Annotated in this window: 53 protein-coding genes (1 of these 53 running past the window's edge); 27 read left to right on the forward strand and 26 right to left on the reverse strand. The window is 44.5% G+C overall.

Features of this window, described 5'->3' with window-relative positions; translation table 11 throughout:
* Positions 1–328: 328 nt before the first annotated feature.
* Together PN466_RS26245 and PN466_RS07170 are read left to right on the forward strand one after the other, a co-directional pair.
* Complete coding sequence (locus tag PN466_RS26245) at positions 329–682, forward strand: BRO-N domain-containing protein (RefSeq protein WP_390889980.1); 354 nt, start codon at positions 329–331, stop codon at positions 680–682.
* Positions 683–1,327: 645 nt separating this feature from the next.
* Positions 1,328–1,756 carry a hypothetical protein gene (locus PN466_RS07170; protein WP_271938164.1) on the forward strand — a complete coding sequence of 143 codons (429 nt, stop codon included), beginning with the start codon at positions 1,328–1,330 and terminating at the stop codon, positions 1,754–1,756.
* A gap of 177 nt (positions 1,757–1,933) precedes the next feature.
* Here PN466_RS07170 and PN466_RS07175 read toward each other — a convergent pair whose 3' ends face one another.
* Both PN466_RS07175 and priA read right to left on the reverse strand, forming a co-directional pair.
* Positions 1,934–3,511 (reverse strand): hypothetical protein, encoded by a 1,578-nt coding sequence (locus PN466_RS07175; protein ID WP_271938165.1) that lies wholly within the window; start codon positions 3,509–3,511, stop codon positions 1,934–1,936.
* Between the two features lie 135 nt (positions 3,512–3,646).
* The gene (gene priA, locus PN466_RS07180; protein WP_271938167.1) at positions 3,647–6,733 is read right to left on the reverse strand and encodes a primosomal protein N'; all 3,087 of its coding nucleotides are present in this window, start codon (positions 6,731–6,733) and stop codon (positions 3,647–3,649) included.
* A gap of 365 nt (positions 6,734–7,098) precedes the next feature.
* Between priA and PN466_RS07185 the strand changes: the two genes are divergently transcribed.
* The 4 genes from PN466_RS07185 (at position 7,099) to PN466_RS07200 (ending at position 9,651) form a co-directional block, all read left to right on the forward strand.
* On the forward strand, positions 7,099–8,220 hold the full coding sequence (locus PN466_RS07185; protein ID WP_271938168.1) for an RNA polymerase sigma factor, RpoD/SigA family: 1,122 nt from the start codon (positions 7,099–7,101) through the stop codon (positions 8,218–8,220).
* A gap of 25 nt (positions 8,221–8,245) precedes the next feature.
* Complete coding sequence (locus PN466_RS07190) at positions 8,246–8,728, forward strand: GNAT family N-acetyltransferase (protein WP_271938170.1); 483 nt, start codon at positions 8,246–8,248, stop codon at positions 8,726–8,728.
* A gap of 133 nt (positions 8,729–8,861) precedes the next feature.
* Positions 8,862–9,359 (forward strand): GNAT family N-acetyltransferase, encoded by a 498-nt coding sequence (locus PN466_RS07195; protein ID WP_271938171.1) that lies wholly within the window; start codon positions 8,862–8,864, stop codon positions 9,357–9,359.
* Positions 9,360–9,444: 85 nt separating this feature from the next.
* Positions 9,445–9,651 carry a glycogen debranching protein gene (locus PN466_RS07200; protein ID WP_271938173.1) on the forward strand — a complete coding sequence of 69 codons (207 nt, stop codon included), beginning with the start codon at positions 9,445–9,447 and terminating at the stop codon, positions 9,649–9,651.
* Between the two features lie 96 nt (positions 9,652–9,747).
* Here PN466_RS07200 and PN466_RS07205 read toward each other — a convergent pair whose 3' ends face one another.
* The 5 genes from PN466_RS07205 to murD form a co-directional block, all read right to left on the reverse strand.
* The gene (locus PN466_RS07205; protein ID WP_271938175.1) at positions 9,748–11,337 is read right to left on the reverse strand and encodes a glucose-6-phosphate isomerase; all 1,590 of its coding nucleotides are present in this window, start codon (positions 11,335–11,337) and stop codon (positions 9,748–9,750) included.
* A gap of 97 nt (positions 11,338–11,434) precedes the next feature.
* Positions 11,435–11,734, reverse strand: a complete 300-nt coding sequence (locus PN466_RS07210; protein ID WP_271938177.1) for a cytotoxic translational repressor of toxin-antitoxin stability system — start codon at positions 11,732–11,734, stop codon at positions 11,435–11,437.
* 48 nt (positions 11,735–11,782) lie between these two features.
* On the reverse strand, positions 11,783–12,010 hold the full coding sequence (locus PN466_RS07215) for a hypothetical protein (protein ID WP_271938179.1): 228 nt from the start codon (positions 12,008–12,010) through the stop codon (positions 11,783–11,785).
* Between the two features lie 20 nt (positions 12,011–12,030).
* Entirely contained in the window at positions 12,031–14,949 is a 2,919-nt protein-coding gene (locus PN466_RS07220) for a UPF0182 family protein (protein WP_271938181.1), read from the reverse strand.
* A gap of 63 nt (positions 14,950–15,012) precedes the next feature.
* The gene (gene murD, locus PN466_RS07225) at positions 15,013–16,368 is read right to left on the reverse strand and encodes a UDP-N-acetylmuramoyl-L-alanine--D-glutamate ligase (protein WP_271938275.1); all 1,356 of its coding nucleotides are present in this window, start codon (positions 16,366–16,368) and stop codon (positions 15,013–15,015) included.
* A gap of 308 nt (positions 16,369–16,676) precedes the next feature.
* Between murD and PN466_RS26250 the strand changes: the two genes are divergently transcribed.
* Positions 16,677–16,796, forward strand: coding sequence for an NAD synthetase (locus tag PN466_RS26250; protein ID WP_278003014.1), 120 nt, complete (start codon positions 16,677–16,679; stop codon positions 16,794–16,796).
* 57 nt (positions 16,797–16,853) lie between these two features.
* Here the strand turns inward: PN466_RS26250 and PN466_RS07230 are convergent, their stop codons facing one another.
* On the reverse strand, positions 16,854–18,185 hold the full coding sequence (locus PN466_RS07230; protein ID WP_271938182.1) for a hypothetical protein: 1,332 nt from the start codon (positions 18,183–18,185) through the stop codon (positions 16,854–16,856).
* A 229-nt stretch (positions 18,186–18,414) separates the two neighbouring features.
* Between PN466_RS07230 and PN466_RS07235 the strand changes: the two genes are divergently transcribed.
* The gene (locus tag PN466_RS07235) at positions 18,415–20,367 is read left to right on the forward strand and encodes a sensor histidine kinase (protein WP_271938184.1); all 1,953 of its coding nucleotides are present in this window, start codon (positions 18,415–18,417) and stop codon (positions 20,365–20,367) included.
* Between the two features lie 12 nt (positions 20,368–20,379).
* On the opposite strand, the gene PN466_RS07240 is transcribed toward PN466_RS07235, so the two are convergent.
* From PN466_RS07240 to PN466_RS07250, 3 genes are all read right to left on the reverse strand, one after another.
* Complete coding sequence (locus tag PN466_RS07240; protein WP_271938186.1) at positions 20,380–21,156, reverse strand: sulfite exporter TauE/SafE family protein; 777 nt, start codon at positions 21,154–21,156, stop codon at positions 20,380–20,382.
* Between the two features lie 166 nt (positions 21,157–21,322).
* Positions 21,323–21,868 (reverse strand): rhodanese-like domain-containing protein, encoded by a 546-nt coding sequence (locus PN466_RS07245; protein WP_271938188.1) that lies wholly within the window; start codon positions 21,866–21,868, stop codon positions 21,323–21,325.
* A 44-nt stretch (positions 21,869–21,912) separates the two neighbouring features.
* Entirely contained in the window at positions 21,913–22,611 is a 699-nt protein-coding gene (locus PN466_RS07250) for an MBL fold metallo-hydrolase (protein WP_271938190.1), read from the reverse strand.
* A gap of 174 nt (positions 22,612–22,785) precedes the next feature.
* Between PN466_RS07250 and ribD the strand changes: the two genes are divergently transcribed.
* The 3 genes from ribD to PN466_RS07265 all read left to right on the forward strand — a co-directional run bounded on the left by ribD (position 22,786) and on the right by PN466_RS07265 (position 25,165).
* On the forward strand, positions 22,786–23,901 hold the full coding sequence (gene ribD / locus PN466_RS07255; RefSeq protein ID WP_271938277.1) for a bifunctional diaminohydroxyphosphoribosylaminopyrimidine deaminase/5-amino-6-(5-phosphoribosylamino)uracil reductase RibD: 1,116 nt from the start codon (positions 22,786–22,788) through the stop codon (positions 23,899–23,901).
* A 113-nt stretch (positions 23,902–24,014) separates the two neighbouring features.
* Positions 24,015–24,575, forward strand: coding sequence for a hypothetical protein (locus PN466_RS07260; protein WP_271938193.1), 561 nt, complete (start codon positions 24,015–24,017; stop codon positions 24,573–24,575).
* Between the two features lie 131 nt (positions 24,576–24,706).
* On the forward strand, positions 24,707–25,165 hold the full coding sequence (locus PN466_RS07265) for a hypothetical protein (protein ID WP_271938196.1): 459 nt from the start codon (positions 24,707–24,709) through the stop codon (positions 25,163–25,165).
* A 108-nt stretch (positions 25,166–25,273) separates the two neighbouring features.
* On the opposite strand, the gene PN466_RS07270 is transcribed toward PN466_RS07265, so the two are convergent.
* From PN466_RS07270 to PN466_RS07290, 5 genes are all read right to left on the reverse strand, one after another.
* Positions 25,274–26,065 (reverse strand): amino acid ABC transporter ATP-binding protein, encoded by a 792-nt coding sequence (locus PN466_RS07270; protein ID WP_271938198.1) that lies wholly within the window; start codon positions 26,063–26,065, stop codon positions 25,274–25,276.
* A 108-nt stretch (positions 26,066–26,173) separates the two neighbouring features.
* Positions 26,174–27,391 carry an amino acid ABC transporter permease gene (locus PN466_RS07275; protein WP_271938201.1) on the reverse strand — a complete coding sequence of 406 codons (1,218 nt, stop codon included), beginning with the start codon at positions 27,389–27,391 and terminating at the stop codon, positions 26,174–26,176.
* Between the two features lie 78 nt (positions 27,392–27,469).
* Positions 27,470–28,639 (reverse strand): amino acid ABC transporter permease, encoded by a 1,170-nt coding sequence (locus PN466_RS07280; RefSeq protein ID WP_271938202.1) that lies wholly within the window; start codon positions 28,637–28,639, stop codon positions 27,470–27,472.
* Positions 28,640–28,727: 88 nt separating this feature from the next.
* Complete coding sequence (locus tag PN466_RS07285) at positions 28,728–29,804, reverse strand: amino acid ABC transporter substrate-binding protein (RefSeq protein ID WP_271938203.1); 1,077 nt, start codon at positions 29,802–29,804, stop codon at positions 28,728–28,730.
* Between the two features lie 257 nt (positions 29,805–30,061).
* Positions 30,062–30,292 carry a hypothetical protein gene (locus PN466_RS07290; protein WP_271938204.1) on the reverse strand — a complete coding sequence of 77 codons (231 nt, stop codon included), beginning with the start codon at positions 30,290–30,292 and terminating at the stop codon, positions 30,062–30,064.
* Between the two features lie 637 nt (positions 30,293–30,929).
* Between PN466_RS07290 and PN466_RS07295 the strand changes: the two genes are divergently transcribed.
* The 4 genes from PN466_RS07295 (at position 30,930) to PN466_RS07310 (ending at position 36,335) form a co-directional block, all read left to right on the forward strand.
* Complete coding sequence (locus PN466_RS07295; protein ID WP_271938205.1) at positions 30,930–32,735, forward strand: sensor histidine kinase; 1,806 nt, start codon at positions 30,930–30,932, stop codon at positions 32,733–32,735.
* Between the two features lie 81 nt (positions 32,736–32,816).
* Entirely contained in the window at positions 32,817–33,656 is an 840-nt protein-coding gene (locus PN466_RS07300; RefSeq protein WP_271938206.1) for a substrate-binding domain-containing protein, read from the forward strand.
* Positions 33,657–33,753: 97 nt separating this feature from the next.
* On the forward strand, positions 33,754–35,778 hold the full coding sequence (locus tag PN466_RS07305; RefSeq protein WP_271938208.1) for a sensor histidine kinase: 2,025 nt from the start codon (positions 33,754–33,756) through the stop codon (positions 35,776–35,778).
* 272 nt (positions 35,779–36,050) lie between these two features.
* Positions 36,051–36,335, forward strand: coding sequence for a hypothetical protein (locus PN466_RS07310; protein ID WP_271938210.1), 285 nt, complete (start codon positions 36,051–36,053; stop codon positions 36,333–36,335).
* A gap of 35 nt (positions 36,336–36,370) precedes the next feature.
* On the opposite strand, the gene PN466_RS07315 is transcribed toward PN466_RS07310, so the two are convergent.
* Entirely contained in the window at positions 36,371–37,270 is a 900-nt protein-coding gene (locus PN466_RS07315; protein ID WP_271938211.1) for a glutaminase, read from the reverse strand.
* Positions 37,271–37,420: 150 nt separating this feature from the next.
* On the opposite strand from PN466_RS07315, the gene PN466_RS07320 reads away from it, so the two are divergent.
* The 5 genes from PN466_RS07320 (at position 37,421) to PN466_RS07340 (ending at position 43,554) form a co-directional block, all read left to right on the forward strand.
* Complete coding sequence (locus PN466_RS07320) at positions 37,421–38,020, forward strand: chorismate lyase (RefSeq protein ID WP_271938214.1); 600 nt, start codon at positions 37,421–37,423, stop codon at positions 38,018–38,020.
* A 12-nt stretch (positions 38,021–38,032) separates the two neighbouring features.
* Complete coding sequence (locus tag PN466_RS07325) at positions 38,033–38,716, forward strand: polysaccharide deacetylase family protein (protein WP_271938215.1); 684 nt, start codon at positions 38,033–38,035, stop codon at positions 38,714–38,716.
* A 96-nt stretch (positions 38,717–38,812) separates the two neighbouring features.
* Positions 38,813–42,619: a hydantoinase B/oxoprolinase family protein gene (locus PN466_RS07330; RefSeq protein ID WP_271938216.1), complete on the forward strand. Its 3,807-nt coding sequence runs from the start codon at positions 38,813–38,815 to the stop codon at positions 42,617–42,619.
* Positions 42,620–42,829: 210 nt separating this feature from the next.
* Positions 42,830–43,231, forward strand: a complete 402-nt coding sequence (locus tag PN466_RS07335; RefSeq protein ID WP_271938278.1) for an element excision factor XisH family protein — start codon at positions 42,830–42,832, stop codon at positions 43,229–43,231.
* Positions 43,219–43,554, forward strand: a complete 336-nt coding sequence (locus PN466_RS07340; RefSeq protein ID WP_271938218.1) for a XisI protein — start codon at positions 43,219–43,221, stop codon at positions 43,552–43,554. The genes PN466_RS07335 and PN466_RS07340 overlap by 13 nt, the downstream gene beginning before the upstream one ends.
* Positions 43,555–43,608: 54 nt before the next feature.
* Here PN466_RS07340 and PN466_RS07345 read toward each other — a convergent pair whose 3' ends face one another.
* Positions 43,609–44,214 (reverse strand): Uma2 family endonuclease, encoded by a 606-nt coding sequence (locus PN466_RS07345; RefSeq protein ID WP_271938219.1) that lies wholly within the window; start codon positions 44,212–44,214, stop codon positions 43,609–43,611.
* A gap of 61 nt (positions 44,215–44,275) precedes the next feature.
* Positions 44,276–44,890 carry a Uma2 family endonuclease gene (locus PN466_RS07350; RefSeq protein WP_271938220.1) on the reverse strand — a complete coding sequence of 205 codons (615 nt, stop codon included), beginning with the start codon at positions 44,888–44,890 and terminating at the stop codon, positions 44,276–44,278.
* A gap of 103 nt (positions 44,891–44,993) precedes the next feature.
* Here PN466_RS07350 and PN466_RS07355 point away from each other — a divergent pair, with 103 nt between their 5' ends.
* The 3 genes from PN466_RS07355 to PN466_RS07365 all read left to right on the forward strand — a co-directional run bounded on the left by PN466_RS07355 (position 44,994) and on the right by PN466_RS07365 (position 48,937).
* Positions 44,994–45,656, forward strand: a complete 663-nt coding sequence (locus PN466_RS07355; RefSeq protein ID WP_271938222.1) for a hypothetical protein — start codon at positions 44,994–44,996, stop codon at positions 45,654–45,656.
* Between the two features lie 71 nt (positions 45,657–45,727).
* Positions 45,728–46,696 carry an aldo/keto reductase gene (locus PN466_RS07360; protein WP_271938223.1) on the forward strand — a complete coding sequence of 323 codons (969 nt, stop codon included), beginning with the start codon at positions 45,728–45,730 and terminating at the stop codon, positions 46,694–46,696.
* 111 nt (positions 46,697–46,807) lie between these two features.
* Positions 46,808–48,937 (forward strand): HEAT repeat domain-containing protein, encoded by a 2,130-nt coding sequence (locus PN466_RS07365; RefSeq protein WP_271938225.1) that lies wholly within the window; start codon positions 46,808–46,810, stop codon positions 48,935–48,937.
* A gap of 42 nt (positions 48,938–48,979) precedes the next feature.
* Here the strand turns inward: PN466_RS07365 and PN466_RS07370 are convergent, their stop codons facing one another.
* Positions 48,980–49,591, reverse strand: a complete 612-nt coding sequence (locus tag PN466_RS07370) for a Uma2 family endonuclease (RefSeq protein ID WP_271938228.1) — start codon at positions 49,589–49,591, stop codon at positions 48,980–48,982.
* A 260-nt stretch (positions 49,592–49,851) separates the two neighbouring features.
* Positions 49,852–50,130, reverse strand: a complete 279-nt coding sequence (locus tag PN466_RS07375) for a hypothetical protein (RefSeq protein WP_271938230.1) — start codon at positions 50,128–50,130, stop codon at positions 49,852–49,854.
* 294 nt (positions 50,131–50,424) lie between these two features.
* On the opposite strand from PN466_RS07375, the gene PN466_RS07380 reads away from it, so the two are divergent.
* The 4 genes from PN466_RS07380 (at position 50,425) to PN466_RS07395 (ending at position 53,950) form a co-directional block, all read left to right on the forward strand.
* Positions 50,425–52,332 carry a DNA-directed RNA polymerase subunit gamma gene (locus PN466_RS07380; protein ID WP_271938232.1) on the forward strand — a complete coding sequence of 636 codons (1,908 nt, stop codon included), beginning with the start codon at positions 50,425–50,427 and terminating at the stop codon, positions 52,330–52,332.
* Positions 52,333–52,454: 122 nt separating this feature from the next.
* On the forward strand, positions 52,455–52,934 hold the full coding sequence (locus PN466_RS07385; RefSeq protein WP_271938234.1) for a flavin reductase family protein: 480 nt from the start codon (positions 52,455–52,457) through the stop codon (positions 52,932–52,934).
* Between the two features lie 46 nt (positions 52,935–52,980).
* A complete protein-coding gene (locus PN466_RS07390; RefSeq protein ID WP_271938235.1) occupies positions 52,981–53,331 on the forward strand; it encodes a phenylpyruvate tautomerase MIF-related protein in 351 nt (116 codons plus the stop codon).
* A gap of 172 nt (positions 53,332–53,503) precedes the next feature.
* Positions 53,504–53,950 (forward strand): hypothetical protein, encoded by a 447-nt coding sequence (locus PN466_RS07395; RefSeq protein ID WP_271938236.1) that lies wholly within the window; start codon positions 53,504–53,506, stop codon positions 53,948–53,950.
* Between the two features lie 77 nt (positions 53,951–54,027).
* On the opposite strand, the gene PN466_RS07400 is transcribed toward PN466_RS07395, so the two are convergent.
* The 5 genes from PN466_RS07400 to PN466_RS07420 all read right to left on the reverse strand — a co-directional run.
* Complete coding sequence (locus PN466_RS07400) at positions 54,028–54,987, reverse strand: D-2-hydroxyacid dehydrogenase (RefSeq protein WP_271938238.1); 960 nt, start codon at positions 54,985–54,987, stop codon at positions 54,028–54,030.
* A 112-nt stretch (positions 54,988–55,099) separates the two neighbouring features.
* Positions 55,100–56,485: a cytochrome c biogenesis protein gene (locus PN466_RS07405; protein WP_271938240.1), complete on the reverse strand. Its 1,386-nt coding sequence runs from the start codon at positions 56,483–56,485 to the stop codon at positions 55,100–55,102.
* A gap of 7 nt (positions 56,486–56,492) precedes the next feature.
* Positions 56,493–57,230: a cytochrome c biogenesis protein CcdA gene (locus tag PN466_RS07410; protein WP_271938243.1), complete on the reverse strand. Its 738-nt coding sequence runs from the start codon at positions 57,228–57,230 to the stop codon at positions 56,493–56,495.
* Positions 57,231–57,244: 14 nt separating this feature from the next.
* A complete protein-coding gene (locus tag PN466_RS07415) occupies positions 57,245–57,541 on the reverse strand; it encodes a type II toxin-antitoxin system RelE/ParE family toxin (protein WP_271938245.1) in 297 nt (98 codons plus the stop codon).
* A protein-coding gene (locus PN466_RS07420; protein WP_271938246.1) for an addiction module protein crosses the window boundary here: on the reverse strand, positions 57,538–57,671 show its 3' portion. Its footprint extends 94 nt past the window's final position; 134 of the gene's 228 nt are visible here — the last part of the coding sequence; its start codon lies off the right edge, out of view; it ends in the stop codon at positions 57,538–57,540. The genes PN466_RS07415 and PN466_RS07420 overlap by 4 nt, the downstream gene beginning before the upstream one ends.

Genomic DNA, 57,671 nt, shown 5'->3' on the forward strand with positions numbered 1-57,671 from the left:
ACTTTTCCCCATTTTTCGCGACATCTATCAGTTCTTGACGTTGCTCTGTACTCAATTTAATGCGATACTTAAGCTTGGGGTTACTCATAGGTACCTCCGATAACTCTTACCCACAATTTTAAGCTTGCCAGTCCACTACTGTGCACTTGCATGGCTTTGCCGCTTAAAGACTTATCAATCATCTCTAAATAAGCCAATCCCCATTGAGTAAAATGTCTCTTAATCTAATGTCTGTCTAGGAGATTATCAAAAGGGGGTCGGTAGTAGTGGACACCCCTGGCGGTTTATCTTCGGCAAGAGCAATCAGCGATTTTATTGAAGCAACCCTGTGGGGACTCCTGAAGCCCCAGAGTGGGTAGCTGCTGATATTGTTGCTGTTCTTTATCCTACATACGCAAAAACATCTAGAGCTAAGGTATGGGCTAATGTTCGTTCTGAATGGAAGGGTATGCACAAAGTCCATACCCATGGAACTACTCAGATGATTGTAACATTATTTGAGCCAGGACTCTATCACCTCATCACTCGTTCCAAGAGTCCCCTAGCCATTCCTTTCCAGAAGTGGGTCTTTGAGGAGGTCTTGCCATCAATTCGGAAGTCTGGTTCTTACAGCGGGAATTGTCTGTGGGGAAGAAGAACGCTATCGCTATTATTAATTAAATTAATAAAAATATTATATTAACGATTGAGCTATTCTTTCGTTAATAACACCAATGAATAAAATAATTTATTTTTTTATTAAACTGAGTTGTAAATATAGTCTGCTATTCTCTGATTTATTACTCTTCCTCTTACTCTGATTAGGTAAATGAAGGGTAAACTCTTGGAAGAGAGAGAGGTAAAGGACTAGGGTTTCTCATATTCTTGAAGTCACGACGTAAATTTACGTCGTAATCCTAGGAGTAAGTAGGAGGTATGGGAGAAGAGAGAGATAAAGGTTTTTTTGTTTTCTTCTCACAGAAAATCCCTCTGCCAGCTACCCGAATAAGAGAAATAATATCAGCTAAAGTGACAGTAGTCAGGGGCGAAGTATGAGCCGATAGGGAACCCTTGACGGATGGAACGAGCTGATTAGTCTACATTTATTCGGGTAGTTCGGCAATGGAACAGAAGGTATAACTTCACCCATCTCAAACTGGAATATCAATAGCTTTTACTAATTAATAAAATGTACAATAATCAGTTTCACTTAACTACAATAGTGTTATGTAGTCATTAAGTGAAGAAAAGACTATGAAATTATCAGAAGAATTCGCCAAAGTCATTACTCAAGCAGAGAGGGCAACTGTTCGTTTTTTTTGATGGATTAGAGATTGATGGTTACCGGATGCCTGATGGTGAGTTTCGGGTCAGTCTTACTGGTGCGAGTCGGGTGGTGGACTATTCAAAGGAATGGTTAGGACGTATTCTTTCGCGTTCCTGCAACCCAGTCAAAGTCTTACAGGGTATGGGTTTCACGGGAAAAATCCCAAAAACTGCAACCCAGTCAATCCGGGGAGGCGGTAGAGAGGTTCAGACTATCTCACTCAGTGATTTCAATCTGGTGATTGTGTATGCAGCTTCCAAAGGCAAGAAAGAAGCCTTGGCTCTTCAATCTTCCCTGACCATTATGGCTCTTGGGGACTTCTTCCGAGATGCTTTCGGCGAAACCCCTCTTGCCATTGACGAGAAGCGCCGGATTTCTACAAAGCTTATGCAGCAACAATTAGCCCAGAGAACTGGAGGGCAATGGACAAAGAAGATATTCTTGCTCTAGCTTTCCCCGGAGATGAACCTCACTTAGCTTGGGGTTCCTGGAACCAGTAATATTATTCAGGCTATTCCCTTCACTAAGATTACCAAAAAAAAGACCCCATTACGGGGTCTTTTAGTAATTGGAGGCTAGGAGAAAACGCTCTTTCTTCTCAGATATTTGCTTCCATTCTAGCCAACCTTACCCAATCCTAGGAAGGTCGTCGTTACCTCCTAAAAGTTCATTGAGCCTGGCGTTTTCCTTCTTCAGGAAGAGAATGGTTTCCTCTAGGGATTTAATGGTCTCCTGAGCTTGGGTGAGTTCGTCTTTTAGCCTCTGGTTCTCTGATTTTTCAGAGATGTCAGCCATCAGAAGATTGACTTGATTTCGAGTGGACTGGTGCTTGTCGTATTTGTCATTCATGGACTGAGAATGACCCAATGATAGGGCGCGTTGGTCACGAGTTAAACCGGCAAGTTTGCCATGATAATTTGCCAGGTGACGTAGGGCGTGAGTCTGGGTGAAGCCTTGACCTCCTACTTGGGAGATGTAACTTGAGAGTCGTCTTCTTAAACTCATCTCAAATACACGCTTAATCCTTTCAGGGCTTGATGAACTGCTGGGGGTGCATTCAGGTATTTTTACCTCAGCATTTTTGACCTCCAACAATTCAACTAAACCAGGGTAGTCTGGATGAAGCATTGGACGGGCGATCCGATTACCTGTTTTAATAGTAATCCAATGCTTTTCTTCACTGGTGTCAGTCACCCAAAAACCATCCCCAATAATGATGATATTCTCGTCATTGGTTGGGTCATGGAGCGCCTTGAATGTATAGCCATCAATAGTTATCGGTTCATCAATATTCTGAATAGCTTTGAATTCAGAAGCCCGCAAACCATAGATTAGATTGATTGAAAAGGCTTTGAACCAAGATTGACGGGATTTAATGTTGCTCCATTGAGCTTTAGTCAACTCATAACCATTGAGTCCAAGCACCCTAGCTCTAAAGTCTAGGAATGCCTCAAGGTCAATAGATTGCACTTCAGTCTTACGAATCACTTTGAGAGTTCCGAAATGAGAAGTTACCTTATCTAGCTCTGAAGAGAGCTTGGTGTCTCGAAGGAGCTTCAGGACACCAGTGTAGGCATTTTTGAACCCTTTAGAACAGAGTGTTTGATTGCCAGAAATCGAGAATAATTGAGACCAGCTTTGATTAAGCTCGGAAATGATGTTTTCCCCAGTAAGTCGAAGCTTAGGATTGAGCTTTTGGTGATGGTTCCCGTAGGTCAAATGATAGTTAGCCAAGGTATTGGACTTTAGCTTCTCCTCGCTCCTATCCCTACCACACTTGTCGTAGCCATTGATGTAATTGTTCTTCACAATCTCAATGGCTTCCCCAATGGTAATGATGTCGTTTTCAAGGGATACAGCTCCCTTGATTTCCACTTCATACCATTCCCAGAATTCGGACTCAGAATCCATATTCCGTAAGGCTTCTGTTGTGGACAAAGCTTTGGCTAAAGCATTGACGCAACCATCACGAGTGAAGTCCTCGTTACACGAATTGTTAACCGTTGCTGGTTTGGTAGCTGTTTTGAACCGGAGATACAGTCGGTTACCGCTACTGACAATCCGAATACCCTTGGGGGTACTCTTCTGGCAAGCCTTAAGGTAAGCTCTCACCAACTCGTGGTCAACGTACTTGGAGATGTCAATGGAGTTAGAGTGGAAATACTCATTTACCAGAGACCATGCCTGTTTTATGTAGGTTTCCATGTTCAACACACTTTCAACACGTTTTCAAGGTTCAGTGTGTGAAACATGTGTGAGGTAAAGCTTTCAGCTATTCGCATAGCGTTAGCCAGAGAGTAGGAATAGGGTTCGAATCCCTGGTCACCTATACAGGGTCAACTATCCAAAATTGAGAGGGTCAATATCTAAGCTTAAACTGACTCTCTTGGAATGGAGCGATCGCAATTCAGCTAAAGAAGGTAGATTTATTTCTTCTCTTGGAGGAAATTTGAGCAAAATCTGCCAACGATAGGCATCAGAAACCCGCATCACCCGTGCAGGGGCAGGCCCCAAGACCTGATACCCTCCTGGTCTTGATTCTAAAACGTCCGCCACTCGATCGGCAGCAGTTTGCACCTCCATGAGATCCAAGCCACTGAAGCGAAACAATACTAAGGAAGAATAGGGCGGATAATGGTAAGCTTCTCGCTCCTGTAACTCCTGTTGCATAAACATTGCATAAGCATTTTGTTGCACCGCTTGAATGGCGCGATGGTCTGGCGAGTAAGTCTGAATAATAACCTGTCCGGGGTCATCCCCACGACCGGCCCGACCGGCAACTTGGGTTAAAATTTGTACGGCTTCCTCTCCAGCGCGATAGTCTCCCTGATGCAATAAGCCATCAGCAGCCACCACTCCCACCAGGGTCACCCCTGGAATATCCAATCCTTTGGTTAACATCTGGGTTCCCACCAATAAATCGGCTTCTCCTCGCACAAACCGAGTCAGTAGGGTGCGATGGGCGTTTTTGGTGCGGGTCGTATCGCTGTCAAACCGAATCACCCGCAGTTCTGGAAAGAGCTTGGCTAACTCATGAGTCACCCGTTGGGTTCCGGTGCCAAAGTGTTTCAGGTAGGGCGATTGACATTCGGGACAGTGGGAGGGTTGAACCTGGGAAAAGTTGCAATAATGACAACGCAACCGTTCTGTAGCTCCCTGATGGGTGTAGTGGTAGGAGAGGGAAACGTCACAATGGGGACATTCGAGAACATATCCACAACTGCGACAGGAGACAAATGTACTATGGCCGCGACGGGGAATAAAGAGAATGCCTTGTTGCTGGCGATCGCCTAAACGCCTTAACTGATCTTGTAGACTACGGCTAAAAATAGACCGATTTCCCTGTTTCAGTTCTCGACGTAGATCGACAATGGAAATGGGAGGAAGTTGCCGGTTTCCCACTCGTTCTGGTAAACTGAGCCGCGTGCAGGTTTTTCCCGGCCCGCTGCTAAACCAGGTTTCCATCGATGGGGTGGCGCTACCCAAAATCAGGGGGCAATTTTCCAGTTGGGCCCGCCATTGAGCCACCTGACGAGCATGGTAGGTAGGAGCAGGCTGGCTTTGTTTGAAACTGGTATCGTGTTCCTCATCCAAGATAATTAAGCCCAGACTGGGCAAAGGGGCAAAAACGGCGGATCGGGTTCCAATGACGATTTGAGGGGTTCCTTGGAGCATTTGCCGCCAGGTATCGTAACGTTCCCCATCGGATAGGGCACTGTGGTAAACGCGGATTTTTTCTCCAAACCGGGCCCGAAAGCGATCCGTCAGTTGGGGGGTGAGGCCAATTTCTGGTACTAGCACCAGGATGGATTGTCCTTGCTCTAGAATGGGGGCGATCGCCTGAAGATAGACCTCCGTTTTCCCCGATCCGGTAATCCCATGGAGCAGAAAGGGATGATAATCCGATCGCTCCTGAATGGCTTGCAAAGCTTCAGCTTGCGCGGGTGTCAGCGGTTTAGGTGTATCGCGATCGGGCATGGGGCCCGTATCGTACCGTAACTGTTCCTGTTCTTCAATAACGACCCATTGCTTTTGCTCTAAGGTTTTGATCACCTCTGAATCGACTTGGCCTTGCTCCAGTAGCTCACTTACAAACATTTGCCTGCCATGACGAGCAAGAAGGTTTAAGACCTCATATTGCTTGTCAGTTAATCGTTCTGTTTCTGGTAAAACTGATTTGACCAGGGTTACCACCTCTTCCTGAATCGCCACCCATTTCTTTTCCTCCAAAGTCTTGATTAACCCCACAGAAGTCTGAAGTTCACTAAAGAACATTTGCCTTCCCTGACAACGCAAAAGGTTTAAGATGTCATATTGCTGCTGAGTTAATCGTTCTGTTTCCGGTAAAACCGATTTAACCAGGGTTACCATCTGCCCTTCAATAGTCACCCACTGTTTTTCCTCCAAGGTTCTGATTAACCGAGAATTTGTTTTGCCCTGTTTCGCCAGTTCACTAAGCAACATCTTCCCTCCCTGACAACGCAAAAGGCTTAAAACTTCCTCTTGTCGTAGGGTTAACTCTTGGGGTGAGGGTAACGTAGACTTCATGAGGGTTACCACTCGCTCCTGAATCGCTACCCACTGATTTTGCTCTAAGGCCTTGATTAATCCTGGATGGGTTTGGCCCTGTTCCACCAGTTCACTGATAAACATTTGCCCCCCATGACGATGCAAAAGGCTTAAGATTTCATGTTGTCGAGGGGTTAACTCTTGGGGTTTGGGTAACGTGGATTTAACAAGGGTTACCACCTGTTGGCGTTTCGGACGAGGCGGTTGGGGGGGTTCCAGGTAGCTTTCCACCCATCCCCGTTTTAACAAATCTTTCAGTGCGCGATCAGCCTGGTATACCTGTTTTTTCAGCTTGCGCCAAGAAGAATCCCCAGTTTTTCTACTAGAGAGGACATTCAGCAGTTCTTTGGCTGAGAAATCCAGAAATACTTGCGCCTCTTTGGGAATGGACTCCGTTAAGCGGATGCGACGTTGGGATCTGGCCAATAATCCTGGAGGTAGAGCCATGCGAATCACCCGGATCAAGGACGTATGGTAATAATCGGCTACTTGGTTTAAGAGTTGCCAATAACTGGGGGGAAAAAATCCCGAACTAATCACCTCATGAACCGACTTAATCTTTTCTGGGGGGAAATCTGCTGGAGGTGCAGACAACAAACGAATGGCGATCGCCCCCACCTGCTGAGAACGACAAGGTACGATCAAAATATCCCCTAGCTGCACCCTCAAGTTGGAGCCAATTGCATAGGTATAGAGCTTTGGCTCCTCTTCCTCTAATTCTTGCTGATCCACATCCAGCAAAACCTCCACCCAGCACTGCCGATCAGAAGAGGAAGTCTGGATATAAAACGGATTCTTCGAGGCAGCCACTCGGCAACTCGTAATGGGTGGTTGCAGGCGATCGAGTTTACTGATCATAACGTTTTAGATGGCGAACTGCTTTCATTCTGGGGTATCCCATGCCTATTGCTAGTCGTGCCTCTTGCCTCCCCCTTAGCTTGAGACTGCTCTAATTCTATCAAAAAGATTATGATTTCTCCTCTTCACGGTCAGAGTGTATCGTACTCCACAGAAACTTGAGAAAAAAACACACAACAATAACTTTTGTATCGTTTACTCACCTATGGATTGCCAACCTTAAATTATGCTACTACACTAAGGACAACCTTATGCTGTTCAGCTCAAATTCCCTTGGCTTTAGCTGAAAAGTTATCACCTACATCGCCACTCCTCACACCACAGATCCTGAATTCTTTAAAGTGCAACTCATTTTGTCATTTCCTATGTTGAACAGACCAGAAAATAACGGATTGATCGATCGGGAATACGATAATCCCCAGGCAAACTCAGAGGCAAAAGCGTCTGTTTTAAACGCCCTTAGCTTATCCCCGTCAGACCCTGAACAGTCTGCCAACTCATTATCGACAGGAAATTGGGTAGATTCAATTGCTTTTATTAATGAAGATACCGTTGGACTATTCCTGAAAGAAATGGCCCGTTATCCCCTCCTGAGTGCAGAAGAAGAAGTTATCTTATCTCGACAAGTTCAAGAGGGAATGGATCTGCAAAAAAAGCAAGAAAAATTTCTAGCAAAGACGGGGAAAAAGCCGACGATTACAGATTTAGCTCGGTCCAGTGGTTTACCGGCATCTGAAATTAAAACTAAACTCAAACATAGCCAAATTGCCAAGCAAAAAATAGTGCGATCTAATCTGAGATTAGTGGTGTCAATTGCCAAACGGTATGTGAATCGAGGAGTCCCCTTTCTAGACCTCATTCAAGAAGGAGCATTGGGATTAAATCGAGCGGCCGAAAAGTTTGATCCCGAAAAAGGCTATAAGTTTTCAACCTATGCCTACTGGTGGATTCGCCAAGGGATCACCCGGACGTTGGCAAACCATGGACGCACGGTAAGATTGCCTATTCATGTGGTGGAAAAGCTGAATAAAATGCGAGTGATGCAACAGCAATTGCGTCAAAAACTCGAACGTAGCCCCAGCGAAGGTGAATTAGCCGAAGCATTGGAAATTTCGATTCCTCAATTGCGGTATTTGCATCAGGTACGCAGGCGATCGCTCTCTCTAAATCATCGATTTGGAGAAGACCAAGATACGGAATTACTCGATTTACTTGAAGATCAAGGAACTCAGTCCCCAGAAACCCTCCTGAGCGAAACTATGATGCGTCAGGAAATCCTATCGGTTCTCAGTGATGTCCTCACCGAACGAGAAAAAGATATTATTTCCTTAAGGTATGGGTTAAGTACGGGAAAACCCTATACTCTAGAAGAAGTCAGCCATTTGTTTAACCTCTCCCGCGAACGAGTGCGGCAAATTCAGACCAAAGCGATGCGGAAACTGCGCCGTCCTCAAGTTGCTCAACGGTTAAAGGCTTGGCTGCGCTAAACCAAAATCGGCATTCTATGCAACTATGAACCCTGGCGATCGCCCGAAGCTCGAGATCCGACTCGCAACCCGCGATGATGTACCCGTCCTGTTCGATTTGATTAGCGCTTTAGCTGAATACGAACAATCATCCAATCAAGTCATTGGGTGCGTGGCGGATCTAGAAAAACACCTGTTTGATCGGTGCTATGCAGAAGCCTTAATTGCCCAGTGGGAAGCAAAAACGGCGGGATTTGCTCTATTTTTCCCGAGTTATTCTACCTTTCGCACCCAACCTGGACTCCACCTCGAAAACCTGTTCGTGTTGCCTCAATTTCGCCGTAAAGGGATTGGTCGTGCCCTGTTAAAATCTTTGGGTGAAATTACCCTAGAGCGTGGTTATGAGCATCTGGAATGGGCAACTCTGGACTGGAATCAATCGGCGATCGCCTTTTACGAATCCATGGGCGCTCAAACTCTGAGCAACTGTTGCCTTTATCGCGTCACGGGTTCAGCATTTACGGATTGAGCCGATTCAATCCACAGAACTCTCTAGATGATGAAGCATCAGTAAAAGAAAAGAATATGATTTCCTTAAGGTATAGCTCAACTGATGAAAAATCCTATACCCTAAAACCTGAACATTGGCATTGAGTGCAACCATGAACCTCGATCAAGGCGATCGCCCGAAACTCCAGATCCGACTCGCAACCCGCGACGATGTAACCATTCTATTCGAGCTAATTGGCGCTTTAGCCGAATACGAAAAATTATCCCATCAAGTCATCGGGTGCGCCACCGATCTGGAAAAACACTTGTTCGATCAACACTATGTAGAAGCCTTAATGGCCCAATGGGAAGGAAAATCGGTAGGGTTTGCCCTCTTTTTCCATAACTATTCCACCTTTCTCACCCAACCCGGTCTCTATCTCGAAGATATTTTTGTCCGACCTGAATATCGCCGTAAAGGGATTGGATCGGCCCTGTTGAGAACTTTGGCAAAAATCGCCCTAGATCGCGGTTGTGGGCGCTTTGATTGGGCGGTATTGGACTGGAATGAACCGGCGATCGCCTTCTACGAACGGATGGGCGCTCAAGTGCTTCCCGACTGGCGAATTTGCCGCCTCACTGGTTCAGCCCTTACCGATTTAGCCGGTTAACAGCCAAAATCTATAGCAAACTCAGGGAAACTGGGAGCATTCCCTATTCCCTGTTCCCTCAAACAACAATTAGGAGTATTGCCCTATGACTATTTGGGTCAACGAACAAATCGATCCCTCTGGCATGATCTATGCTTGCATTGCTTGTTGCGATCAAAAACAAGCACAAGAGTGCCATGACTCCTTCAACAACAACCTCACAGAAGACCAAAAACAAGCCGGATGGAGCGCTCGAATGCATACCGTTTCCTCTTGGGAAGAAGTGCCCGCAAGTGCGCTGAAGTTGAATTAAAACTTGTCGGGATGGGGGAAGAGACAAGAGAGGCAATAGCCAAAACCCAGTTTTATCTTTGGATCGAGGGGCTTTCCAACCGGAAAGCCCCCAATTTTAAATTGCCTTCGCCACTTTTAACTCTTGAAGTTGAGTAGCATCACCGTGCAAGACAACTCCACGATTATTGAAGGCTAAATGGCGGACAATTTTATAAACCGCTTCAATTTCCTCTGGGGCGTTGGCAGCAGTCGCTAATTCTACTAAAGATAAAGCTCCGTCGCTCTCCCCTAAAGCTTTCATAATTTGATTTTGCAACTGGAGAACACTAGCGGCAGCTTTTTTGCCAGCTTCTACCCCAGGTTGGTGATAGGCATTGATATTCACCAAAGTGGCATACAATCCGACCGCCCGCTCATAGAGGGCAATCAATGCCCCTACAGTGCGTGGGGTGACTTCGGGAATGGTGACGGTAATGGAGTCCCGGTTATTTTCGTATAAGGCTTTGCGGGTTCCTTGCAATAGTCCAGACAGATAGTCACCACAGGTAACGCCAGGTTCTACTTCGGGGGAAGGGCGATCGCGGTCTTTCAGAACTTCAATAAAGGTGACAAAGAAATTCGGTACACCTTCGCGCAACTGCTGGACATAGGCATGTTGGTCGGTGGAGCCTTTGTTACCATAAACAGCAATCCCTTGATAGACCGTATTGCCGTCTAAATCCTTTTCTTTACCCAAAGATTCCATCACTAACTGTTGGAGATAGCGGCTAAAGAGCAGCAAGCTGTCTTGGTAGGGCAAAATCACCATGTCTTTTTCTCCTTTACCATTGCCAGCGAAGTACCAGGAAAGGGCAAGCAGAGCGGCAGGATTTTGTTTGAGGGAGGGGATGCGGGTGGCTTCATCCATTTCTTTGGCTCCCGCTAACATTTGGTTGATGTCGATCCCTTGTAGAGCGGCGGGAACTAAACCAACAGCAGAGAGTTCGGAGGTGCGTCCGCCTACCCAGTCATGCATGGGGAAGGTAGCTAACCAATGTTCAGATTTAGCGAGTTGTTCCAGTTTACTCTCATGGCCGGTAATGGCGATAAAGTGGGGGCCATGGGGGAGGTTGGCAGCTTTATAGGCCGCTTTGGCTTCGATCATGCCATTGCGGGTTTCGGGCGTGCCTCCAGATTTGGAGATGATAATGACTAGGGTGGTATTAAGTTTATCTTTGAGTTGGCCTAGGGTACGGTCAATACCCGTCGGATCGGTGTTGTCAATAAAGTGAATATTGAGTTGAGGGGAGGAAGAGGCTAAGGCTTGAGCAACAAATTGGGGCCCTAGGGCCGATCCACCGATGCCAATGGAGAGAATATCAGTGAATTGGGGAGCATTGGGGGGTTTGATGGCTCCGGAGTGGATATCTTGGGCGAAGTGATGAATCGCTTCTAGGGTTTCGTTGATTTCAGCTTTGAGTTGGGGGTTAGGTGCAAGATCGGCGTTGCGTAGCCAGTAGTGCCCCACCATTCGTCCTTCATCTGGGTTGGCGATCGCCCCTGATTCCAGTTTAGCCATTTCTGCAAAGGCTTTGTCAAGCTTGGGCTGTATTTGTGCGACTAGACGATCGTCAAACCTCATTCGACTAATGTCGAGATAAAATCGTAGGCTGTCGTGGGTGTACAGCCAGTCTTGATAACGTTGCCAGAGGGTTGCTGCATCCATAACCAGTCTTCTCCAAAGGGTTGAGGCATTGTCGGCGATCGCCGATCGAAACAAGGTAATCAGAGGTTACTTAAAACTCTCCTAGACACCATACCGTTTAGATCTCCGGTTTGGGTAGAATCCGGAGAAATTTAACAATTTGCCCCATGACGGCGATCGCAATCAGATATTCTCCAATCGTAAAATGATAGAACATCGGCTCTGGGCCAAGTCGATGCAGTTTCGGCAGGTCTTCTAGGCGTTTGAGGCTCAGGAACTCAGTAAATACAAAGCGATAAATTGTTTCATAGCTACTCTTTTCCTTTTTCTGTAACTTTTGTAGATCTTGGAGAAAGCTACGGTGATAGAGCAGTTGGTATTGGGTGGATGATAGTGTGGAGGAGTGAGCCACAGTCATAGGATTTGCACCTGTGCCAGCGATCGAGGATTGGTTTATTATGGATTATTATGGATGATGCAAAAACCCTAGAGCTTCTTCGCGATTCATGAAATCACCGGGTTTGATTGTATCCATGGTTGCGTGCATCATGGTCAGTACATAGACATCTGCACTCAGAGGAGCTAAAAAAGCCCAAACTTGATTTAAGTATTCTTCCGGAAGTCCATCGACGAGATCGTGGATCTGTTGTCGTTTCTTCGTATCAATCATACCCTTGACATAGGAGGTCTGCATTGCCTCCCCCATTCTAACCCCTAGGGCGATCCAATTTCATCTAAGTTGCGAATTACAGGTGTGGGGGGATTAGAGGAACTAGAATTAGGGGAATTAAAGATAGCATTGATGGCTCTCTCCAGGGTGTTAGCCATAACAATTTGGTTGTCATAGGCAACAATCACTCGGACTAAGGTCGGTAAGCTATTTTGTTCGGCTTCCAAATAGAGGGGTTCGACGTAAAGCAAAGATTTTTCAATGGGAATAACGAGGAGGTTTCCCTGAATAGCTTTTGATCCCTGCCGGTTCCAGAGAGAGATTTGACGGGAAATTTCTGGGTCTTGATTAATCAGAGCATCAATTTGTTCTGGCCCATAAACAAGCTGCTGTTTCGAGAATTGATAGAGCAAAAGTTTGCCATAATTTTCTCCATCTGAACGACCCGCTAACCAAGCAATTAAGTTATTGCGACTTGCAGGAGTAAAGGGATGAAGTAAGATGAATTCTTCCCGATTTTCAGTCGGCAACTTCATGATTAAATAATAAGGTTCTACGGTTTGCGGTTGACCGCCATAGATTTCTAGGGGAGAGCGCCATTGATCCTCACGGTTGTAAAACACTTGAGGATCGCGCATATGATAGGTTAACAGTTGATCGGATTGGATGCTAAACAGGTCTACAGGATAGCGAATATGCACCTTAAGGGATTGGGGCATATCGTTTAAACTGCGGAACAGGTTAGGAAAAATTTTGGCAAGGGTTTGAATCATCGGGTCGGAGTCATCGGCGATGAAAAAATAAACCCTGCCATTGTAGGCATCGACGACGACTTTTACGGAGTTGCGAATGTAGTTAAAGGGGAGTTTTTCTGGATCGGAATACGGATAGCGATCGCTAGTCGTATAAGCATCAATAATCCAATACAAATAGTTCTCCTTATTGCTACTGTTGTCCCCACTTAAATCAGTATCGGCAACGACTAAATAGGGGTCTCGATCGAATCGCAGAAAGGGAGCAAGCGCTTGGACTCGCTCAACGATATTACGACGAAATAAAACCTTAGTTTCTGGTGTAAAAGATTGGGTTAAGAGCATTTGCCAATCTTTGAGGTATTTAGCAAACAACCACCGTCTCCAGCGACTGGCGATCGATACGCCCCCTGTCCCATCATAAAAGTTATATTGGTTAGCATCTCCTTGGGGATAATCTAACTCGGGTTCCCTTGAAGGAGTCATAATATAAGTATTGGTCAACTCTCCATAATAAATTCTCGGTTGACCAATGGGAATACTATCGCGAATTCGAGGCTCAGAAATCCAAACGGGAGTGGTTTGTCCTTCGGGACTTTCTGCACCAATATCTTTGACATAATATTCCGGTAAACCGTCGGAGGCAACTGTATTGACTGGGGACATGGTAAAGCCATAACCATGGGTATAGACTAAATGTTCATTGATCCAAGTTTTTGCCTCTTCAGGTACTCCTTCATAATCTAATTCTCGTGGCGCTAAAATGACCTGTTGTTTTTCCGTGCCTTGATAATCTCGCTGGCGGAAAGTATAGCGCTCAATATCGGCATCCAGAAATTTATAATATAAGCGAATTTGTTGCAGTTGCCGGTTGGTTTGTAAGAGGGGGCGAGTATCCCAGAGGCGAATATTATCAAGAGTTAGCTTATTGTTGAGTAAGTCTTGTACGGTTAATTGTCCTTCAGGATTAAACGGATAAACGTCAATTTGGTCTAAATTAAAAGCCGATCGAGTAAATTCAATGGTGCGCTGGATAAATGGAGTTTCTCGTTGCAGCTCGTTGGGTTGAACGATGAGGCGCTGGCTTAGGGCCGGTAGGGCATAGTTGCTCACTCCTGCAATGGTTAAAAAGAGAAGCATCCCATAAATCATTTTCCGCCAAATATCCCGTTTTTTTGCCCAATAGACCGAGCGACCTAAAAGAAAAAAACCATAGCTTGCTGCCAGAATAGACAGCACTTCAATCATCGGTTTTTGGGTATAGATATCGGTAAAGCTGGCTCCATAAATGACTCCGGTGGGGGAATAGAGGAGTTCGTAGCGGGAGAGGACATAACTATAAGCAACGCTAAACATAACTGCGGCACTGATGACTTGCAGATGGCGGCGCTGTTTGGGAGAAAAACCGGGAAAACTCCCCAGGGCTAAACTTCTACCGGATAATAAGTAGATGATGGTAACGGCAAGTAAGGAAAAAACACAGAGAATAACGAGCCAGAATTCCAGGAGATGGAGAACGGGTAAGGTGAAGATGTAGAAGCTAATGTCTTGGTTAAAGAGGGGATCGACTTGATTAAAGGGAGTGGGATTAAAGCTGGTGAGAATTTTGGCCCAATGGCTCGATAAAATTACGCCTAAACCTGTGCTGAGGAAAATGGCGATCGCCAGTAGCGTTCTTTGGGGAATGCACAAGAGGAGAATGGGGAACCCAAGGACAAATAGGGTTTTGACTCCAGAAGAGGGTAGATCTAGAAAGGTGCGAAGAGCTGATTCGGGGCGAAATCGAGGGGGAAGTTCGGGAGTAAGGCTGGCAATATTAAAATCGGTATGCCAATAGGGAAGAATGACTTCTGTATATTGGACAATAATTAATCCTAAAACGAGACTTAAGAGTCCGACGGATAGCAGCAACCCCCCTAGGGGAATGGTTTTGGGATATTGAGGATAAGCGTCTTGTTCTTCTGGGGGTTTGGGATATTTGAGCCGGTTTGCAACCCAGAGATTCCCGCATAGATAGAGGCTGCTGATTCCGAAAATAAGCGTACCAACAATCAGTTGCGTTTTCACCCGGAGGGCAAATTCAGCACGATAACCAAGTTCGTTAAACCATAGTCCTTCGGCGATCAGGTTAGTCGCGATCTCGAAAATAAGCCATCCTGCCAACAGGATAACTAAAATCCAACCGATTTTTGGCGATCGCAGCCACTGCATGTTGATTTAAACCAAGTTCGTCAGTATCAGGAGAGAGGAGTAGGGGCAAAAAAATTTTTGCTTCTACTGGTTCAGTTCTAAACATAATTGGCGGAAATGATCGCCCCGTTGCTCAAAGTTAGCATATTGATCGAAACTGGCGCAGGCGGGAGAAAATAATACTCCTTTGGCTTGATAGTGTTTTGCTAAAACTAAGGAACGGGGAATGGCTCGATCCAAAGTTTCGACCATCTCATAGGAATCATAACCCACCGCTTCTAAGCGTTGGGCAAAATGGGGCGCAGCTTCGCCGATGAGTAAGACTGCCGCCGCTTTAGACTTAATGCGATGCAACCATTGAGTGTCATCTCCCTCTTTAGCTTCTCCTCCTGCAATTAAAATAACGGGAGGCTCAACTGCTGATAAGCCCACTTCTGCCGCATCATAATTGGTGGCTTTACTATCATTAATCAAGTCAATTTGATCGATCGCACCAATGAGTTCTAAACGATGGGGAACGCCGGGAAAATTGGCGATCGCCTCAGCAATGGCTTCGTGTTCAATCCCCGCTAACCGAGCTACAGCGACCGCCATTAATAGATTTTGCTGATTATGCGCTCCCACCATTTTCAAACTGGCAGCGGGTAAAATGGGGTCGCCTTGCACCATCACCCAGCGGTCTTGAATATAAATGCCATTCTGGGGAGAACCGACTAAATGCTGTTTGCCTTTAACGCTCGTCCAATAGGCATCCGGCCATTCTTTGAGACCCCTTTGATGCAAATAGGCATCATCCCCATTAAAAACTTGATGATGCGATCGCCGCAATAACTGCGCTTTAATGTCGTAATAATTGTCCAGAGTTTTATGGCGCTTGAGATGATCGGGGGTAAACGTTGTCCAGACCCCAATTTCCGGAGATAGGGTAGAGGAGGATTCAATTTGATAACTACTAATTTCGGCAATCACCCAATCTGGCCGTTTTTCACCGAGTGCCAATTCACAAGCCGCGTAGCCAATATTGCCGCAGCCGGGGGCATGAAAGCCAGCCTGTTGAAAAATCGCCGCGATTAAAGCCGTAGTCGTGGTTTTGCCATTGGTTCCAGTTATGCCAACCCAAGGAACATCCTTAAGATCTCGCCAAGCGAGTTCCATTTCCCCTAGGATTTCAATGCCTTGCGCTCGTGCTTGCACCAACACGGGAATATCCCAGGGAACTCCAGGACTGACAACAATCCGTTCTGGAAGTGGGGAATCTTCTAGGCTGAAGGAAAAGCCTAGATCGCAGACAATTCCCAGATCGTGAAGGGTTTTCTGTTGTTGGCGTAAAGCATCGGAGATTTGGCGATCGCTCACTTTTACCTGCCATCCTTGACGGTGTAGCAGTTTAGCGGCTCCAATTCCAGATTTACCTAAACCAATGACATGAGCAAGGGGCATATTCTTTTGGGCGGCAGACACAGTTCGTTCTTCATCATAAGCCTTTGTACCATATTCTTCTGTAGTTTTAGGGAATAGGCAATAGGCAATGGGGAACAGGCAATAGAAATACAGCGTTTTGTGCTAGGTAAGAGAGCTATTATTAAGAGTGTCTTTCATATCAAATCGGTTGAATAAATTACGATCAGTCCTAGCGAATAGAACACAGTGGAGTGAACCCATCCGATCGTACTGATGGGCTGTTCTCTATTCCCCAGGGTGTGATATTCTGAGGCTATTGCATAAGTAAGCAAAGAGCAGAGAAAGTGATGGAAAATACACCGGTGTTAGATTGGATTGCGGGAGGATTAGCCATCGCGATCGCGATCGGAGGCTTAGTCATGCTATTCCAAGGTTTATCGGGTTTTAATGAGCAGGATAAAAAGTGAACGATAGCCAGTCAGCTAGGCAAGCTATTCCCTAGCGCGAAGCGCTATAGTTGTTAACTACTGATTCAATTCCTGCATTTTAGCCTCAGCAAACTCGCGGAGCGATCGCGCTTCTTCCGTAGCCGTTGTACCGGTTTTTACTCGATCTAAGTCATAAATAATGCTTTGTAGTCCACTGACGAGTACCCCAGTATTAGCATTAGAAGCGGCTGACTGTTGCCAGGCCGTAATTCTCCCTTTTGCCTGATTTAGCGCTTCGGTAGAACTTTGCTCATTCCGCAGACGAATCCTCGCCATGGCAGCATTTTGACGATATTCAACTAATTTAGTCTGGGCTTGTACATAAGCAGGATTATCATCTTTTACCCGCTCCAACTGCTCGCTTGCCCGATCCCAGAGACCGATAATTTCCTGCCATTGCTCCTCAGGATGGGGGGGATTTTGGGACATTTGGGCTGCTGCCATGCCATACTGAGCCGCTGCTTGGATGAGGGTATCGGTTTTGCCGGTTCCAGCACTGCGTCCAGAAACCTGCTGAAAATCACGCTGATAGGCTTTCATTTGAGCCGCAGACATTCGTCCAGCAACAGTTTGAGGAGGGATGAGATCGAGTTTATCGAGTCCAGCTTGCCAAATGGCGATCGCCTCCTGTTTACTAGCCTCAGAGTTGGCTTGTTGATATTGGCTTTTCCCCTCTTCGATTTGACTAGCTCCCTCTTCCAAAAGCGTTAAAGCATTGTTTTGCTGAAAAACTTTAGCATCCATGCGGGCAACCTGTTGCCGAGCGCCCTTATATTCATCCAGGGTAAACTGCCAACTACAACTAAAAAATGTACAGTAGCGCTGGGGAAAGTAGCCTAAAAACCATACGGGTAAACCATCCAGATGGTTTTGAGCTATAGCGACTTTTTCTGCGCCTAACTCAATATCAGCAGCGCTGGTGGCTTGGTTAATCAGTTGATCCGCTTTTTCCACATTGGCGATCGCTCCCCGATAATCATAATCCATTTTCATATAACTGGGCAGTAGCACGAGGGGAATCGTTTTGGCTACTGGCCAGCGAATCATGGGATAGGGAAGATTGAGAATATAAACCAAACCTGCTAATCCAGCTAAACCCATCACTCCCCAGGACAAATAGCTAAACATTCCAGAGGGTTGATTGGCTTTGGCTGCTTTACGAATCGCTGCATCCCTAAACTCAGGAATCAGATCCTGAATGATCTCCCGTAACTGTTGAGCCGAAACCGGATCTCCCGTTTGTTGTCGTAATCGCTCTAACCGTTTGAGAACTAGCATTTTCACAGGAGCTTGGAGCGGATCATTCCCCACACACCGCTCTAGTTCCCGTACTAGAATAGTATATGCCTTATGATTGAGACGGGCCATCAGATGATTTTTGAGTTCTTTATCACTATTATGGCTGACTTCCGGTCAAAATACTTGCGTAATTTCCGTAATTTTTGGTAGATAAAAACACTTGCAATTTCATACAATTAATCAAGGCGTTCTATCGAACATCCATTTTAATTAATTGTGTCCCAACCTAGGAGTTATCCTAGTGATGCTCCTACTGTGCAATCCTTTGCCATATTAGGGTATGTTGAAGTTCTTCCGTTTGCTCCAATCCACTGAAACCTCTTTTCGTCGCATTCTCATGGGACGGATTTTGCTGATGACGATTCCCGTTTTACTTTTACTTCAATATGCCACCTACCGTAAAGCGCGTTCGAGTTTACTAGAAACGGCTCGGTATAATATTATTGAAAGTGCCATTGAAAAAGGCGATCGCCTCGATCTAAGTATCAAAGCTCTGACCGATCAAGTAAAAACGGCCAGTGAAAGTGGAATTTTGCAATCAGGGGACTTGTCCACAATAGATCCCTACCTCAACGAGCTAAGTCAACGTTTTTCTAATTCTGTGGTGTGTTTACAACTACACAATTCAACCGAAGATAAATTAATTTCTAATACCTGTGAAGGAGATGAAATCGGAAACTTAGACCCTGAAAAAATCGCTCAAAAACCCGATGAACGATTTTCGACTCATGTAGAAGTTAAGTTACTCTTAGAAGCTCTACCATCTGCTTTCTATAATTATGGTAAAGATAAACTCCATTTTTTAATTAATGCGCCAGTTTACGATCCTTCTGGACAACCCCAATCTAATCTAGTTATTGAAGCGACTGTTCCCCTCCAACAAAATCAAGATCGAAAATCCTTATCCGGCTATACAGTAATCATTAATGAAGAAGGAACAATCATTGCTCATATCGATCCCACTCGAATTGGGACTAATATTAGTGAGCAAAAAAACAAAAATCTTAAATCTAGATTAGACTCTATTATCCGATCGGCTACAGGAGGAAAAAGTGATTTTCTCCACTTACCTGGATTCGATCAAAGTCGTCGAGAAGTGATTGCTGGATATACAGCTATCCCTAATCCAACGACGACTGGCTCAACCAATGGTAAATGGGTTGTTTTAGCGGTCACCCCCCTTGAACACGCTCTCTATGGCCTTCAGGAAATTCGGCAAACGTTAATTAATTTAGTTTTAGGATTGATTGCAGCTAATTTAATTGCAATATTAGTTTTATCCCGCTCTTTAGTTACTCCAGTTGAACAACTAGGAAAATATGCCCAAAGTGTTGAATGCAGTGTTTCCCCGGAAGCCATTCCCCAGAAATTCAAGATTCATGAGTTTAATCAACTGGCTAAAGCCCTCAATAGTATGGTAGCACGGTTAACCAGTTGGGCAGAAGAACTAGAAGTTGCTTGGCAAGAAGCGAAAAGTTCTAATCAGCTCAAAAGTGAGTTTTTAACAAGTATTTCCCATGAATTAAGAACGCCTCTCAATGCGATTATTGGATCGGTTCGCTTGGTTAAAGATGGCTTCTGTGATGATAAGGAAGAAGAATTTGAGTTTTTGCAACAAGTGGATAATGCTGCCCTCCATTTACTCTCAATTATTAATGATATTTTGGATTTATCTAAGATTGAAGCAGGTAAACTATCTCTAGAGTTAGCCCCCGTGGATTTAAATCAGATTCTTAAAGAGGTGATCGATATTGAATCAGCTCCGATACAATCGAAAGGCTTATCTTTAAGTTATGAAAGTATTCCTGACTCAATTCCGATCGCTGCGGATGCAGATAAACTGAAGCAAGTTTTCATGAATATTATCGGCAATTCAGTTAAATTTACTGAAGAGGGAGGAATTACGATCAAAGTGGAGAGAATTAAGCTCCATCTGGAGGCAAATTCTAACGGCAATAATTTGGCCCGATCGCAGGTGAGAATTGCAATCAAAGATACGGGAATTGGCATTGATCCTTCTGCTCAATCCAAGCTGTTTCAACCGTTTGTCATGGCTGATGGAACTCGGACTCGTAAGTTTGAAGGGACGGGTTTAGGATTGGCGATTTCTCGGAATTTGATTGAGATGATGGACGGTAAGATTGCTCTGTATAGTGAGGGAGATGGACAGGGAACAACGGTGGAAATTGTGTTGCCTTTGATTGATGTGCAACAATTGGAGCGATCGCAGGCTTTGAAAACTGAAGTGTGAGTGCAGATCGGATTAGGATTTGACCACGATAAAAACGGCGATCGCTAGCAGAAAATAGCCAAAGCCTTTCTCTAGTTGCTTTCCAGGCACAAACTGAGTTAAATATGACCCCAAAATAATTCCTGTACTTGCAGCAACAATGAAGGAAAACACCAAAGGTAAATTAATCGGGATCTGACTGCTCAGATATCCCCAAAACCCGGTTACTGATTGAAACGAAATCACCAACAGAGATGTCCCGATCGCCTCTTTCATGGGAATCTGAATCAATAAAACCAACGCTGGAATGACCAAAAAACCGCCGCCAATCCCCACAAATCCGGTCACTAATCCTACACTGAAGCCAGCTAAGGGAATGAGTATAAACCTCTGCCAAAGTCCTGAAACTTGGCGAGCTTTCAGTGTCTCTTCACTCTTTTGCGTGTGACTCTTCTGAATCATTAAAATACTGGCCGTCACCATCATAGCGACAAAACCCATCAGTTGTATCGTGGGACTCACCATGGGTTGAGTCGCAATTTTAGCGCCTAGATAGGAACCCACCATAGCTGGAGGTGCAAACATTGCTGCTGCTTTGAGGTTCACATGACCCGATCGCCAATGGGACATGACTCCAATGAGACTGACGCTACCGACAATAGCTAACGTCATGGCGATCGCTGATTTCGTCTCTACTCCCATCACATACATTAACACTGGCAGAGCTAATACTGAACCGCCACCACCAATTAAACCCAAACTCAAGCCCATACAAACGGCCAAAGCATGTCCCACCAGATTCACGACCATCTGATTTTCCTCATTGCTCCTGACTCTTTACTGATTCCCCCTCTACCAGCAGAGAGAGAAATCCACTCTAAACTTGCTGATTAGACCTCTGGCATAAGTGGGAAGAAAATAAAGAGTAATGTACTAATTTTATAGACTATTGCTAGAGTTCCTATTACCGGACTTCTTACCGAATTCTATTGTAAGGTAATTTTGCCAATAACTGAGCCATCATACAGGTATTACTCATTCCGGCAAACATCAATCCTGCTCCCACAAAACCACTTAAAAACAAGAAACCGGGAGCCACAAATACCCCCAATAAAGTTCCAGTTAACACCAAAGAACCGGCTACAATTTGAACCTGACGCATCAGGCTAATCGGAGCCTTGGGATTAACATGGGTCGGATATCCCTGTTGCTTCCATTCCTCTAATCCTCCTCCTAGGTGGGTCACCTCTTCAAATCCTGCTAGAAAGAGCTTTTGGGCAGCCGTGGCTGAACGATTTCCTGTTTCGCAATAGAGAATGAAGGGTTTGGTGTAATTGGGGAGAAAATCATCCGGATTAAAACGAGATAAGGGTCGAGAAATAGCTCCTGAAATGCGCTCGCCAGCATATTCACTTGGTTCGCGCACATCAATGAACTGAATCCGATCTTTTTCCCACAATTCTTGTACCGAAGAACTGTCAATTGATTGTAGTTTATCTTGCAGATTTTGAGGGGTAACCATAGTTGATTAAATTTGACTCAGGAAAGGATTAGATAGAGACTTCATTAAGCTACGGCCGGCACTTTCCCGCATCTTTGATTCGCAGGAACTGCTTCGGCGATTTTTTTCGGGTTGGGTAAATTTAAACTTTGCATGAGGGCGATAAAACTCTCACGAGTGTGACCGGCTAAACGAGGATTGAATTGTTTTTCTTCGCCAATGGTAGAAACCGTGCAGCCTTTATAATCATGACCAGGATAGACTTCTGTGGGGTCGGGAAGCGTAAATAACCGTTGAGTAATGGCATCATAGAGCAGACCGGGATCGCCGCTTTGGAAGTCGGTACGACCACATCCTCGAATGAGCAGAGAATCACCCGTAAGCACTTTGCGTCCATTCACCAGATAGGCCATGTGACTATCGGTATGACCCGGAGTGGCGATCGCCTGAATCTCAATGCCTCCAACTTGTAATAATTCCCCATCAGTCATAAAGCGATCGGCACAGAGGACTCCAGCCTGTTGAGGAACTAGGGATGTACAACCGGTCACTTCCCGAAGCTGGCCGCTCCCGGTAATATGGTCAGCATGAATATGGGTTTCTAGGCAATAGCGGAGACTTAACCCTAACTCCTGCAACAGCTTCAGGTCACGATCCACTTGCTCTAGCACCGGATCGACCAATAGGGCCTCTTGAGTCTTCAGATCGGCTAACAGATAAGTATACGTGCTGGTTTCTGGATCGAATAATTGACGAAATAGCATCCAAGTCTCCTTTATTCACGCTTAACCAAAATTATATCACTATTTAGAGATTTAGCAAACTAAAAACATCCTAGTGGTTTACTCCCCCACTCTCTCCTTTGTAATCCCAACATCAATTTATGCTAGAATCAGCCAGGCTTCTTGCTCAAAGGTATCAACTATCCGATTACAGCCTTGATTGATTCCTCGACTGAATCTCACTCAGAGGTAGATTCTCCTTACATTCATCGGTGCATTGAATTAGCCCGCCAAGCCCTTGGGCGAACCGCTCCAAATCCCCTTGTGGGAGCGATAGTGGTGGCGGACAATCAAATTGTGGGGGAAGGCTTCCATCCCCGCGCTGGAGCTAGCCATGCTGAAGTGTTTGCCCTACAAGAGGCGGGCGATCGCGCCTGGGGAGCAACTGTCTATGTGAATTTAGAGCCTTGTAATCATTATGGCCGCACTCCTCCTTGTACAGAAGCTCTAATTGCCGCGGGAGTAAAGCGAGTGGTGGTGGGGATGGTAGACCCCGATCCGAGGGTGTCTGGTGGAGGTATTCAACGGCTCAGAGAAGCGGGAATCGAGGTTAAGGTGGGGGTAGAAGAAAAAGCGTGTCAGCAACTCAATGAAGCATTTATTCATCGTATCCGCCATCAACTCCCTTGGGGCATTTTTAAGTATGCTATGACATTAGATGGAAAAATCGCTACAACCACAGGTCATAGCCAATGGGTCACTGGAGAAGCCTCTAGGCGGTGGGTACATCAATTGCGAGGGACTTGTGATGCAGTGATTGTAGGGGGGAATACAGTCAGAAAAGATAATCCCCAATTAACTACCCATGGAGTCGTGGATCGCAATCCGGTACGGATGGTGATGAGTCGTTCTTTGAATTTACCGCGATCGGCGCAATTGTGGGAGTGGGTTGCACCAACCGTGGTCTTAACGGAGCAAGGCGCTAATCCCCAATTACAGACGGAGCTGGGCAACTGGGGGGTTGAAGTGGTGGAATTTCCCCAACTAACTCCCAGAGCTGTCATGGAATATGGATATCAACGGGGATTTTTATCGGTGTTATGGGAATGTGGAGGACAACTGGGAGCGCAGGCGATCGCCTCTGGAATGGTGCAGAAAGTTTATGCTTTTATTGCACCCAAAATTATTGGGGGCGATCGCGCTCCTTCTCCCGTGGGCGATTTAAGATTAACTCAAATGACTGAAGCTCTAAGTTTAACGGGTATTCAGTATCAATCTTTAGGCAGCGATATATTAATTGAGGGTTATCTCGTTAACCGCGATTCGCTCTAAGCCTTAAAAATGGGAACTATTGCTATTCGTGCCTCTTGCCTTCTCCTTGACCCTATGCTTAGAACCTTAACGGGTGACCCTTACCCATTACCCATTACCACGCGAAGCGCTATATGCTCGAATTAGTCATTAGTAGTTTATTTTTCAGTAGCTTGGGATGTCAATTGCTGATGATGGGCAATAGTATTCATCGCAGTTATATCGAAATCCAGAAACGGAATGAGGAGGAGGAAGAAGTTTTGACCCATTACGAACCCAAAGAACACTTTGGTACAGAAGGACAAGGGAATCAGAATGGTTCAGCCAAAGCACGCGGATGGGAATTCAAGATTGTGCGAGCCAATAGTGATTTATTTCGCAATCCGACTATATTGCATCAACTTTGTCGTGAAGAATCCCAAGCCGGTTGGATTTTGTTAGAAAAACTTGATGATCGCCGAGTCAGATTTCGGCGAGCGATCGCAGCTCGACAGAAAATTCGCCCAGAAACCCTCTCCTTTGACCCCTATCGATGCCACTATGGATCGTCCGGTCACTCTAAAATTTGGTTCGCCACCCTTGCCTTCCTCCTCGCCCTGATGATTCCCGCCTATGCTGGATACTGGGTAATGTCTCAATATCTGAATCAATCCCCACCTGAAAGCGCTCCCCTGCCCGAATTTCTACCTAAATGAAAATCCCAGTTTTTATTCACTCTGCTATAGTAGAATCGTGCTTAATCTAAGGTCTAAGTCTATGCAGACTGACCGGAACAGTTGACCTTTGATGCCTTACCCTTGAATTTACTCGATTAAAGGTGGAAATCATGAAGAATGTTCTCAAGATAGTTGCGGCTTCAGTCTTAGCGACTGTAGCTGTTGTCGCTTCTCCCTTAGCTCTCAAAGCCCAAGATCGTATCCCCAGCATTCAGGTAGACTACTATCGGAAAACAGCTTTCCAAGAACTCTACGGTGGCAAATATATTGGCCCTAGAGAATATGTAACCACATCACCGACCGGCAAAGTATTGCCCTTGCGGTTCAGCTTACCGATTGAAACTGCAATTTTCCAAGATACCAGCATTAGCTCTAATACCCCAATCACAGATGCTTTTGGAGTCACCAGTGATACGAGCGAACTGATTCGCTGGGCGGAAACGATTGGTGAATGTTTGCAAGAAAAACCCAGACTTGTACGAGTGTTAACTGGAAATACCATTTACATCAACGATGTTGAGGGTTCCATTGTTGAGAATGCCAATGGCGTTCTTGTTTGTCCCCGATAAGGGAAAAGCAAGCCGATCTCTTTACTCCTCACCACTTTTCAAACCCCAGGGCTGTTTCATTCTTCCCTGAAAAATGAGACTCCAGACACTCCAGGCACTCCAGACTCGTTACAAAATTTGTGATAAGAATTTCTGTGTTCGTTCCTCCTTGGGGTTGTTAAAAAATTCATCAGGGGTTGCTTCCTCCACTAAGACCCCATCAGCCATTAACACCACTCGATCCGCAACTTCACGGGCAAACCCTACTTCATGGGTAACACAAACCATGGTCATACCGCTTTGAGCAAGCGATCGCATTGTATCAAGTACCTCGCGTACCATTTCTGGATCGAGGGCTGAAGTGGGTTCATCAAAGAGCATGATTTTCGGTTGCATCGCCAGAGCGCGGGCGATCGCTACCCGTTGCTGTTGTCCTCCCGATAACTGTCCGGGGAATTTCTTGGCTTGCTCCAAAATTCCTACTTTTTCTAAGAGCTGTAGAGCAATTTCTTCGGCTTTTTCCTTCTTCCAACGCCGTACCCAAATCGGCGCTAAGGTTACATTTTGCAAAACCGTTAAATGAGGGAATAAATTAAACTGTTGAAACACCATCCCCACTTCGCGCCGCACCGCATCAATATTCTTTAAATCGTGGGATAATTCAATCCCATCAATAATAATTTTTCCCTTTTGATATTCTTCTAGAGCATTAAAGGTGCGGATAAACGTCGATTTCCCGGAACCACTCGGCCCCATAACAACGACCACTTCGCCTTTTTGAACGTCTAAGCTCACCCCTCGCAGGACATGGAATTTATTACTGGCATACCACTTATGAACCTCTTGGGCAATGATGGCGGGTTCGGTGTCCACAGGAGTTGGATTATCTTGAGATTTAATGAGAGGATCGGAATGGGTCATGATGATAGGGAATGGGGAATAGGGAATGGGGAATAGGGCGGGTTTAGTCAGGTTATCTGCGAGTTTCCTAGCTTTGGGATAACCCGCCCCTACAACACGATCGATTTATTAGCGGTGTTCTGTATTCAGTTTACCTTCTACCCATCGACTGGCAGCCGACATGGCATAACAGAATACCCAAAAGAGAACTCCAACAAATAGATATACCTCTGAAAAGCGCCCCAGAAATTTGGGGTTCGCTAAAATCGAGTTACTAATTCCTAATAATTCTACCAAGCCGGTAATCGCCAACAGGGTCGTATCTTGAAATAGGCTAATAAATTGACCCACCATAGCTGGAATCACAGCTTTCAGGGCTTGGGGGAGAACAATTAGAATCAAGGTTAAAGGAGTACTTAAACCTAGGGCCCGTGAGGCTTCCGCCTGTCCCTTGGGAATCGCTTGTAGACCTCCTCGCACATTTTCCGCTAAGTAAGCGGAGCTAAACAAGGTTAAGCCGACGATCGCCCGAATCACCCGATCGGGACGCATTCCTTCGGGGAGAAATAGGGGAATCATGACCTGGCCCATAAATAAAATAGTAATCAGGGGAACACCGCGGATAATTTCAATATAAGCAATACTGAGGGCTTTGACCACGGGTAAGGAGCTACGTCTTCCTAAAGCAGCAATTAAACCGATGGGAAAACTTAAGGTAATGCCGACAATAGCCATGAGAACGGTGAGCAATAGGCCTTGCCATTCATTGGTTCCCACAGGGGTTAAACCCAGTCCTCCACCAATGAGCCACAGTCCGATTAAAAATACGCCAAACCAGCCAAAGGAAACCCATTTTCCGAGAGCTGGTTGAACGTTCCCGACTTGTTGGCCGATCCAAGCGCTACCGGCGATCGCCACCAAACACCCTACTAATAAGGCACGATAGACAATGGGAGTCGGAGTGATCACGCATCCTAGGGCAGCGATGCCTAAGCCGATGAGAATATTACGGCTAAAGAGGGTGAGCGATCGGACAATTACGCCCCAAGATAAGCCAGAAAAGACACTAATTAGAGCGACTAAAATCCATAAGCGCCAGTATTCTTCACTGGGATAGCGACCGACCATCAATAGGTGGAGATTTCGCGGGATCACATCCCATTGAGCATCGGTGAATGACCAGGAGAGAAAATTATAACCTAGGGCGATTAATCCCCCTAAAATAATGAAAGTGATTAAACCGTTATACCAGGGACTAAGCAAATTATTTTTAATCCAGTTTACCGGAGTATCGCGCATCTCCGGTGGCGGTGCCATATCGGTTAAGTTACTAGGTACAGAAGTCATGTTAATGGATAATTAATTTTTGATTTCTTCCTGCTTTATGTTGGCAATCGTCGATCTCCCTCTCTCCCTATCCTCAAATCATCTCTCTTGTAGTTGCACCACGCGGTTGATTTGGTTCATTCCTAAAGAAATGATCAAATTCATCAGCAAATAAGTGACCATGATAATGAGCATCACTTCTACGGGTCGCCCGCTTTGGTTGTAGGTTGTATTGGCTACATTGTAGATTTCCGCGTAGGCGATCGCCGCTCCCAAACTGGAGTTTTTAGCCAAGTTCATGTACTGACTACTTAAGGGGGGAATAATCACTCGTAGAGCTTGGGGAAATACCACCAAACGCATCATTAAACCCGACTGCAAACCCAGGGCACGCGCGGCTTCCCATTGTCCTTTGGCTACAGCTTGAATCCCGGCTCGGACAATTTCGGCAATGAAGGCAGCCGTATACAACACTAAGCCTGTCAGCAAGGCGGCGAATTCTCCAGTCAGGCGCAACCCTCCGGTAATCTGACCTAGCTCAATTTCCGTCGGTTTTTCCCATCCAAAGGCAACTGTAATAATCAGTAGGGCAACCATGCCAATAATCCACAAGGCCGTTAACTGGGGTTTTCCAGAACTTCCCCGTTCCACCATGGACTTAATCCGTATTTTCCACAGGACAACCGCTGCGATCGCCAATCCAATCAACACACTGCACCAAATCGCTAGAGACCAACCCATCTTTGGCCAAGGGAGAAACACCCCTCGGTTACTCAAGAACGCGAGTCCCATCACCTCTATACGATCTGTGGGTCTGGGCAACTTAGAAAAAACGGCCCGATACCAAAAAAACAACTGTAAGAGCAGGGGCACATTGCGGATCAACTCCACATAAACTTCGCTTCCCTTTCGCAGTAACCAATTATTAGAAAAACTGGCAACTCCCACGGCAATTCCCACTAATGTTGTGAGGATAATGCCAGAAATAATGATCCGTAGGGTATTGACCAACCCAGCTAATAAAACCCGGCCATAGCTGTCTCTGGCTGGATCGTAAGGAATGATACTTTCTCCAATGGCAAAGGAAGCTTGGGTATCCAAAAAATCAAACCCGAACTCTATGCCCGCTCGTTGGAGGTTATTGGAGACATTATAGGTTAATAGACTAATAACAGAAATAACGATCGCGATCGCCAAAACTTGGAGCGCGACTCGCCAAAATCGATCATCACGCCACAAAGGAATCGTATGCTCATTTGCCGAGGTCATAACAAGAACAGATTAAATGGGAGAACTTAAGACTCGTCACCCATGATCGCATCACAGGTGACGGCTAACTGTTTACCGATAACTAAATTTATCGGAAAGGAGGAGAATAGAGCAATCCTCCACGATTCCAAAGGTCATTTTGACCCCGATCTAACTGAAATTGAGATTCCTTACCCAAATTGCGCTCGTAAACTTCACCGTAGTTCCCAACGGACGAAATCACATTAACCATGAAATCATTATCGAGTTCTAAGCCTGTTCCCAAATCACCTTCAACGCCCAAGAAACGGCGAATGGTGGGGTCTTCACTTCCTTTGCTTTGTTCGACATTGGCTTGAGTAATTCCCAACTCTTCTGCTTCAATCAAACCGTAGGTTACCCATTTAACCACGTCAAACCAGGTAGAATCATTATTAAGGGTTACAGGGCCGAGGGGTTCTTTCGACAGGGTGACCTCCAACAGGATATGCTCCTCTGGATTCGGTAAGGTACTGCGACGAGCAATCAACTGCGATTTATCTGAAGTCATTCCTTCGCAGCGTTCTTCTGCATAGGCTGCATAAGCTGGGTCAGCCTGTTGGAAGGTTACGGTTTCAAAAGTAACTCCTGCTTCCCGCATATTATCGGTTAAGTTCAGCTCGGTAGTCGTTCCCGCTTCTACGCAAACGGCTTTACCTTCAAAATCTTCCAGGGAGGTGATATCACTATCTTGACGCACCATCATGCCTTGTCCATCATAGAATGTGGTTGGTGCAAATTCTAGACCAACGGTCGTATCTCGGCTGGTTGTCCAAGTCGTGTTTCGAGAAAGCATATCCACTTCACCACCCGCTAGGGCAGTAAAGCGTTCTGTAGAATCAAGGTTCCGATATTCTACTGCATCTGGATCGCCCAAGACAGCGGCAGCTACAGCTTTACAAACATCCACATCAATTCCTGAATATTCTCCGGTTTCATCCACAAAGCTAAATCCAGGAATACCACCATCTACCCCACAGATTAGGGTTCCGCGATTTTTCACGACATCCAAACGACTTTGGGATGCCGAGTCTGAAGACTCTCCATCTCCTCCTCCATCAGCGTTATCAGACGGGGGAGGGGCGCAAGCTGCCAAGGGGAGAGCTAGCAATAGAACCGACATTAATAAAGATTGCCACTTAGCCATATGTAAAGGGTTTCTCCTCACTGATAGACAGTCATCTTGAAGCAGCCACTTTGCTTAGAGTGGCTTCAAGTTTTCTTAAATTTTATCTTTAAGATATTAGCAGCATCTGCTAGATTTGGTATCAGCAGGAGAAATTTTTGCGTGTTCTAGAACACCTCTTCAGGCGATCGCCGTTTGATCGCCAGCCTAAGTTCTGCCTGATTATTGAGGCGCTGTCACCAGGAGAACCGTGTTAAAGCGGGACTTTAAGCTATTCCTTATGGCAAGAGTTCGGGGGACAGGCGCTCTTGAGCTAAATCCCGAATCAGGGCACAACGGGATTCTATATAGTGAGAGAGTAAATCTGCTTCTTCTCCATTGAGCGATCGCTCTTGAGCCATATTACCCAATAGCCATTGTACCAGACTCGCGTCATCAAGTCTCAATAACCGTTGAGGCTGAGTCGTTTCAATCAGTGACCAGAGCTGACGTAGCAGATGGGGAGTCATAATGATGCCTCCTTAAGGATTTCTTTATAATCATACCTACTTTAAACCTATAACTCACCGGTTTGACACAAGATCCCATCAAAGGTAGTGAACCTTAACAAAATGATTCATAACTTGACACTCCCATGAGTCCGAAGGTTTAACTGTTAAGATCGAGTTTACACATCATAATTCTGAGGATACATTAAGACTCGCGGGCAATGACCCCACTAATTAACCATAATGCTATACAGCGCTTGGTGCTGTGGTGGGAAGGGGCATATGGGGATGGGAAAATAGGAAGAGTCAACAACAGAATTGGCTGCGTTTTTAGCGCTTCTAGTTAGGATTACAAACCCTTATTCATGTAGTTCATAGCACAGCAAAGATAAATGCTGCTATACTAGTGACTATAAGTACTGTAACAATCCGTAAATACCATTGTTTAATGATCTCGACTAAAACCGCCTCTAGATTTTGGAGAAAAAGTTTATTTGTTAGAACTTACTCAAAATTTCCATTACAGCAAAAAATCAGTGTTCCATTTGTTTGTACCTTCTTAGTCCTATGGATTTCGGGAACAGTTAGTATTGGTTATTACTTTTTGAAATACTTGGAGAGAAGGCAACTTCTAGAAGTAGATAGTATATCTGCATTGATGGTAAAACAATTCCAAAATGAAACCGAAGAACTACGTGTAGAAGCCAAACTTATAGTTGAAACAGAAGATATTCGTAAAGGAGTGGAAAACTTCAACGAAGATCTGTTACTACAATATTTACTGCCCTTAAAATTTTTATTAGAAGTCGATCTAATTCAAGTCATCGATATTCAAAAAGAAACCTTAATCAACTTCAAGATAAATGAGATTAGCAACGCCAAAGTCGATCGTGAAGTTGCTATTTCACAAGCCATAAGTGGAGCAAGTATTTCCACAATAGTCAGTGCAAAAGACAAAGCCAATAATACTGTATCACCAGTTTTGATTGGGACGGCACCTATCAAGTCGAATCAAGGGATTATTGGTGGCGTAATTCTTGGGCGCATTATAAACTTTGATTTCCTGAGTGAAATAGCTCAAAAAAACCAGGTATCAATAGTTATCTTCCAAGACCATAAAATTGTGGCTTCGAGTTTACCAGAAGTCAAGAAATTTGTCTGGCTACCACCGCCTGAAAATTCCCTGAGTAATTTTGAGGAATCGATCGTAAAAATTGGCGATCGCACTTATTTAGGAACAACCGTTAGTCTCCCAGGAATTTACCAGTCTCAATTGCAATTAGTGATCATTTCTTCTCTAGAGGGTCTAGAAAAGACCCAAACAGTTTTTTTTATTCGTCTATTTTTGTTTTCGTTGGTGGGATTGACTGTCGCAATAATTGTGGGTTATTTTGTCTCTAAATTAATCGTTTTTCGGATTACTTTCATGACTGAAGTAACTCAAAAAATTGCTTATCAGAACTTATGGGTTCAGTTGCCTGTCTATTATAATGATGAGTTAGATCGATTGGCTCATTCTTTTAACATCATGTCTAATAAGTTACAAGAAAAAGAAGAGAATATGGAGAACAAACTAAAAACAAAAGTAGAGCAATTGGAAGAAACATTGCAAGAACTTCACTTGACTCAAGCTCAACTGATTCAATCTGAGAAAATGTCTAGTTTAGGGCAAATGATCGCTGGAATAGCCCATGAATTTAATAATCCAGTCAACTTTATTTATGCCAATATTCAACCGGCTATTGATTATGTAGAGGATTTGCTTGATGTCATAAGTGTCTATCGAGACGACTGTCCCGAATCTACTCAAACTATCTCCGAAACTCACTTGGATATAGATCTTGATTTTGTCGTCAAGGATTTTCGCAGTTTATTAACTTCAATTAAAAGTGGAGCAGAACGGATTAGTACAATTGTCAGAAGTTTACGAACGTTTTCTCGGTTAGATGAATCAGGGGTTAAGCTGATCAATATCAATGAAAATCTAGAGTCGACGCTGTTAATTTTGCAACACAGAATTCAGGAGACTATGCAAGCGGGAACCATTCCTAAAAGAGAAATAAAAATTATTAAAGACTACAAAAGATCCCCCTGGCTAACCTGCGATCCAGGACAATTAAATCAGGTATTTTTGAATTTAATTAATAATGCGATCGATGCTTTGGACGATCTAAGATTAGATACAGCAAATTCTAACATTCCTCAAATTGTGTTCAAAATAGACTGCACCGATCTCTCGTCAGTTCAAATCACAATTTCGGATAATGGTTGTGGCATCAGTGAAGAAGTTCAGGATAAGATATTTGATCCCTTTTTTACCACCAAACCCATCGGAAGTGGAACGGGTTTGGGATTATCAATTAGTTATTCCATCATCGTCGATCGCTGTGGAGGAACCTTGAAGTGTCATTCTACTCCAGGAGTGGGAACTGAGTTTATCATTGAACTACCGCTAGAGGAGTAATATAGTCTTGTGTGCTAGGGAATAGGGGATGCACAAGGTGCTGTATCTTATAGTGGTTAGTCAGACAAAAGGAGGTATCGGATGAAACGAAAGAATGCCAAGATAGGATGGATCGGACTCTTAGCCGGAGCCATGTTGATCGGCTGTACTGCTGGCGATCGCTCTTCATCTTCCCAGAGTACTATCACAATTGGCGGATCGTCAGAAGCTTATCCCATGTTAGAACTGTTGGCAGATGCTTACGATCGGGAGAATGTTGAGATTGTCTTTATGTCCAGTAGCCAAAGTAGTGGAGGTCTAAGTGGGGTGCGAGATAACATTTTGGATATTGGGGCAATTAGTATACCAGTCACTGCCATAGAAAAAACCGAAAATCTTCAATATATACCGTTGGTTCGCAATGCCGTAGTCTTGATAGTCAACGAACAAGTTCAAGGACTCGACACTTTAAACACTGAGGCAGTTCAAAATATCTACAGGGGTGGGATTACTAACTGGAAAGAATTGGGCGATATCGATGGCGACATTATCCTCGTTGATATACCAGAAGATGAAACAGAAAAGCAACTTTTACGAGAACATTATTTAGGGCAAGACCTGACGATTACTCCCCAAGCAGTTTTATTTGAAGATGATGATGAAATTGTGGAGGCAGTAAGTATAACTCCTTATAGTATCGGACTGATCGCCTACTCCGAAGAACTCGAAGACTTTTCAGTAAAGAGCCTTGCTCTAGATGGAGTTGCTCCTACCCTAGAGAATATTCAGAATGAGCAATATAAGATGGTTCAAACGATTGGTATTGTTGCCTTGGATCAACTTAAACCGACAACTGAAGATTTCCTTAATTTTATCTCCACTCCAGAAGCGCAAAGTATACTGGAGTCGAATGGCTATATCTTAGCCGATCCCAAATTCTAATCTATAGAACCCATTTGGGATCTCTGACTAAATCAACCCTGTTCCCCAGAACAAAAGGCTTGAATCTACCTCATAAGAGCGGAAACTACTGCATTGAATGATTGCCCGTGAACCCCCCCCTAACTTTTGGGTCAAAACTCTACTGTGTAGAACCTACTCAAAGTTACCCTTACAACAAAAAATCAGTATTCCCTTTGCTTTTGTGTTCTTAGGACTATGGCTTTTGGGGACAGTTAGCATTGGTTATTACTTTTTAAAACACTTAGAGAGACGGCAACTCAGAGAAGTTGAAAGTGTAGCCGCTTTGGTTGTACAACAATTCCAAAATAAAACTGAAACACTGCGTTTAAATGCCACAGTGACAGTTGAATCAGCAAATATTCTCGAAGGATTGGAAAATGCCCACGAAATTTCATTGTTACAACGTTTATTACCCTTAAAGCTTTTGTTGGATCTCGATCTGGTTCAAGTCATTGATATTCAAGGTCAATTATTAGTGGATTTGAAACTCAATAGGATTAGTCACTCTAAAATTAATCATGAAGTTGCGATTTCACAGGTCATGAGTGGAGTGAGTTTTTCCACGATCGTCGATACAGAAAATAAGGTGAATCCTTCGGCTTCCGTTTTAATTGCAACTGCACCTATTAAATTGCATCAGGGAATTGTTGGCGGTGTGATTATTGGGCGTATTATAAATTCTAAATTCTTGAGTGAAATTTCCCAAGGAACAAATACATCAATAGTGATATGTAAAAACAATAAAGTCATTGCGTCTAGTTTGCCCGAAGCAGAACAGTTTTCCTGGCGACCTCCTCCGGAAACTCCCCGGAATACTTTCTCAGAATCAGTGATCGAGCTTGGAGATCGATCTTACTTAGGAAAAACGGTTTCTATCATTGAAATGAATCAGTCCCAATTGCAATTGGTTGTTCTTTCTTCTCTACATGCTCTCGAAAAGGCAAAACAGAATTTTTTAATTGGACTGGTGCTATTTTCTGTTGTGGGATCGGTAATTGCAATCCTTGTCGGTTATCTTCTCTCTGGATTAATGGTCACTCGGATTAATTCCGTAACTCAAGCGACTGAAAAACTGGCCAATGATAACTTATGGGTTAAGTTACCTGTCCTTTATAACGATGAGTTAGATCGGCTGGCTAAAGCCTTTAATCGGATGGCTAAAAAATTAAAAGATAGAGATGAGGCTTTAAAAATAAAAGTCGAACAATTGGAAGAAACTCTGCAAAAACTATACTTCACCCAATCCCAATTAATTCAATCCGAAAAAATGTCTGGTTTGGGTCAAATGATTGCTGGTATTGCCCATGAGTTTAATAATCCAGTAAATTTTATTTATGCTAATATTGAACCGGCCATTCATTATGTAGATGACTTATTATATTTGCTCGATCTGTATAAAGAGGAATATCCCAATCCTCCTGCAAGTATTGCTGATACTCTAGAGGATATAGACTTTGATTTTTTGATTCAAGACTTTCATGATTTATTAACCTCAATTAAATCAGGAGCTGAACGGATTAGTTCAATTGTTCGAGGTTTGCGAACATTTTCTCGCTTAGATCAATCCGGAATTAAGCTAGTAGATGTCCATGAAAATCTAGAAGCAACTTTGTTAGTGGTGCAACATAGACTTCAAGACAATATTCAAGCAAAAACAAATTCTACAAAAGCCATTCAAATTATCAAACAATATGGAACATTACCTTTAGTTACGTGCGATCCAAGGGAATTAAATCAGGTGTTTTTGAATGCGATAAATAATGCCATTGATGCTTTAGAGGAGTTGAGATCGGATGTAGAAAATTCCAAAAATCCTCAAATTGTTTTAAAAACAGAATGGTGCGATCGCTCTTCAGTCAAAATTACAATTTCGGATAATGGTTGTGGGATGAGTGAGGAGGTTAAGGGTAAGATATTCGATCCCTTTTTTACGACAAAACCTGTTGGTAGTGGAACCGGTTTGGGCTTGTCTATAAATTATTCTATTATTGTGGATCACTGTAGAGGAAAATTGAGATGTCATTCTATTCCAGGAGAAGGAACTGACTTAATTATTGAGCTACCGTTAGAGAAAAACGTCATACAGAACTTTGCGCTGTGATGAGGAGATAGAGGGAGCAAACAACAGATTTGATGGCACTTTTATCGCACTTTGCACTCTAGCCATAGTTTGTATTGTTTAGGCTCTAAGCCTTCAATTGTTACTTCATAGAAGAGAGCATTGCAATATGTTTTTTATCGATAACTTCTATGCAAAAATTGCACTAGTAGTAAAGTTTTCGTAACTTAGGTTACAGTTTTTTTCTGTTTTTCTGTAATGAGATTGAACAGCGCTACAGTGAGGTTGGCGAGAGTTTACCCAGGAGTTGAACCATGAGCGTTCATGAATATCACCCTCTTAATGTCCATTTAAAAAATCACTCTGGAAGTCGCTCAGAAATGGTTCTGGCAATTATTTTCGGATCGTTTGTGCTGGGATTTATCCCCATTGCTTTATTTTCAGATCTTTCAGTAACAACGACTCTGATACCCACAGAAGCTCAACTCTGGAGTTCTTTAGCAGAAAAACAGACTCCAATTTCTCTCCACATGCCATCGACAGAACGTATGATACCGACAGAAGCTCAACTTTGGAGTTCTTTAGGAGAGAAATATTAGAAAAAGAGGCCAATTTTTGGCTAGAGTTTAGGGTTTTAATCGTACAAATAAGTGGCTATTCGTTTTAATAATGCCATGCCCACAACAGAATTTCCCATAGAATCAAGAAGGGGGCTATAAATGGCGATCGCCCCCTGCTGGGGAACTAAGGATAATAATACTCCACTCACTCCTGACTTTGTCGGTAATCCCACTAAAGAAGCAAATTCTGCTGAGTATTCATATAATCCACAGGTTTGCATTAACTCTGTCACCCAGAATTGATGCTCTGACTGGATTTTACCTTGCGGATTAACCAATCCTAGTCCCAATTGAACCAAATATTCAAGACTGGATGATAAACAACAGGCCTGTTGATAAGTATCCAATGCAACTGATTCAGGACTGCCTAAATAACCCGATTGTGCCAGGATTTGGGTTAAATTCTGATTGATTTGATTCGGTAAAGATTCTACAGACGCTAAAAGTTGCCGATCTACAAATAACTCAGTTTGACCATAATCATTGAGCCAATTACGGAATCTTTCAAATTTTTCGATACTGGTATATCCGGGCAAATAGGAACAGAGGGCGATCGCCCCACTATTGATCATCGGATTGCGAGGAAATCCCTGGTCTGCTTGTAACTGTTCGACCGAGTTATAAGGGTAATCTGAGGGGAGATTACCGACAATGCCCTTGATTTTCTCTCTTCCTAACTGTTCTAAACAATACAGCAAAACAAAGGGCTTAATCACACTCATCAACGGTACATCATGTTCCCCCCATCCATCCCCTGGATCGTGCAAACTTTGAATATAAATCCCCCTGTCTCGCGGATCAACCTTGGCTAATTTAGGGATATAAGTCGGTAAACGTCCTGACACATTCAACGCTTCAATTTCGGTTAACCACTGCTCTACAGTAGATCGGGTGATACTTTTTAAATCTCTCATAGTCAATCCTGACAAGCGATTGCCATTCGTGCCTATTGCTAGAATGCATTCCCTAGCTTACCGCCTTAACGGGTTACCCATACTCATTCCCCATTCCCTGCCCATAGCGTTATCATAAAACTTAAGAAAAGTTAAGTTATGTGAAGACCCTTGACTGTAAGCGCCCAATCCCAAACCCCAGTATCAACGACTTGGCATCGCCTGCACCCCCTCTGGCAAGGTGATGAAACAGAGATCCAAACTGGACTCCCCCATGAACAACTCTCTCCTGCTTGGCAAATTCTTTTACTTGGGGATGGTTCGCCCACGCGTCACTTGCAATTGTTAACCCGCGAACCAACGGAAGTCGATGTGATTGATATGTCCCCAATTGGCATGAATCGCGATCGCGCTCCGGGTCAGATTTCAGCAATTCCAGGGCCCAGATTAAGGCGACAGGTTTGGTTGAGAACTGCATCAGGACAACGGTTAGCCTATGCGACCTCTTGGTGGGAAGCCAGTCATGTCGATGATTATTTACAAAACCGCTCTTTACCCATCTGGGCTAGTTTAGCGCAGTTGCGAACCGAGTTGTATCGAGATATTCAAGGTTTGTATTATGGCCATTCCCAAGCCTTAGAAGAAGCCTTTGAGCAACCGGGGCCCTTTTGGGGTCGCCATTATCTATTTTGGCATCATAAACGGCCGTTTACCTTGATTTATGAGGTATTTTCCCCTTATTTGATTCAGTACTTAGGGCCAACCGGATAAATCGCGATCGCCATGTCACTTCAGTTCTATCCCCTATATCCTATCCTCTATCAAGGCTTAAAACCCTTATTTCCTCAGTGTTTATGGCGGGGAAATCCCCATCAACAGGCGATCGCCTTAACCTTTGATGATGGTCCCCATCCCCAATACACCCTAGAGCTGTTAACGGTTTTAGAAACCTACGCCGTTAAAGCCAACTTTTTTTGGCTCGGACAATGGGTTAAACAGTATCCAGAAGTCGCCAAAGCGGTTTACGATCGCGGTCATTGGATTGGGTTACATGGCTATACCCATCAGAACTTTCCCGAACTCACTCCAGAGCAACTCTGCCAAGGGTTATACCATACTCAAACTGCGATTCTTGAGGCCTGTGGTTTAAATCCCGAAACCGAGCGATCGCGATTTCGGGATGTACGGCCTCCCAATGGGTTATTTATGCCCCAAACCCTAGACCTTTTACAGGACTGGAACTATCGGCCGGTCATGTGGACGGTGGTTCCCGAAGATTGGGTCGATCCAGGAGTCTCAATTGTCGTCAATCGGGTGATGAAAACGGTTTGCCCTGGTTCTGTGATTGTTCTCCATGATGGCATCTATGGCGGTCAAAGTGTGGCGAAAACCACAGAACAGCTCCTACCGATGCTCTTAGAAAAAGAGTATCAGTTGGTTAGTATTGATAAACTGTGGATGGGTTAGAAGAAACCGGGCTTCTGACAACGTTTCGATCTCAATCCCAAGTTCCGGTAGAAACCCGGTTTCTGGGTTTCGTAATTTTTAATTTTTAATTGCCTTATGTCCTATTCTTATTCTAATCAGCGCTGGCATATTTGGATCGATCGCGGCGGAACATTTACCGATCTGGTTGCCCTGAGTCCAGAGGGTCAAACGGTGGCCCATAAATTACTCTCGGAAAATCCAGAACGCTATGCAGATGCAGCGATTCAAGGGATTCGCGATCTGTTAGGTGTGGGAGCGGATGAACCGATTCCCAGCGATCGCATTGCGGTGGTGAAAATGGGAACGACGGTGGCGACGAATGCCTTATTAGAGCGAAAAGGTGATCGCACTGTCCTGTTAATCACCCAAGGCTTTCGGGATGCGTTGCGTATTGGCTATCAAAACCGCCCGGATCTGTTTGCCCAACAGATTCAACTGCCAGAATTGCTCTATGAAGAGGCGATCGAAGTCCAGGAGCGCCTCAGTGCTAAGGGGCAAGAATTGCAACCGGTTAACCTGAACGCTCTTGCGCCCCAACTGCAAGCCGCCTACGATCGCGGAATTCGCAGTTGTGCGATCGTCCTTTTACATGGCTACCGCTATCCCCAACACGAACAAGAAGTGGCGCAACTGGCGAAGAAAATTGGTTTTACTCAAATCTCCGTCTCCCATCAAGTTAGCCCCCTGATCAAACTTGTCAGTCGCGGAGATACCACCGTTGTCGATGCATATCTGTCTCCCATTCTCCGACGCTACGTGAATCAAGTGCAAGAACAACTGAAAGGAGAATCAGGAGATGCCGTTAATCTGATGTTCATGCAGTCTAATGGCGGGTTAGTGGATGCCGAGCAATTCCAAGGTAAAGATAGCATCCTATCGGGGCCAGCCGGAGGGATTGTGGGAGCAGTACAAACCAGTTCCCAAGGCGGTTTTGAGAAAATTATTACCTTTGATATGGGCGGCACGTCCACCGATGTCGCCCACTATAACGGGGAATATGAACGACAATTTGATACCGAAATTGCTGGGGTAAGAGTGCGATCGCCCATGATGGCGATTCACACGGTAGCTGCTGGGGGCAGTTCGGTGGTATTCTTCGACGGTTCCCGCTACCGTGTCGGGCCGGATTCAGCCGGTGCAAACCCTGGGCCTGTCTGCTATCGACGGGGCGGCCCCCTGACGATCACCGACTGTAATGTACTGTTGGGTAAACTGAATCCGCGCTTTTTCCCCGCGGTATTTGGCTCCCAGGGAAACCTACCCCTAGATGGCGATCGCGTGCGCGAGCAGTTCCAATCTCTAGCTCAGGAGATACAGAAAAAAACCGGAGATCTACGGACAGCGGAACAGGTGGCGACGGGGTTTATTGCGATCGCCATTGAAAATATGGCCAATGCGATTAAAAAAATCTCTCTGCAACGGGGTTATGATGTTTCTGGCTATATCCTCTGTTGCTTTGGCGGTGCAGGGGGACAACATGCCTGTCAACTCGCCGATACATTAGGCATTCGTCAAATTGTTATTCATCCTTACGCTGGAGTACTCTCAGCCTATGGTATGGGACTTGCTGATATTCGCATCATGCGCGAGCAAACCCTTGAAGAAGAGCTAACCGATGGTGTAATGGTGGAGTTGCAAGATCGGGTGATTCCCCAGTTAGTCAAAGACGTGCAAGCAGAATTATCGGGGCAATCCGGCGATCGTGAAGAAATTGTGGTTAAACTGCATCTAAAATATGAAGGCAGCGATACGCCTTTATTGGTCAATTTTTCCGATTCTTCTCTAGAAAGCCTCAAACAAGAATTTGAGGATCAACATCAGCAACGCTATGGATTTACCTTAACCCAAAAACCGTTAGTGGTGGATATGGTTTCAGTCGAAATTGTGCAAACCATGACTCATCCTGAAGGGGAAATTCAAGAACCTGTTACCGATAGCGTCCCCTCAGAAATGGCAAGAGTTCCCGTTTATTGTTCCATACAAAATCCTGTAGGGGCGGGTTCAGCAACATTTTCCGCTCCCCACCACGATCTCCGTGAACCCGCCCTTACAGCAATAACCTCTACAGAAACAGGTTGGCAATATGTGCCAGTTTACGACCGCCAAAAGTTACAACCAGGACACACAATAATTGGGCCGGCACTGATTATTGAATCTACCGGAACCAATGTAATTGAAAGCGGTTGGCAAGCACAAGTTCATCCCCGTCAACATTTAGTGTTAACGGCTATCAATGTGGCTTTGTACCCAGATGGGAAGGCGGGTTTATCGACATCTTCGCCTCCCCACCAAGAGCCTCGTAAACCCGCCCCTAAAGAAAATGCCCCTACGGAAAGGGTGAAAAAAGATCCCGTGCTGTTGGAAATTTTCAATAACCTATTTGGGGCGATCGCCGAACAAATGGGCGTAACCCTAAAAAATACAGCGGTTTCCGTCAATATTAAGGAACGTTTGGACTTTTCCTGTGCCCTATTCGATCCAGAAGGAAACTTAGTCGCCAATGCTCCCCATATCCCGGTTCATTTAGGCTCCATGAGTGAAAGTGTAAAAGCCTTAATTCAAGATAAGGGCAACCAGATTAAACCGGGAGAGGTTTATCTTTCTAATAATCCCTATAATGGCGGAACTCATTTACCGGATATCACTGTAATTACGCCGGTTTTTTTACCTCAAAAACCTATCAAGCCCTCCTTTTATGTGGCTTCGCGGGGACATCATGCCGACCTCGGAGGCATTACCCCCGGCTCCATGCCACCCCATAGTCAAACGATTACGGAAGAGGGGATTTTATTCGATAATTTCCTGTTAGTGACTGAGGGGAGATTTGAAGCCGATTTACTTATTGATCGCTTGTTAGCACCTCCCTATCCCGCTCGTAATTATTCCCAAAATTTAGCCGATTTACAAGCGCAAATTGCGGCCAATAATCAGGGGGTTCGAGAATTGGTAAAAATGGTCAACCAGTATGGTCTGGAAACTGTACAATCCTATATGGGATATGTGCAAGAAAATGCAGAACAGGCAGTGCGAACGGCGATCGCCCAATTATCCAATGGTGAATTCACGTATGAATTCGATAATGGTGCAGTAATTCACGTGACCATCACGGTTGACCGAGAACAACGCAGCGCCACCATAGACTTTACCGGCACATCTGCCCAACTGCCCAATAACTTTAATGCCCCTAAAGCCGTCTGTCAGGCTGCCGTATTGTACGTCTTTCGCACCCTCGTGGACGACCCCATTCCCCTGAATGCTGGATGTCTGAAGCCGCTCAATATCAGGATTCCAGAGGGTTCCATGCTCAATCCCCACTATCCGGCTGCTGTTGTTGCGGGCAATGTAGAGACTTCCCAGGCGATCGTTGATACCCTCTACGGAGCGCTAGGACTCCTCGCCGCTTCTCAAGGAACCATGAATAACTTTACCTTCGGCAACCCAGATTATCAATACTACGAAACCATTTGCGGCGGTTCTGGCGCTGGCCCAACATTCCACGGTACAGACGCGGTGCATACCCACATGACCAACTCAAGGCTGACCGATCCAGAAGTCCTAGAACACCGCTTTCCTGTCCGTTTGGAAGAATTTGCCATTCGTTCCCAAAGTGGCGGCCAAGGGCAATTTTGCGGCGGTAATGGCATCGTGCGCCGCATCCAATTCCTAGAATCCATGACGGCAGGTATTCTTTCTAACCATCGCCAAATTCCCCCGTTCGGTCTAGCCGGTGGTGAACCCGGAGCCGTAGGTCGCAACTGGATCGAGCGCAAAAACGGTTACACTGAAGAACTCGATAGTACAGCAACCGTAGAGTTAGATGCAGGCGAAAAAATCACCATTGAAACCCCAGGAGGCGGAGGCTGGGGAATGGCGTTAAACTAAAAGAAAAACCACTTTATTTGGATGAGGAGATTAAGCAGCCGTCGCCCAAGGTGGTGTTTGAACGTGAGGAGGTGGAGTGATGCCTGCCAAGGATATATATAGTAAGCCTAAATCATTTTAGAAAACAAACGAAGGAAAATGACAGGTCAAGCCCTTGCTGGGCAAGGGCTTGAATAAAAACACTAGTTACACAACTCATTTAGGCTTACTATATATCATGATGTGGTGAGGAATGCGTTAATTAAGGATGGGTGGGAAATTACTGACGATCCTTTGATTTTGTCCATCGGCAAGAAGGATTTATTTGTGGATTTAGGAGCAGAAAAGTTGATTGCCGCACAGAAAGATAATCAAAAAATTGCGGTAGAAATCAAAAGTTTTATTGGTCAGTCACAGGTTAACGATCTGGAAAAGGCGCTGGGGCAATATGTGCTTTATGATGAAATTATGATGGACAAGCGAGAAAACAGAATTCTCTATCTGGCGATTAAAAAATCTGCTTATGAGGAGATTTTCAAGCAACCCATTGGACAGTTACTCTTACGGCGAAATATTCTTAAATTATTGGTCTTTGATGAAATGGAGGAGGTTATTCTAGAATGGATACAATAGATCGATACTATTCAATAATTTATCCGATTTTAAAAGAATATGCAGACCTTCCCTATCGTTTCGGCAAGGTAGAACGCCGTGTGATTGTGAGTGATGATAAAACACACTATTTTTTTATGACTTGGGGATGGGAAAGTGGGCTTAGAGTGCATGGTTGTATCCTTCATTTGGAGGTGGTGGCAGATAAAATTTGGATTCATGAGGACGGATTCGAGGATGGCATTGCAGATGATTTACTGCGAGTAGGTATTGCAAAAGACAAGATTGTTTTAGGATTTCATCCCCCAGAGGTACGTCCTCATACAGGGTTTGCTGTGAGTTAATGAGATGGAGTTATGGGTGAAGTGATCTATTTGATATCCTTATCAAATCTAAACTCAAACTCGGCGCAAATTCAAAACAAAACCGGGTAAGATTTCTTCACCGGATAATTCGGTTGGATTCGACAATTTTTCTGCCTCTAAACCAACTCGATACACTTCCACCATTCGATTTTGGGGATCGATTAACCAACCGAGTTTTGCTCCATTGTCGATATACTCTTGCATTTTCTCTTGCAGGGATTTTAGGGTATCCGACTTTGAGCGCAATTCCACCACAAAATCTGGGCAAATATTGGGGAATGTTCCCTTTTGCTCATCCGTCAGTGCATCCCAGCGCTCTTGACTTATCCAGGCAGCATCGGGAGAGAGATTTGCGCCATTGGGTAAGATGAATCCGGTAGAAGAGTCAAATGCTTCTCCTTGTTGATATTCTTCGTACCAGCGATGCAGTTGTCCAATAATGCTGAAATTACGTTTTCCGGTTTCCCAACCTGTGGGTGGATTCACAATTAGTTCTCCTTGTGCAGTTCTTTCCAGTCGTAATTCTCGATTGCTAGCAGCTAGAGCTTCAAACTGTTCTTGCGTGACATAGAGCTTCAGAGTTTTGGGTAATGTCAGCAAGAGAGTTTCTATTTCGGGTTTTACTGGTGTCTGTACCATTTTGACCTCTCTTATCCTAGGGATTTAGATTGTATTGAGCTATTTGATATGATTATAAAAGCTAACCCCAAACTCGGCGCAAACTCAAAACAAAACCGGGTAAGACTTCTTCACCGGATAATTTGGTTGGATTCGACAATTTTTCTACCTCTAAACCAACTCGATACACTTCCACCACTCGATTTTGGGGATCGATTAACCAACCGAGTTTTGCTCCATTATCAATATACTCTTGCATTTTCTCTTGCAGGGATTTTAGGGTATCTGACTTTGAGCGTAATTCCACCACAAAATCGGGGCAAATATGGGGGAATGTTCCCTTTTGCTCATCCGTCAGTGCATCCCAACGCTCTTGACTTATCCAAGCAGCATCGGGAGAGAGATTTGCGCCATTGGGTAAGATGAATCCGGTAGAAGAGTCAAATGCTTTCCCTAAATTGCCATTGTCTTCATACCAACGACCCAATTGTACAATAATGCTAAAGTTACGTTCTCCGGTTTCCCAACCTGTGGGTGGATTCACAATTAGTTCTCCTTGTGCAGTTCTTTCCAGTCGTAATTCTCGATTGCTAGCAGCTAGAGCTTCAAACTGTTCTTGCGTGACATAGAGCTTCAGGGTTTTGGGTAATGTCAGCAAGAGAGTTTCTATTTCGGGTTTGGCGGATGTCTGTACCATGTTCACCTCTGCGAGCCTATAATTCATTTTAGGCGATCGCGTACAGTAATGAGGACACCTTCTCATTTGCCAGTATAAAGCAGACAAAATAGAAGATAGTACTATGAAAATCAAGAAATATTGGTGGGTTTTGATTCTGATTCAGCTAACTCTTCTAGTTGTCATTATTAACGGACAATTCGCTATCTCTAGCGATCGCTCCTCTCTTTTTTACAGAGAAGATTTGCGGGAAATTCCTGCGGCTATTCCCATAACTCAGGAACATATTAGCCATGAAGGTTTAACGCTTAATTTATATGGTTCAGCGAAAGAAAGTCTGAAAAAAAGTCATCATGAGAATATAGTAAACGATCCTTATTACCTATGGTCGGGGAGATGCTCGAGCAACTGGGCAGTAACGTTTAGTCACCGGCAATTTCTGGTTGACTTGAGAGGAGTGGCTAAAATCAGGTGGCGAACCAAACAGTCGGGTTTCAGAAGATTGCACATTCTCTTAAAACTTGAGGATGGCACTTGGTTAGTGAGCGATCGCACTCAAGGAGCATCGGAAGACTGGAAAATCGGTGAATTTAACCTGATGGACTTAGAATGGTATGCACTCTCAATGGAGACGATAACAGAAACAGATAAAGTCTCCTCTGTCGATCTTTCACGAGTCGATGAAATCGGAATTACAGATCTGATGAGAGGAGGCTCGAGTTCAGCGTCCTCTAGACTAGACTGGATCGAAGTCTATGGAAAACCGGTAGAACGCTTCAATTCTTAGTCAATCGGCGATCGCTTCGATCCTTGACTACAATTGAACCAACAAAACCTTAAATTCCATAATCAGCCAAAATGATTACACGCCGAGAATTTGTCAAAACTGCTGCGGTTGCTAGCGCGACTGCTGTTGTCGTTCCCCATTTGAGTCTTGGGAGTTCACCCTCTTATGATGCGAAGCAACTGCCAACTAGAACACTCGGAAAGACAGGAATAGAGGTTCCACCGATCGTTATCGGTTGTGGTAGTCGATTTATGGCGATCCAAGACGAGGATCAGGCTCTTGAGTTACTCGAATATGCCCTCGATCGCGGATTATATTGTTGGGATACAGCCGCAAATTATGGAAACCACGAGATTTCTAGCGAGGAGCGTTTGGGCAAGTTGCTCAAACAGAGGAGAAAGGAAGTCTTTTTAGCCACTAAGGTAGCTCAACGAGATGGGGAAAGTGCTAAAAAAACGATTGAGAGAAGCTTGAAACGCCTTCAGACAGATTACATCGATCTCCTGCAAGTTCATTCTATAAAGTCTGTTGAAGATGTTGAAACTCTAGGACAAAAAGGTCAGGTTTTGGAAGTGCTGCATCAATATAAAGAAGAAGGGGCGATCGCACATATTGGCTTTAGTGGACATACTTCAGCCGAAGCAATGAAGAAAGCAGCTCAAATGTACGATTTTGATACCATGCTGATCGCGATGAATCATCAGCGTCCAGAACAAAAATTTGAGGAACAAGCCGTTCCAGCCGCAGGAAGTAAGGGAATGGGAGTACTGGCAATGAAGGTCATTCGCCCCAGAGAAACTATTGAAAACCTCAATCCTAGGGATCTGCTCGGTTATGCTTTGAGCTTAGATCATATTGCAGCAGCCGTCGTTGGAATAGATAGCTTGGCAATCTTGAAAGATAACATCGATTTCATTCAGAATTTTAGCCCCTTATCCGCCCCGAAAATGGAAGAAATGAGAGTTAAGCTAGCACCATTCTACAGAAATGAGCAATTAGCTTGGATGAAACCTGGGTATGAAGATGGAAGGAATGCCTGAATGAGTCAACCTAGTCAGCCTATCAACTGGAATGCTTTCTGCACTCGCCCATTCTGGGAGATTTGGGTAGAAACCGGGTTTCTGAATCGTTTCTCAAGAGCTTGAATCGCCATGACACCAGAAGATTTGGCATCTGAACAAGTAGAGCCGCTTATTAGTGCTTCCGCCATTGCTGACTGGCACTTTTTTATCCCCGCAGACCATTGTCCAGAACAGCCTTCGAGCCAACCCTATCGGATTTTTGAATCTCGTTGGCGCGAGGTAATTTTATTGTGGTTGGGACGCGAGGATGTGGAAGATGAGAAGAAGGAGGAGTTTATTGAGGCATTGGTGAATTTTGAAGATGGATGCGATGATTTTTATCGGGAGCGTGCCTATTTTCTAGCGGCGGTTGGCATTCGCGAATTTAAAGTTTGTACTCTTGCTGATGAAATTATTCAGCAAGTAGTTAACCGTGGATTTGCAGATTTTGATCCAGAAACACAGCTATGGTATATACTGATTCAACCCATTACTCAAGGACCGAAGGAAAGTTTAGCACAAACTGACATCAGGCGAGTTATTGAAGCTCTTAGTGCTATGGTACAACAACCTGACTGTCCTGAAGATACTTATCGAGAAGCGCTTGAATTTATCGAGAAAATTGGGAAAGGTAATTCCCAAGCGATCGCAGCGTTAATTCACCTTCTAAAGAACACTAAGAATGAATCTATTGGTAGAGATATAGCCCTGACTTTAGAGAAAATTGACCCAGGTAATTCCCAAGCGATCGCAGCGTTAATTCACCTTCTCAAGAATACTAAGGATGAATCTATTGGTAGAGATATAGCCCTGACTTTAGGGAAAATTGACCCGGGTAATTCCCAAGCGATCGCAGCTTTAATGGAAGTCCTCCAACAAAGTGAAGATGAAGAAATCTGTGGGTTGGCAGCTTACAGTTTAGGGCAAATCGCACCAAGCAATGCTGAGGCGATCGCGGCTCTAGTCCAAGTTCTCCGGCAAACTGAATCTAAATACATTCGTTGCCAAGCGGCTAGGGGTTTAGGGTTAATCGTGCCAGGTAATATTGAGGCGATCGCAGCTTTAGTCGAAATTCTCAAAGATACTGAGTATGGAGATAAGCGTTGGCAAGCGGTAGATGCTTTAATGGAAATTGCACTAGGCAATTCCCAGGCGATTGCATTATTAGTCCAACTTTTCAGGGAGACTGACGATGAATATATCCGTTGGCAAACGGCTGAGAGTTTAAAATGGATTGCAGAAGACGATGCTGAGGCGATCGCGGCTCTAGTTCAGCTTATCGGGGAGACTGATGATGAATATACCCGTTGGCAAACGGCGGAGAGTTTAAGGGTAATCGATCCGGGAAATCCCCAAGTCATCCCTACCCTAGTGCAACTTCTCAGACAAACTGAAGATTATGAGGTATGTTGCCTAGCGATCGAGAGTTTAGAGTACATCGAACAAGATAATGCGGAAGCGATCGCAGCCTTAATCCAAGTTCTCAAAGACACTGATAATGAAGAAATTCGTCGTCCAGTGGCTGCATGTTTAGGTAAAATCGGATATGGCAATACTGAGGCGATCGCCGCTCTCGTGCAACTTTTTCGGGACATTGAAGATACATATAGCTATTGGCAGACGGTGAACAGCTTGAGTAAAATCGCGCAAGGGAATGTACAGGCGATCGCCAATTTAGCCCAAGTTATTAGGAATACTGAAAATCAATATACTCGTTTTCTACTGGCTCAAACTTTAGCAGAAATCGACCCAGGTAATACTGAAGCGATCGCGGCTTTAGTCGGAGTTGTCAGGGAAACGGAGAGCGAAGAGACTCGTTGCCAAGCAGCTAGAAGTTTAGGCAAAATTGACCCAGGCAATCCCCTGGTAATTCCAGCATTAATCCAAGTTATCAAAAATACCAAGGATGATTATACCCGTGGAGCAGCGGCTAAAAGTTTAGTCGAAATGGGACAGGGCAATCATGAAGCGATCGCTACTTCAATCCAATTCATTGTAGATACCGAAACTTCATATCTTCATAAGTACCCGCCCGAATATTTAGGCAAAATGCTTGTGACGAATCAACAACGGCAAAGTGTCGTCTCAGCACTCCAACAGCACCTCAACACTGACAATGAAAATAAGCTTGCCCTTTTCCAAGCCTGCTATCAACTCCTCTGGAACATTGCCCAAGACTTGCCCTACGCCGACTTCTATCGTGTTTGGAATCAGGTTTAGCTGTACTAAAATAGTCTAATTAATTTACTGCCCGAATAAAGCCTAATCCCAGACTCGGCGCAAATTCAAGACAAAATTGGGTAAAACTTCTTCACCGGATAATTCAGTTGGATTGGACAAAACTTCGACCTCTAAACCGACTCGATAAATTTCCACCGTTCGATTTTGAAGATCGATTAACCAACCTAATCTTGCTCCATTTTCCATATATTCTTGCATTTTCTCTTGCAGTGATTTTAGGGTATCCGACTTTGAACGCAATTCCACCACAAAATCGGGGCAAATATTGGCGAATGTTCCCTTTTGCTCATCCGTCAGTGAATCCCAGCGCTCTTGACTTATCCAAGCAGCATCGGGAGAGAGATTTGCGCCATTGGGTAAAATGAATCCGGTAGAAGAGTCAAATGCTTCTCCTTGCTGATTATCTTCATACCAACGACCCAATTGTACAATAATGCTGAAATTACGTTTTCCGGTTTCCCAACCTGTGGGTGGATTCACAATCAATTCTCCTGTTGCAGTTCTTTCTAGTCGTAAGTCTCGATTACTGGCAGCTAGAGCTTCAAATTGTTCTTGCGTGACATAGAGCTTGAGGGTTGTCGGTAATGTCAGCAAGAGCGTTTCGGTTTCGGGTTTTACTGGTGTCTGTACCATGTTTACCTCAAAATGCTATAGAGCTATTTTAGGCGATCGTTTGAACCCGATCGATCTTGGTCATAATCGCTCGATAAATTGTCTCTAATTCCTTTGTCAGCTTTTCTTGACTCTATCAAAAAGATATCAAATGGGTTTTATAAGCCCTTCTGGGTCAGTGCTAGAGACCAAACGTTCAACTTAGTCATATTGTCTATATCTACTTATAGTCCAGTGAAATGTAGCTTATCCTCATGATCTTCCATGATTTTTTGTAAGATTTAACATAATTCCTGAAAATCGGAATCATTGCATTCAAAATTGATTTTAATTGCTTCATGATTTATATCTATGTTAGGCTCTTCTCTTAAGTCATCAAGATAAATTATAAATTGATTTCGATTTAAGTAAATCGCTTTAAATCCTCCATATTCTGCCCAAGATTGATCGTCTAATTCAATATGAATATGTTTTAAATCTGGAAAGATATCTTCTATTATTTCAAAATATCTTTCTATTGAAAAATAGTGACTCTCTTGATGGTTAGGACTTTTTTTCATCTACAAATAGAGCATAAGGAACATTTTGATTGAAGTCACAAGAATTAGAATCAAATTGAAATAACATTAGTTTGCTGTTGTCTTTCACCAATTAATTTTTACTCTATTATATAAAAAATATATAATCATAGCCTTTCTCTATTGTATAAGGTATGTCCCTCACCTTGAAAAGTCTCTTTCGTAGTAAAGGGAGCTGAAGCTAAATCCCCATTACCACCTCAAAGCGCTATAATGGTAGATTGGGCTAGTCCAGATTCTCAAGGCAGCGTTATTCACCCTCATTGAACAGAAGCAATGAAAAATCAGCAACAACGGTTTGATTACGTCAAAATTGGTATCGCTTCTCCTGACCGGATTCGGCAATGGGGAGAGCGAACCCTTCCCAATGGGTCAGTCGTTGGGGAAGTGACCAAACCGGAAACCATCAACTATCGTACTCTCAAACCCGAAATGGATGGCCTCTTCTGCGAGCGGATTTTTGGGCCAGCTAAAGATTGGGAATGCCATTGTGGAAAGTATAAACGAGTTCGTCATCGGGGGATTGTTTGCGAGCGTTGCGGCGTAGAAGTGACCGAATCGAGAGTCCGTCGCCATCGCATGGGTCATATTCAATTAGCCGCTCCAGTTGCCCATGTGTGGTACTTAAAAGGTATACCCAGCTATATGGCCATTCTGCTGGATATGCCCCTGCGGGATGTGGAACAAATTGTGTATTTTAATGCCTATGTGGTTCTCGATCCCGGAAATACCCCAGAGGTCGCTAAGACCAATGAAGAAATTCCCTCCCTCAGTTATAAACAACTGCTCAATGAAGACCAGTGGATGGATATTGAAGACCAATTGTATTCTGAAGATTCAGAATTAATTGGTGTAGAAGTGGGCATTGGTGCAGAGGCCATTGAGCGCTTACTAGCCGATTTGGAATTGGAAACCGTAGCGGAACAACTGCGCGAAGATATCCTCAATTCTAAAGGGCAAAAACGGGCGAAGTTAATTAAACGTTTGCGGGTCATTGATAACTTTATTGCCACCGGTTCTAAGCCGGAATGGATGATTTTGAGTATGCTGCCGGTGATTCCGCCCGATTTGCGCCCGATGGTGCAGTTGGATGGAGGACGGTTTGCCACCAGCGATTTAAACGATCTGTATCGCCGGGTGATTAACCGCAATAACCGATTAGCTCGACTGCAAGAAATTTTAGCCCCGGAGATTATTGTCCGTAATGAAAAGCGGATGTTACAAGAAGCCGTGGATGCTCTGATTGATAATGGTCGGCGCGGTCGCACGGTGGTGGGAGCGAATAACCGGCCGTTGAAATCTTTGTCGGACATTATTGAAGGAAAACAGGGACGTTTCCGGCAAAACTTGTTAGGAAAACGGGTGGATTATTCCGGTCGTTCTGTAATTGTTGTGGGGCCAAAGCTGCAAATTTACCAATGTGGCTTACCCAAGGAAATGGCGATCGAATTGTTCCAACCGTTTGTCATTCATCGCTTAATTCGCCAAGGATTGGTCAATAATATTAAGGCGGCGAAAAAGCTGATTCAACGGAACGATCCTAGTGTTTGGGATGTTTTAGAAGAGGTGATTGAAGGTCACCCAGTTTTGCTGAACCGCGCTCCAACGTTGCACCGGTTGGGGATTCAAGCCTTTGAACCGATGCTTGTGGAAGGGCGAGCCATTCAGTTGCATCCGTTAGTTTGTCCGGCGTTTAACGCAGACTTTGATGGAGACCAAATGGCGGTGCATGTGCCGTTGTCGTTGGAGTCCCAATCTGAGGCACGGTTGTTGATGTTAGCGTCGAATAATGTGATGTCTCCAGCGACGGGGCGGCCCATTATTACGCCATCTCAGGATATGGTGTTAGGATGTTACTATTTAACGGCGGAAAATCCTTGGGCGCAGAAAGGGGGCGATCGCTTTTTTGCTTCTTTAGAAGATGCCATTCGTGCCTACGATCAAGCCCAAGTAGACCTACATGCCTATATCTGGGTTCGTTATGATGGTGAAGTGGAATCTCCAGAAAAAGATGATGAAATCGTTTCTGAAGAGAAGCTTGAAGACGGAACAGTAAACCGTATTTACCGCTATCGACGAGTACGAGAAACAGCCGAAGGTGAGCAGATTTGCCAGTATATTCGCACAACACCGGGTCGGATTATCTTTAATAAGACGATTCATGATTCTATCCTCACGGCTTAGTCTCCTAGTCGTTGGCTATCTAATTGAGGTAGGGTGCATTAGCGAAAGCGCAAGGCACCCTACTCTATTTTTTGTTAAACTAACCTGGATAGACCAAGTATGAAATATTCGGAGAAATTCCTGTGTTAGATGAACAGGCAAAGAAAACCCTGTTAAGAAAAATCCCCCATGGCTTGTATATCTGTGGGGTAAAAGATGGGGAAGAAGTGAATGGTTTTACGGCGAGTTGGGTAATGCAAGCCTCTTTTACCCCTCCTTTGGTGGTCAATTGTGTGAATACTAAGTCTCAATCCCATGCCATGATTCAATCGAGTGGGGTATTTGCTTTAAGTATTCTGGAAGCGGGACAAAAGGATTTAGCCCAGCAATTTTTTAAGCCTCAACGCCGAGTCGGGAATAAGTTTGAATCAGTGGACTTTTATCTGGGTGAAACCGGATGTCCGATCATTACCGATACCTTAGGATATGTGGAATGCCAGGTTGTGGGAGTGGTAGAAAAAGGCGATCATACAGTATTCGTGGGGGAAGTGATTGCCGCAGGAATTCACCGGGAAGGTGAGCCACTCTTACTCGAAAGTACAGGTTGGAATTATGGCGGTTAGCTGAATAACGATAATCACGATAAAAATTGGGAGGTTGATTTAACTTATGCCATTAATCAAAATTCAAACATCTGTTCCAATTCCAGAGAAGATTGCAGTTACAGGTTTGCTGCAAATACTTTCAGCTAAATTAGCCCAACACTTGGGGAAACCCGAATCTTATGTCATGACTGCTTTTGACGCTGATGTGCCGATGACATTTGGGGGAACCTCAGATCCGGTATGCTACATTGAGGTGAAGAATATTGGCGGGATGAGTCCTGCTCAAACCCAGAGTATGAGTCAGGATTTTTGCGAAGCGATCGCTGAAAGCTTAGGAGTACCCCCCAATCGTACCTACATTGAGTTTGCAGGTGCTGAGGGTAGTATGTGGGGTTGGAATGGTGGGACATTTTAAGGGTTCATCATAGCATCGCCCCTGTATAATTATCACGAATGGGGATAGGTTAGCCCATAAGGTTGGTGGGTTCACCTCCCCCCAAACTTGGATCAGAATCAGGGACATCAGCTCATTTGTAGGATCTACCGTTATCTATGGATAGATTAATCGTTGTTTGACTTCTAGAGCTATGAAGCGATTTTCTCCCCTCGATCCAGTTTTAAGCCGTTTTTTGTCTAAAATGCCCACCCATATTGCGGTAACCTTTAGTGAGGAGCAACTCGAGGAGATTAGGAAGCAATTGGGCGATCGCCAATGGCAGGTACATCCATTCGATCTGCGTCTATCTTTCCCTATTTTTAATCGCTGGTTCTATCTTGTCATTCTAGCTGGACGGGAGCGCCGACACCATCAACGCTCAGGTCAACAGTCAAATTTAAATCAAGGGGAATGGGGTATCCCCTTAAATTTAAAAACGATCAGTAATTTGTTAGCTTGTGTCACTTTTATTTTAATTCTGATTCCCGCCCTATTCGGACTCTCCTATCTGTATGCTTCTGTTGAATCAGAAAACAATCAAGCTCCGAGCGCAATTGAAGAAAGTATCGATCGCATTCTCAGTGATTGGGGACTGTGATCAATTAAATATTAAAAATGATTGCTAGTCAAACAATCAGGGTTTCAATCCCATTCCCTATTCCCTCGCGCGAAGCGCTATACTCGGTTGCGAGGCTCTCCTTTCAGGAATGCCTCGATATTTTTGTGAACTTCTGTGATTAACCGTTCTCTAGATTCGTGGGAAATCCAAGCGATATGAGGGGTAATCAAAAGTCTATCTTTATTTTGGATATGAAAGAGGGGATTATCTTCTTGCGGAGGTTCTGTTTCCAAAACATCCAAACCTGCGGCAGCAATTTCTCCAAGATCTAGGGCTGATGCTAAGGCTGCTTCGTTGACAATTCCACCACGACTGAGATTGAGCAAAATTGCCTCAGAAGACATCATTTTAAGTTGGGCTTCATCAATTAGATTAGCCGTTTTTTCATTTAATGGTGCATGAATAGAAACGATATGGGACTGTTGCAGAAGTTGATCTAAATCGATGCATTTAAAGGGTTGCTCTCGGTTTTTACCACTGGTAGAGAAATAGGAAACTTGACAGCCAAAAGCTTGAGCAATATCGGCTATTTTTCTGCCGATGGCTCCCATACCGATAATTCCCCAGTGTTTGCCAGAAAGTTCATAAAAGGATTCTCCCAAGTGGTTAAACGTGGGACTTTCACACCATTTTTTGCTGCGCGTATAATCGTCAAAATAACGAGAATGGTGGGACAGATAAAAGAGCATGGAAAAGGTATGGGCGACCACACTGTTCGTCGAGTAACCCACTGCATTGGTGACGATAATTCCCTGTTCGGCTGCACATTGGATATCGATAATATTGTATCCTGTAGCAGCGACACAAATCAGTTTTAGAGTATGGGTACTTTCGAGAATGGAACGATTGATGGGGACTTTATTGGTGATAACAATTTCCGCACCTTGAATTCTGGCAGCGACTTCTTCAAGTTGAGTCGTGGCGAACACTTCCAATGTGCCGAATTGCTCTAATCTGCTGAGGTTGACATCGCCGATGGTGGCGGCATCTAAAATAACAATTTTTGGGGATTTCATAGAGATTGGGGAATAGGGAATAGGCAATAGGCAATAGGGAAATCATTTTTTCCCTTAAAAGTCCCGATTTTTAATTAAGGCTTTCCCTATCACAGTAAAAATGCTGTATGGATTATGCCTCAATTGCTGGTGTTTTGGTTTCTGATGGGGTGTTTTCTTGAACCTGATCGAGGATTTTCAGTACTTCTTGTTCAAAGGTGACTTGAGCGCGGTTGGTTTTGCCACCAACGTAAAAGTTATCGCCGTTTTGCAATGCCCAAATTTGAGAGTGAGAAAAATAACTCATAACGACAGCAATCATGAGTAGTCCAAATCCGGTGTAAACAACGGGAATACCGGGGTCGGCTTTAATTTGTAATCCGGTGCTGCCAATAACGTCCAGGACTTTCAAGGTAACGCCATTAACCTCTATGTCCATTCCCTGCCGCACCGTACCGATGAGTTGTCCTTGATTATCATAAACAACGAGAGTTCCCTGTAAATCTTTGGTGACTAGGGCAACTCCTTGGCTCATATCGGGTGTGGTGGGTATCCAGGTTCCCCAGATTCTGCCTTCGGTTTGTATGGGCAGTTTAGCCATAGGAATCTTGAAGATAGGAGAGTTATTTACTCTTACTTTAACAGCCGCGATCGCCCAATCGGCTTGGTACAAGGTTACGCCTCGATAGCGCAGGGGTTGATTCACATGGATTTCTTCGCGCTTAACTTCTTCTCCCTGGTTATCTAATACGGATAAATCGGAATAAAATTGCTCAATTCTGCCCTCTGGACTATAGTCAATCCAAAATCGATTCACGCGCACTGACCAATCTTTGGGCACTTGGGATTGGGCAAAGGGCCCTGCTTCAATGATATTTTTAATCTCAAAGGTATTGCCACTGGGAATGACTTCTTGAGCCATAAATCCGGTCATGGAGCCTAAGATCGATCCAGCTAAAATAATCAGCATACTGGCATGAACGATAATGGGCCCAATTCTGCCAATAATGCCTTTGCGAGCGTATAGGGTTTCTCCCTCTCGAAAGACTCGATACCCGTATTGTTTTAAGATGGGTTCTAACGAGTCATTCGACCCTTGATTGAGTTGGGTACTCAGAGCCAGTTTTTCAAATTGTTGTGGTTTTTGGTAATACTTCCACCGGTTAGCCGCTTTGAGGGTGGGTAGTTGGCGGGTAAACGTGCAAGCGGTTAAACTTGAGCCGAAGAGGACAAGCAGCGCCAAAAACCACCAGGTGCTATAAACATGGTCTAAGCCAACGGTTAAGAGGACTTTCCAGGAGAGGAAGCCGAATAGGGCGGGGTCTTCAGGGTAGTTGGCTTGATAAAATTCGATAGATTGCCCCTGTTCTATGACTGTACCGGAAATGCTGAAGAGGGCGATCGCCAGCAAGACAATAATCGCTAACCGTAAATCGGCTAATGTGGGCAGCACTTGTTTTTTCCACCATTGCAGGGGATTGAAGGAGATGGGAGGAGAAGCGTTTTGATTGGAAGTCATCAGAAAATCAACTTATGGGCACAAGACGAGACAGGAGCGAAATCACCCCAAATCCTACTAATAACACGCCACTGGTAGGTGTGATCCATCCTGACCATTGTCGGAGGGCTAAAAGTTTTTTAATCGAAGCGGTGAAGGTTCCCGCCAGTACCAGGGGAGAGACATATCCAGCAGTATAAGCCAGGAGTAAACCACTGCCCAGGATGGGGTTTTGGGTGCTGGAAACCCAAGCCAGAAGGGTGGCTAAGACGGGGGTGCTACAGGGGGAGGCAACTAAGCCAAAGGTTAAACCAATGAGGTAGGAACGCACGCTGTTGGGGAAGTTAGGTGAAATCCAATCCATGCCTCCGGAAGCGGGGAGTTGCAGGGGTAAGGCTTCCAGAAGATTGAGTCCCATCAAAATGGCGATAATACTGACAATGATGGGTAAGCCTATACCAACTTGACCATAGACCTGACCGACGAGAGCGGCAACGATTCCCAACAGAGCGAGGGTAGTGGCTAAACCGGCAGCAAACCACAGGGACTGGATCGCAGATTGTAAGCGGTTTTCAGTTTCGTAGCCGCCGATGTACGCAACGGTGAGCGGCAGCATAGAGAGCATACAGGGGGTGAGGCTCGTGAGGAGTCCGGCGATAAAAATGAGACCGATACTAACAGCATTGAGATGAGCCAGTTGGGTATCGACTAGGCGATCGGCAAACTGTTGGAGATAATAGAGTTGGGTTTCTAGGGTTTCAATCATGTTCAATGCTGGTTCTAATCCTCAAGATTTTTTTTCCAGGATTGGGGATGTTTTTGTAGGTGCATTACTGAGATCACTAAGATTGAATCTTCTTCAATTGTGTAAATAATTCCATAAGGAAAACGCTGCATACGGCAGCGTCTGATTTTCTCGTTTAATGGTGTCCAAGCGCGGGGATTTTGCACAATTCGATTAACAGTTGCTTGGGCTTCTGCTAGAAAATCTTCGCCCAATCCAAAAGATTGATTTTGATAAAATTCAGCAGCTTCTTGTAACTCCTGACTGGCTGCTAATAAAAACTTGATGCTCATGTTTCCAGAGATTTCTTAATCTCACTGAAGACAGATTGTCCATCTACAACCTCTATCTGACCTTCATGATAAGCATCTAGTCGGCTTTGGGATTCATTGAGCCAAGCAAGATCAATTTCAGTTTGTTCTG

This window comes from Roseofilum reptotaenium CS-1145 (genome assembly GCF_028330985.1).
GTDB lineage: Bacteria > Cyanobacteriota > Cyanobacteriia > Cyanobacteriales > Desertifilaceae > Roseofilum > Roseofilum reptotaenium.

Excerpts from the sequence above, each read along its gene's own strand:
- PN466_RS07170 (WP_271938164.1), top strand. The coding sequence starts at position 1,328 with ATGCCTGATGGTGAGTTTCGGGTCAGTCTTACTGGTGCGAGTCGGGTG.
- PN466_RS07175 (WP_271938165.1), bottom strand. The coding sequence starts at position 3,511 with ATGGAAACCTACATAAAACAGGCATGGTCTCTGGTAAATGAGTATTTC.
- priA (WP_271938167.1), bottom strand. The coding sequence starts at position 6,733 with ATGATCAGTAAACTCGATCGCCTGCAACCACCCATTACGAGTTGCCGA.
- PN466_RS07185 (WP_271938168.1), top strand. The coding sequence starts at position 7,099 with ATGTTGAACAGACCAGAAAATAACGGATTGATCGATCGGGAATACGAT.
- PN466_RS07190 (WP_271938170.1), top strand. The coding sequence starts at position 8,246 with ATGAACCCTGGCGATCGCCCGAAGCTCGAGATCCGACTCGCAACCCGC.
- PN466_RS07195 (WP_271938171.1), top strand. The coding sequence starts at position 8,862 with ATGAACCTCGATCAAGGCGATCGCCCGAAACTCCAGATCCGACTCGCA.
- PN466_RS07200 (WP_271938173.1), top strand. The coding sequence starts at position 9,445 with ATGACTATTTGGGTCAACGAACAAATCGATCCCTCTGGCATGATCTAT.
- PN466_RS07205 (WP_271938175.1), bottom strand. The coding sequence starts at position 11,337 with ATGGATGCAGCAACCCTCTGGCAACGTTATCAAGACTGGCTGTACACC.
- PN466_RS07210 (WP_271938177.1), bottom strand. The coding sequence starts at position 11,734 with ATGACTGTGGCTCACTCCTCCACACTATCATCCACCCAATACCAACTG.
- PN466_RS07215 (WP_271938179.1), bottom strand. The coding sequence starts at position 12,010 with ATGCAGACCTCCTATGTCAAGGGTATGATTGATACGAAGAAACGACAA.
- PN466_RS07220 (WP_271938181.1), bottom strand. The coding sequence starts at position 14,949 with ATGCAGTGGCTGCGATCGCCAAAAATCGGTTGGATTTTAGTTATCCTG.
- murD (WP_271938275.1), bottom strand. The coding sequence starts at position 16,368 with ATGCCCCTTGCTCATGTCATTGGTTTAGGTAAATCTGGAATTGGAGCC.
- PN466_RS26250 (WP_278003014.1), top strand. The coding sequence starts at position 16,677 with ATGGAAAATACACCGGTGTTAGATTGGATTGCGGGAGGATTAGCCATC.
- PN466_RS07230 (WP_271938182.1), bottom strand. The coding sequence starts at position 18,185 with ATGGCCCGTCTCAATCATAAGGCATATACTATTCTAGTACGGGAACTA.
- PN466_RS07240 (WP_271938186.1), bottom strand. The coding sequence starts at position 21,156 with ATGGTCGTGAATCTGGTGGGACATGCTTTGGCCGTTTGTATGGGCTTG.
- PN466_RS07245 (WP_271938188.1), bottom strand. The coding sequence starts at position 21,868 with ATGGTTACCCCTCAAAATCTGCAAGATAAACTACAATCAATTGACAGT.
- PN466_RS07250 (WP_271938190.1), bottom strand. The coding sequence starts at position 22,611 with ATGCTATTTCGTCAATTATTCGATCCAGAAACCAGCACGTATACTTAT.
- PN466_RS07260 (WP_271938193.1), top strand. The coding sequence starts at position 24,015 with ATGCTCGAATTAGTCATTAGTAGTTTATTTTTCAGTAGCTTGGGATGT.
- PN466_RS07265 (WP_271938196.1), top strand. The coding sequence starts at position 24,707 with ATGAAGAATGTTCTCAAGATAGTTGCGGCTTCAGTCTTAGCGACTGTA.
- PN466_RS07270 (WP_271938198.1), bottom strand. The coding sequence starts at position 26,065 with ATGACCCATTCCGATCCTCTCATTAAATCTCAAGATAATCCAACTCCT.
- PN466_RS07275 (WP_271938201.1), bottom strand. The coding sequence starts at position 27,391 with ATGACTTCTGTACCTAGTAACTTAACCGATATGGCACCGCCACCGGAG.
- PN466_RS07280 (WP_271938202.1), bottom strand. The coding sequence starts at position 28,639 with ATGACCTCGGCAAATGAGCATACGATTCCTTTGTGGCGTGATGATCGA.
- PN466_RS07285 (WP_271938203.1), bottom strand. The coding sequence starts at position 29,804 with ATGGCTAAGTGGCAATCTTTATTAATGTCGGTTCTATTGCTAGCTCTC.
- PN466_RS07290 (WP_271938204.1), bottom strand. The coding sequence starts at position 30,292 with ATGACTCCCCATCTGCTACGTCAGCTCTGGTCACTGATTGAAACGACT.
- PN466_RS07295 (WP_271938205.1), top strand. The coding sequence starts at position 30,930 with ATGGTAAAACAATTCCAAAATGAAACCGAAGAACTACGTGTAGAAGCC.
- PN466_RS07300 (WP_271938206.1), top strand. The coding sequence starts at position 32,817 with ATGAAACGAAAGAATGCCAAGATAGGATGGATCGGACTCTTAGCCGGA.
- PN466_RS07305 (WP_271938208.1), top strand. The coding sequence starts at position 33,754 with ATGATTGCCCGTGAACCCCCCCCTAACTTTTGGGTCAAAACTCTACTG.
- PN466_RS07310 (WP_271938210.1), top strand. The coding sequence starts at position 36,051 with ATGAGCGTTCATGAATATCACCCTCTTAATGTCCATTTAAAAAATCAC.
- PN466_RS07315 (WP_271938211.1), bottom strand. The coding sequence starts at position 37,270 with ATGAGAGATTTAAAAAGTATCACCCGATCTACTGTAGAGCAGTGGTTA.
- PN466_RS07325 (WP_271938215.1), top strand. The coding sequence starts at position 38,033 with ATGTCACTTCAGTTCTATCCCCTATATCCTATCCTCTATCAAGGCTTA.
- PN466_RS07330 (WP_271938216.1), top strand. The coding sequence starts at position 38,813 with ATGTCCTATTCTTATTCTAATCAGCGCTGGCATATTTGGATCGATCGC.
- PN466_RS07340 (WP_271938218.1), top strand. The coding sequence starts at position 43,219 with ATGGATACAATAGATCGATACTATTCAATAATTTATCCGATTTTAAAA.
- PN466_RS07345 (WP_271938219.1), bottom strand. The coding sequence starts at position 44,214 with ATGGTACAGACACCAGTAAAACCCGAAATAGAAACTCTCTTGCTGACA.
- PN466_RS07350 (WP_271938220.1), bottom strand. The coding sequence starts at position 44,890 with ATGGTACAGACATCCGCCAAACCCGAAATAGAAACTCTCTTGCTGACA.
- PN466_RS07355 (WP_271938222.1), top strand. The coding sequence starts at position 44,994 with ATGAAAATCAAGAAATATTGGTGGGTTTTGATTCTGATTCAGCTAACT.
- PN466_RS07360 (WP_271938223.1), top strand. The coding sequence starts at position 45,728 with ATGATTACACGCCGAGAATTTGTCAAAACTGCTGCGGTTGCTAGCGCG.
- PN466_RS07365 (WP_271938225.1), top strand. The coding sequence starts at position 46,808 with ATGACACCAGAAGATTTGGCATCTGAACAAGTAGAGCCGCTTATTAGT.
- PN466_RS07370 (WP_271938228.1), bottom strand. The coding sequence starts at position 49,591 with ATGGTACAGACACCAGTAAAACCCGAAACCGAAACGCTCTTGCTGACA.
- PN466_RS07375 (WP_271938230.1), bottom strand. The coding sequence starts at position 50,130 with ATGAAAAAAAGTCCTAACCATCAAGAGAGTCACTATTTTTCAATAGAA.
- PN466_RS07380 (WP_271938232.1), top strand. The coding sequence starts at position 50,425 with ATGAAAAATCAGCAACAACGGTTTGATTACGTCAAAATTGGTATCGCT.
- PN466_RS07390 (WP_271938235.1), top strand. The coding sequence starts at position 52,981 with ATGCCATTAATCAAAATTCAAACATCTGTTCCAATTCCAGAGAAGATT.
- PN466_RS07395 (WP_271938236.1), top strand. The coding sequence starts at position 53,504 with ATGAAGCGATTTTCTCCCCTCGATCCAGTTTTAAGCCGTTTTTTGTCT.
- PN466_RS07400 (WP_271938238.1), bottom strand. The coding sequence starts at position 54,987 with ATGAAATCCCCAAAAATTGTTATTTTAGATGCCGCCACCATCGGCGAT.
- PN466_RS07405 (WP_271938240.1), bottom strand. The coding sequence starts at position 56,485 with ATGACTTCCAATCAAAACGCTTCTCCTCCCATCTCCTTCAATCCCCTG.
- PN466_RS07410 (WP_271938243.1), bottom strand. The coding sequence starts at position 57,230 with ATGATTGAAACCCTAGAAACCCAACTCTATTATCTCCAACAGTTTGCC.
- PN466_RS07415 (WP_271938245.1), bottom strand. The coding sequence starts at position 57,541 with ATGAGCATCAAGTTTTTATTAGCAGCCAGTCAGGAGTTACAAGAAGCT.